The organism is Amnibacterium sp. CER49 (assembly GCF_029846255.1).
GTDB lineage: Bacteria > Actinomycetota > Actinomycetes > Actinomycetales > Microbacteriaceae > Amnibacterium.
The window spans coordinates 957,375-1,014,154 of the sequence record NZ_JARVWQ010000002.1 but is presented as its reverse complement, the minus strand read 5'-3'; the positions used below and the strand labels follow the sequence as shown (position 1 = coordinate 1,014,154).

The following is a 56,780-nucleotide window of genomic DNA, read 5'->3' as shown; positions in this document are numbered from 1 at the left end:
CCGGGTTCAGCGAGCCCGCCGGGCGCGCGCCGGTCAGGAACCCCTGGGACGTGTCGCTCGGCGCCGGCGGCTCGAGCGGCGGCGCCGCCGCGGCCGTCGCTGCTGGGCTCGTGGCCTTCGCGGTCGGCAGCGACGGGGGCGGCTCGGTGCGCATCCCCGCGGCGAGCTGCGGGGTGGTCGGGCTGAAGCCGACCCGCGGCCTGGTGCCGGCGCAGGGCGGGCAGGACTCCTTCGCGGGCCTCGTCTCGGCGGGGCCGATCGCCCGCACCGTCGCCGACGCCGCCATGGTGCTCGACGCGCTCGCCGACCCGACCGGGCGCCGGCGGCGGCCCGTCTTCGCGACCGCGCCGCCGACGGACCGCGACGCCGGGCCGCTGCTCGGCGCCGCGATCCGCGGCGAGGGCCGCTTCTCGGTCGGCGTGCTCCGCAGCAGCGTGTGGGACGACGCCGTCGACATCCGCATCGACCCCGAGTGCGCAGGCGCGCTCGACCGCGCCGTGGCGGCGATCGCCGACCTCGACCACGGCCTCGAGGAGGTCGCGCTGCCGGGGGAGCGGTACCCCGAGCTGTTCCGGGTGCTCTGGCAGGCCTCCGCGGCGGCCATCCCGGCGTCGACGCCGGAGGAGCTCGCCCTGCTCGAGCCCTACACGCGTGCCGTGCTCGAGCGCGGGCGCGCGCTGCCGGTCCCGACGGTGCTGGAGGCGCTCGCCGCGGCCGCGGCCTTCGAGCGGCGGACGATCGCCGCGTTCGACCCGTTCGACGTGGTGCTGACGCCGGCGCTCGCGCTGCCGCCGATGCCGCTCGGATGGTTCACGTTCGACCCGGACCCCGACGTCGTGTTCGACCGGCAGGTGCAGGCTGCCCCGTTCTCGTCGTTCGTGAACGTCGCGGGGCTGCCCGCTGTCACCGTGCCCGTCGGAGCGACCGACACCGGCCGTCCCGCGGGCGTGCAGCTGATCGGCCGGCCGGGCGGCGAGGCCGCGATGCTGTCGCTCGCGCGGCAGCTGGAGCGTCGGTTCGGCTGGCCGCACCGGCACCCGCCGGCGTTCTGGTGACCGGCGTCAGCCCCGCAGCGGCGCACCTCGCCGTCGCAGCGACGTGAGCAGCGCCTGCTGCCGCTCCCGCAGCCCGGCCAGCACCCCGGTGAGTCGCTGGAACGTCGCCGCGGACACCGAGCCGAGCCCGCCGCCCGGCAGCAGCAGCCGGCGCAGCCGCGCCCGCGGCACGTACGCCTCCACCGCGTCCCCCAGCTCGAACAGGTCGGCGGCGACCTCGTCGCGGTCGCGGCCGCGGGCCCGCCACTGCATGCAGTACGCGACCGCCCGCACGATCCGCTGCACGGTGGCGACGTCCGGCTCCCGCGGCGGCAGGAGCGCGGGCGCGTCCCCCGTGCCGATGCCCGGCACCACGAGGTCGACGAGCGCGAGCGGGACCCGGTTGCTGTCCTCGATCCGCGGCAGCGACGCGAGCACCTCCCGCGTGCCGATCGCCGCCACCGGGATGCGCCAGAAGCGGGACGCGGTGACGAGACCCGTCGAGAAGCAGCCGAGCACGAGCTGCGGCCGCTCCCGCTCGTAGAGCACCTCGGCCGGCCCGGTCTCCTCCGACACCGCGAACGCGACGCCGCGCTGCTCGGCTCGCCGGGCGAGGGCCGCGGCGTAGAGGGGCGGGGCGCTCGGATGCGGCTTGTAGACGACGCGCCGCAGCCCCTGCGCCGCGGCGGCGTCGATGCACCGGCCGTAGAGCTCGGCCTCCCGCTCCGTCGTGGTGAGACCGAGCTCGGCGAGGTACTGACCGAGCAGCAGCGCGTAGGGCTCGACGTCCGCCTTCGCCGGCCCGGCGAGCCCGGCGACGACCGCCCGGAACGCGTCGCCCGGCACGAGCTCGGCGGGCACGTCGTGCTCGCTGAGCAGGATCGGGGCGAGCCCCTCGACGAGGTCGAGATGCAGCACTCGCTCGATCCGCGCCCACATGCGGGGGTTGAGCGGGTCGCGCGTGGGCCCGTAGCTCATGAGCCCCTCCGCGTAGACCGTCACGGGAGCGTCCGCGAAGACGTTGAGGATGGTGCGCGCCGGTGGCACGTGCACCGACTCGAGCGCGAGCTCGACCCGCGCGTCCTGCGGGATGCCCAGCTCGCGCCGGAACGCGCGCTCGAACAGCGGGACCTCCTCGGCGCGCGGCCGGAACGCCTTCGGGTGCAGCGGGGCGATGAGGTCGTTGAACGACACCACCCGGTCGAAGCGCGGCAGCAGCGGCGCGAGCAGGGGATCGTCGTCGAGCCGGCGCGCCACCTCGGGCACCGGCGAGTTCGCCGACACGAGCAGCACGCGCTCGTCCGCGGGCGGGAAGGCGCCCGCGTCGATCGCGGCGGCGAGCACGAGCACCTGGTACGCCGCCGACGCCTCGAAGAGCTGCACGATCCGCGTCACGACAGCGCCCGGAGGATCCGTGCCCGGCCGGGCGGCAGCGCGGCGACCGCCTCGGTGACGAGCGGCTGCGGCAGCGATCGGATCGTCGTCCGTGCGCGCCGCCGGAACGCCCGGTGCACGTGCGGGTGCAGCCGCTCCCGCGACGCCTCGTGGTGGGCGATGAGGCCGAGGTACGACCGCACCCACTTCGGCTCGAACGCGGCGAAGTGCTCGCTCGCGCCGAGCTCCTCGCCGATCAGGTCGAAGGCGTCGAAGAAGTGCAGCTGCCGCTCGTCCCCGATCGCGGTGAGCGAGCCGGGGACGCCGCGCCGGTAGAAGTACCCCTGGAGCCCCACCACGGCGTAGCTGCGGGCGTAGAGGTGCAGCCGCCACGCCATGAGCCGGTCCTCGGCCGTCTTCAGGCGAGGGTCCACCGTGAGCAGCCCGTCCCGCGACAGGCGGCGGTCGTAGACCGCCGACCACGCGTACGGGTAGTCGACCATCGTCGTGCGGTCCGGGCGCGTGCCGATGCCGTCGTGCGGATGCAGGCGCTCGCCGCGCCGCGTCTCCGGCGCGATGTGCGGCATCCGCTTCGTCCCCATGGACTGCACGTGGTCGACCCGCACGAAGTCGACGCCGAGGGCCTCGATCGCATCCGCGAGACGCGAGGCGTATCGCGGCGCGTACCAGTCGTCCGCGTCGAGGTAGGTGACGAAGCGGCCGGTGGCCGCGGCGGTGCCCGTGTTCCGGGCGCCCGCGAGCCCGAGCGCGTCGGGGTTCGTGAGCACCACGGCCCGACCGGCCGGCGGGACGAAGCCGGCGAGCAGGGCCGCCGTCTCGTCCCGCGACCCGTCGTCGACGAGGATCCACTCGACGTCGTCCGCCGCGTTCGCGCGCATGCTCGCGAAGGTCGTGGGCAGGTGCTGCGCCGCGTCGTGGCACGGCACCACCACCGACAGCCTCATCGACACCGCCTCAGCCGTCGACGCGGCGGAGCTTCGACAGCGGCGCGAGCTCGCCGGGGAAGACGCGCTTCACGCCGTCGCCCCGTGCGGTGCCGATGATGCGGATGTCGCGCACGAGGCTCATGAGGCCGTGCGGCTCGAGCGACGCGGCATGGTCGCTGCCCCACATCGCGCGGTCGAGCGTGATGTGCCGCTCGACGGCGACGGCGCCCATGGCGACCGCGGCGATCGAGATCTGCAGCCCCGGCTCGTGGCCCGAGTAGCCCACCGGCACGCCGTAGCGCTCCTTCAGCGTGTCGAGCATGAGGAGGTTCGCCTCCTCCGGCGGCAGCGGGTAGGTCGAGGTCGCGTGGAGCATGAGCAGCCGGTCGGCCCCCAGGATCTCGACCGCCCTGTCGATCTGCTCGATCGTCGACATGCCCGTCGAGAGGATCACCGGCTTGCCGGTGGCCGCGACGCGACGCAGCAGCCCGGTGTCGGTCACCGACGCCGAGGCGATCTTGTGCGCGACGACGTCCATCTCCTCGAGGAAGTCGACGGCCGGCTCGTCCCACGGCGAGGCGAACCAGTCGAGGCCCCGGCTGTCGGCGTAGGCACCGATCTCGGCGTACTGCTCGCGCTCGAACTCGACGCGGTAGCGGTACTCGAGGTACGTCATCGTGCCCCACGGCGTCTCCCGCGGGACGTCCTTCATGTGCTCCGGCGTCGAGATGTCCGGGGTGCGCTTCTGGAACTTCACCGCCTGGACGCCGGCGACGGCGGCGACGTCGATGAGCCGCTTCGCGATGTCGACGTCGCCGTTGTGGTTGAGGCCGATCTCGCCGATGACGTAGACGGGCTCGCCCTCGCCGACGACGTGCCGGCCGATCCGGAGGGTGTTCGTCATTCGCTGGTGTTCCTTCCTTCGGTCGCGGCGAGCACGAGCTCGGCCGCCTCGCGGACGGCCCCGTGGCCGCCCCGCCTGGTGAGGACGAGCCGCGCGGCCGCGCGCACCGCAGGGTGCGCGTCGGCGACCGCGATCGGCCAGCCCACGATCTGCAGCGCGGGGAGGTCGTTCACGTCGTTGCCGACGTACGCCACCCGCGACGGGTCCGTCCCCGTCTCCGCGCACCACCGCCGGACCGCGGCGGCCTTGTCCTCGACGCCGTGCAGCACCGGGACGCGCAGCTTCGCCGCCCGGGCCGCGACGACGGCGTTCCGCTCCTTCGACAGGATGAGCACCGGGACGCCGGCGGCGAGCAGGCGCTCCACGCCGAGGCCGTCCGACCGGCTCACCCGCACGCTCTCGGTGCCGTCGGTCGAGACCGTCGCCGTGTCGTCGGTGTGCACGCCGTCGAAGTCGGTGATGAGCGCGTCGACGTCGACCGCGGCGGGACGGGGATCGAGCAGCGGCGCGAGGCCGCGCGCCAGCCCGAGCTGCTCGGACGAGTCGATCTCGAGCGCCCGCGACTCGGCGACGACCTCGAGGGCGGTGCGGCCGAAGAACCGGTGCCGGTGCTCCCGGAAGCCCGCCGTCCGCAGCACGTAGAACGCGCCGGTCTCCTGGAAGTGGGGCTCGCGCTCCTGACGACGGGGGCGGGCGGCCGCGTCGTGGTTCACGGCGACGGCGAGGCCCCGCTCGTCGGCGCGCCAGAGGAAGGCGTAGGTCTCGAACGCGGCGAGCACGCTGTCCGCGTCGCGCGCGAGCACCCGCTCGACCGCGCGGCGCAGGGCGGCGGGCTCGAGGAACGGCGACGTCGCCTGCAGGAAGGCCAGCGCCTCGGGCCGCACGCCCTCCGCCTCGAGCGCGTCGAGCGCGTGGAGCAGCGCCGACTCCGACGACGCGGTGTCGCCGGCGAGGTCGGCCGGCCGCTCGATCACCCCGGCGCCCGCGGCCCGGGCGGCCGCGGCGATGCCCGCGTCGTCGGTGCTGACGCGCACGTCGGCGACACCCGCGGCGAGCGCCGCGGCGACCGCACGGGCGACGAGCGGCACCCCGCCCACCCGGGCGAGGTTCTTGCCGGGGACGCCCTTCGAGCCGCCGCGGGCAGGGATGACGGCGACCACCCGGTCGGACGGGAACGCGCTCAACGGTCGTTCCCCGTCCCGTAACCCGATGTTCGCGTGCTCTGACCACCGGTGGCGTGTCGACCGCCGGCGTGCGCCTCGAGCGCGGCGATCCGGTGCTCGTAGAACGCGACCGCGGCGAGGCGGACGGCCTCCACGTCCGGCGCGATCCGCTCGACGCCGGCGGGCGCCTGCGCGAGCGCGCCGACGTGCGCGGCGAGCAGCGCGTGGTCGCGCTCCAGCTCGGCGACCCGCGTCCGGAGCGACCGCACCTCGGCCACCAGCCGGGCGCCGCCGCGCACCGCGAGCAGGCCCGCCTCCACCCGCTCCGCGAGGCGCGGGCGCCGCACCCGGAGCACGTTCCAGCGGCCCCGCGCCCATCGCGTGGAGGCGCTCACGGGAGCACCTCGATCGCGCCCTCGGCGCGCCAGCGGGTGAGCAGCGCCCCCTCGCGGTCGAGCCGGTGCTCCGGCGTCACGCTCACCGCCGGGCCCCAGTGGTGGCCGAGGGTGCGCACCGCGCCGCGGGGGCCGTCGACGAGGCTCGTACCGGTGAGCAGCAGGCGGGCATGCGGGAACAGTCGACGCAGCAGGTGAACGGCGAGTGTCCCGGTCGTCGGCCACGAGACCGACCTGCGGCGGTACCCGAGGGCTCTCCGTAACGGGTCGGTGAACTCCCGGTTGCCGATCGGCACGAGCTCGAGGTCGAGCGGCCACCAGGCCGGGCGGGCCTCGGGCTCCCAGTGGTCGCGGCCCGGCTCGGCGAGGAGGTACAGGCGCTCGCGGTGCCGCGCGAACGTGTCCGGCCCGGCCGAGACGCCGCGATGCAGCACGACGACATCGGTCCGGCGCCCCACCGCGGGCGCGTCCCGGTCGAGCGCGAACGTCGTCATCCGCACGACGAGGTCGCTGCCGTCGATCGCCTCGGCGCGCGCGGCCGAGGGCGGGAGCGGCGCGTTGCCGACGACCGTGACGAGGGCCGGCTCGCCGCCACCGAGGCGGGCGGTGAGCAGCGCGTGGAGCAGCGCGGCCTGGTCGGGGAGCGCGGGTGGGAGCGGCATGGCCGCGGATCGTAGGGGGAGCAGGTAACCGGCGGGCCCTAGCATCCGCTCGCCCGAACCAGCACCCAGGAGGCCCCGATGCCCCAAGCCCTGCTCGTCGCCGACTTCGACTCCGCGCTGAAGTACGCCGGCCGGCTCGCCGATGCGCTCGCCGCGCAGGGCGCCGCGGTGCGCATCGCCACCCCGACGACGGTCGTCCCGACCCGGCTCGGGGCGGAACAGATCCGCACGGCGACCGACCGCGAGGTCGAGTTCCGCACGTGGCCGCAGCTCCTCGCCGCGGCGCGGGCCGCCGACGTGGTCGTCCCCGTCTCGGACGGGCCCACGGTGCAGCGGTTCGTGCGCGACGTGCACGGGTGGACGGCGAGCCGCCTGCCGGTCTTCGGCGCGGGCTACGTGGGGATGGCGCTCTACGACCTCGTCGGCGGCTACCTCATGCGCTCGCTCGCCGACGTCCTCGCGGTGAGCTCCCGCTCCGACCTCGCGGCGTTCGAGACGGCCGGGGAGGCGCTCGGTCTCCCGACCGCGAACCTGCTGCTCACCGGCCTCGCGCTGCTGCCCGCCGCTCCTGCACCGCCGCGGAGCGGCCCGATCCGCACGGTGGTCTTCGCCGACCAGCCCACCGTGCCGGCGCGGTCGCACGAGCGGATCCACATCTGGGACCGCCTGCTCGAGCACGCGCAGCGGCACCCCGACCGGCGCGTGCTGCTGCGGCCGCGGCACCGCGCCGGCGAGCGGACCTTCCACCGGATGGGGCTCTCGCCGGAGCGCTGGGCGGCGACGCGGCGGCTGCCGGAGAACCTCCGGATCGACCACACGCCGATCGTCGACCTGCTGCCCGGCACCGACCTGCTGCTCACGGTCTCGTCGACCGCGGCGCTCGAGGCGATCGCGGCCGGCTGCCGCGTCGCGTTCGTCGACGACGTGCTCGGCGACGCGGCCCTCAACCCGCCGCTGCTGCCGTCGGGGCTCCTGCGGCGCTTCGACGAGATCGACGCCGACGCGATCGGCACACCGCGGGAGGCGTGGCTCGACGACGTGTTCCCCGCACGGACGGGCCCGGCGCCCGCCGAGCGCTTCGCCGCCCGGCTGCTCGAGGTCGCTGCGGACCCGGCGCTGCGGACGCACGAGACGGCCTGGTCGAGCGCCTTCCACGCCGGACGCCGCGAGACCGACCGCCGCCTCGCCGCGCTCGGCGCGGACCGGCCGCTCCGGCCGCGGCGTGTGGCCGCGGCGGTGCTGCGGCGCGGCCTGCGCGTGCTCGAGGGCTGACGTTCACCAGATCGTCGCCTTCCCGGCACCGGCGGTCCGTCCCGCCGCCCTAGCGTCCCCCACGATGGAACCCACCCGTCTTCTCGCGACCCCGGCGCCGGCCGAGGAGCCCGTCGCGCCCGCCGACCCGCCCCGCTGGCAGCGCGTCCACGACGTCGTCGGACCGCTCGCGGATCGTCGCGTGCCGCCGGCGCTCTACGTCAGCGGCGCCCTGCCCGGCGCGGTCCGCGCGACCCCGACCGGGCGGCGGCACGACGCCGTCGTGCCCGCGGGAGGCGCGGCGTCGTTCGGGAGCTACTTCAACGCCTTCCCGGCGGCCTACTGGGCCGACGCCGTGGGGAGCCGCTCGGTACGGCTCGACCTGACCGTCGACGCCCCGGCCGTGGTGACGGTGCGCCGGAAGGAGCGGGACGCGGACACGGTCGTGACCGAGCGCATGCTCGAGGCGGGGGAGCAGGCCGCGATCGAGGTCGCGATCGACGCGTGCCGCGAGGGCGGCACCGTCTGGTTCGAGCTGCACGCCGGGCCCCGGCAGGTCCGCCTGGTCGACGCCGCCTGGAGCGTCCGCGAGGCGCCGCGACGCGAGCCGGGCCTCGTCGTGGGCATGCCGACGATCGGCCGCGCCGAGGCCATCGCCCTGAACCTCGCCCGCATCGCCTCCGCACCCGCGCTCGTCGCGGTCCTCCGCCGCGCGATCGTCGTCGACCAGGGGGCCGATCCGCTCGACGCGGACGCGGTCCGCACCGCCCTGCCCGCGGTCACGACCGTGCTGCGGCAGGCGAACCTCGGAGGCTCCGGCGGGTACTCGCGGGTCCTGCACGAGGCGAGGTCGACCGACGCCGCGGGCACCGTCACCCTGCTCGACGACGACATCGAGGTGGAGCCCGCCTCGCTGCTGCGCGCCTACGAGTTCGGGCTGCGCACGGCGGCCCCGTCCATCGTCGGCCTGCAGATGCTCGACGCGGCCGTGCCCGGAGTCCTCGAGTGCGGCGCCGAGCGGGTCGCGCGCCGCACCTTCTGGTGGCACGCGGCGGACGACCGGCTGCCTGGCGCCGACCTCGCCCGGGTGCCGGCGGTCGAGCAGCCCGGCCTGCAGCGGCGCACCGACGCCGACTTCGCCGGCTGGTGGGCCTGCCAGCTGCCGCTCGAGGCGGTGCGTCGCCTCGGCTACGCGCTGCCGTTCTTCCTGAAGTGGGACGACGCGGAGTACGGCCTGCGCGCCGCGGCGGCGGGGGTGCCCACGGTGAGCCTCCCCGGTGCCGCGGTGTGGCACGAGACGTGGCGCACGAAGGACGACTCGCGCTCGTGGCCCGCGTTCTTCCACGCCCGCAACCGGCTCATCGCCGCGCTGCTGCACGGCGGTCGGGGGACGTGCACCGGCGTGCTCGGCGCCAGCCTCGCGCTCGACCTGAAGCAGGCCCTCGCCATGCAGCACTACGCGGTGCAGCGCCGTCACGACGGGCTCCGCGCGGTGCTCGAAGGCCCCGAGGCGCTCTTCCCGTCGCTCGCGACGACCCTGCCGCAGCTGCTCGCCCTCGCCGCGGGCGCACCGGAGCAGCGCCGCCACCGGCCCGACGACCTGCCGGCGGCGCCGGACGCGCCGGTCACCCCGCTCGCGCCGCTCGCCGCGCCGCGCGGGACGCGGCTCGCCCTCTGGGCGGCCGTCGCGACGGCGCGGCACCTGCTCGTGCCCGCCGCGCGCGACACCGCCCCGACCGCTCGGCTCTCGCCCGCGCGCGGCACCTGGTGGGTCGTGCCTGCGCACGACAACGTGCTCGTGCCGACGGGCGACGGGGCGGCCTACTACTGGCACCGTCGCGACCGCCGCGGGTTCGCCGCGGCGCTCGCCGAGTCGGTGCTGCTCCACGCGGGGCTCGCCCTGCGGTGGCGCGCGCTGGAACGCCGCTACCGCCTCGCGGCGCCGGGTCTCGCTGCGCCGGAGGCCTGGGCGGGCGTCTTCGCCGCCGCCGCGGAGTAGGGCCCGCGGCGGATCAGCTCGTGAGGGCCACGGCGAGGGCCGCGAGCGCGACCGTGAGCGGCGCCGCGAGGAGGCCGAGGGCCGCGAACCGCCACCACGACACGTGCACCCCGAGGGCCTGCAGCCGTGCATGCCAGAGCAGCGTCGCGAGCGACGCCCACGGCAGCACGAGCGGCCCCGCGTTCACCGCCACGAGCAGCGTCACGAGGCGCGCGGGGGATGCCGCGACGGGCTCGAGGGCGAGGTAGGCGGGCAGGTTGTCGGCGAGGTTCGCGGTCACGGTGCCGACGCCCGCGAGCCGGAGCAGCGCGGGGGCGCCGTCGCCGGTGCCGGCCGCGGCCGAGAGCAGCGCCGTGAGCCCGAGGCGCCCCGCCGCGGTCACGGCGAGGAACAGCCCGCAGACGAACACGACGAGCGGCAGGGGCAGCACCCCGAGCCGGAGCGCCGTCGGGCGCCGCACCGCGAACGCGACGACGAGGACGACCGCGGCGACCGTCGCGGGCACCCAGACCGGGATCCCGAGCACCGGGTCGCCGATCGCGAGCGCCGGCACGAGCAGCGCCACGACGACCGAGGCGACCGTGAAGAGCGGTCGATCGGCGACCGGACGCACGGCCGGCGGCTCGTAGCGGTGCGCGAGCGCGCGCCGATAGGTGATGCCGAGGATCGCGACCGGCACGAGCACCGCGACGAGCGCCGGGAGCGCCGCGTGCGCGACGTAGGCGCCCCCGGAGAGCCCCGGTCCCGCCTCGGCGAGCAGGTTCGTGAGGTTCGAGACGGGGAGCAGCAGCGAGCCCGCGTTCGCGAGCCACACGGTCGTCATCGCGAACGGCAGGGGCGGCAGCCCCACCCGCTTCGCGAGCGGCACGACGACCGGGGTGAGCAGCACCGCGGTCGTGTCGAGCGAGAGGAACACGGTCGAGGCGACCGCGACGAGCACGAGCAGCGCCCAGAGCAGCCCGCCCCGGCCGCGTCCCGCGCGCGCCGTCGCGTCGGCGAGCCGGTCGAAGACGCCCGCCGCGCTCGCGAGCGCCGCGACGACGGTGATCGCGACGACGAAGCCGAGCACCGGCACGACGCGGTCGCCGAGCGCGAGCGCCTGCGCGACCGGCAGCAGCCCGCTCGCGACCGCGACGAGCCCGAGGAGGAGCAGACCGCCCCCGACGCCGGCCAGCACCACGGCGGCGGCCCTAGCGGAGGGCCGGTACGGCGCTCAGCGCAGCCCCGCCCGGACCTCGCTCGCGGACCACAGCGCCCGCTCGAGCCCGGCGTCGCCCGCCTGCGGTGACGTCGGCCCGGGAGCCGTGAGCCGGGAGAAGTAGTTGCCCGACGGTGCCGGCACCTCGGGCGCGCTCGCGAGCCGAACGAGGGGGGCCGCGCCCTGCTCCGGGCTGAGCGCCACGGCCTTGACGAGCATGGTCCAGGGCGCGAAGCCGCCGAAGCGCGTCGCGACGACCCCGGGATGGAACGCGTACGTCGACACCGCGGTGCCCGAGAGGCGCCGCGCGAGCCCGCGCGTGAACAGGATGTTCGCGAGCTTGCTGCGCCCGTACGCCCGGAAGCCCTGCATCCAGGGTCCGCGCCGGGTGTCGAGGTCGTCCATCCGGATCCGCGCGCCGATGTTCGCGGCGCTCGAGGTCTGCACCACGCGCACCGACATCGGCGGCGCCGACGCCGCGGTCTCCGTGAGTCGCGGCAGCAGCAGGTGCGTGAGGAGGAAGCCGGCGAGGTGGTTGCGCTGGAACGTCTCGTCGAAGCCGTCCACCGTCTCCGCGCGGGGGCCGATGCCGCCCGCGTTGTTCGCGAGCACGTGGATCTCGGGCAGGTCGGCGAGCAGCCGGCCGGCGAGCGCCCGCACGTCGGCGAGGCGCGAGAAGTCGGCGAGGTAGGCGCGGCCGCCGATCTGCTCGGCCACCTCGCGCGTGCGCTGCTCGCTGCGGCCGACGACGGCGACCGTGGCACCAAGCGCGGCGAGCTCGACGGCTGCGGCCCGGCCGATGCCGGAGCTGCCGCCCGTGACGACGACGGTGCGGCCCTCCATGCGGCCGGGATCGGGCAGCGAGACGCTCATGCGCGGCCGTCCGTCTCGAGCAGGCGCAGCCAGACCTCGCTGACCGTCGGGTACGACGGCACCGCGTGCCAGAGCCGCTGGATCGGCACCTCGCCGACCACGGCGACCGTGGCGGACTGCAGCAGCTCACCGACCTCCGGCCCCACGAAGGTGGCGCCGACGATGACGTCGCGCTCGTCGTCGATCACGATCTTCGCCCGGCCGGTGTACGACTCGTCGTAGATCTTCGCCCCGGCGACGGACCCGATGTCGTACTCGGCGGTCCGGACCCTGAGCCCCGCCTTCCGGGCGGACGCCTCGGTGTGCCCGACGGACGCCACCTCGGGGTCGGTGAACGTCACCTGCGGCACGGCGCCGTGGTCGGCGGTGGCGACGTGGCGACCCCACGGCTCGGTGTCGAGCGCGTCGCCGTTCGCGCGCGCGGCGATCACCCGGCCCGCCGCCCTGGCCTGGTACTTGCCCTCGTGCGTGAGCAGCGCACGGTGGTTCACGTCGCCGACCGCGTACAGCCACGGGTCGCCGTCGTTCGTCGGCGCGTCGACGAGCATCGTGTCGTCGACGTCGAGCCAGCTCCCGTCCTCGAGGCCGACGGAGGCGAGGCCGAGGTCGTGGGTGCGCGGCGTGCGGCCCGTCGCGACGAGCACGGCGTCGGCCTGCACGGCCCCGTCGCCGGTCGTCACCTCGACGCCCGCGTCGGTGCGGCGGGCGGCGGTCACCTCCACCCCCGTGCGGACGTCGACGCCGGACTCCGCGAGCGCGGCGCTCACGAGCTCGCTCGCGAACGGCTCCATGCCGGTGAGGACGCGGTCGCCGCGGACGAGCATCGTCACCTCGGCGCCGAGGGAGCGGTACGCGGTCGCCATCTCGGATGCGACGACGCCGCCGCCGATCACGACGAGGCGGCCCGGCACCTCGGTGGCGCCGGTGGCCTCGCGGGAGGTCCAGGGCTCCAGCTCGCGGAGCCCCGGGACGGGGGGCAGCACCGGCGCCGAGCCGACGCACACCGCGACCGCCCGACGGGCCTCGAGGTCGACGACGGTGCCGTCGATCGCCGTGACCTGCACCGCGCGCGGGCCGGTGAGCCGGGCGGTGCCGCGGACGAGGTCGATCCCGGTGGACGCGAGCCAGGCGACCTGGCCGCCGTCGTCGTAGTCGTCGACGATCGCATCGCGCTTCGCGAGCACATGGGCCGGGTCGAGCGCGCCGGTGACGGCCTCGCGGGCGCCGGACACGTGGCGCGCGGCGCGGAGCGCCGCCTCGGGCCGCAGCAGCGCCTTGCTCGGCATGCAGGCCCAGTAGGAGCACTCGCCGCCGACCAGCTCGGACTCGACGATCACGGTGGAGAGGCCGCCGCGGTGGGCGTAGTCGGCGACGTTCTCACCGACCGCCCCGGCGCCGATCACGATGAGGTCGTACGTCTCGGTCATGGACGGAGGCTAATGAGGCCGCCCCGCGCCTGCCTGAGCGGCGGTCAGGCGCTGCCCTGCCCGTTCCGAGGCGACGGGGCCGTAAGAGCGGACAGCACGCGGAGGATCGCCGCGAGGTCGGCGCGGGCATCGTCGACCGAGGCGGGCGCGAACTCGGTGATGCCGGCGCCGACGAGCGGCAGCCGCTCGCGCAGGGCCCGGATCGCGGCGACGAGGGCGGGCACCCGCACGCCGAAGGGCTCCGGGAAGTCGACGCCGCCGATGTCCTCGGGGTCGAGCACGTCGAGGTCGACGTGGATGTAGACGGCATCCGCTCCGGTGGCGGCGACCGCGTCGGCGAGCGCGACGGGGTCGTCGACCACGTCGGGGTCGAGGAGCGGGATGCCCGCCTCGTCGAGATGGCGCTGCTCGTCCGGGTCGAGGGCGCGGGTGCCCGCGAGCACGAGGCGCTCCGGCGCGAGCACGCGCTCGGGCACGAGCCCGGGCGCGGCCTCGCCGAGCAGGGCGCGGGCGACCATGCCGTGGAACGCCCCGGACGGCGAGTCCTCGGGCGTGTGGAGGTCGGCGTGCGCGTCGAACCAGACGACCGCGAGGCCGGGCGCGCGACCGAGCGCGTGCTCGACCGCGCCGAGCTCCACCCCGCAGTCGCCGCCGATCACGAGCGGCATCGAGCCCTCCGGCACGTCGTCGAGGGCGCGGAGCAGGCGCTCGCGCACCGTCGCGATGCTCGAGAAGCGGTTCACGCGGGTGCCGACCGCGTCACCGGCACCGAGTGGCACCTCGACCGTGCGGGTCGCCGACGCGGGCAGGTCGCCGCGGATCGCCTCTGCCCCGTCCTGGAGCCGCATCGCGCGGCTCGATCCGGATCCCTGCCACTGCGGCACCACCACGAACGTCGCCGGCATGGACGCGAGCGTAGCGTCCGCGCCGCCCCGTGCCCCGGTCAGCCGACGGCGCGGGTGTCGCAGTCCTCGCAGATCACCCGCGTGGTGTGCGGGTGCACGCCCGCGGCGGTGACGGCGTAGAACGGCACCTCGTAGAGCGCGCCGCCGTCGCAGCGCACGCAGCGCTGCCCGAGGTCGCGGGGCGTCCCGGTCGTGATCGTCGCGGCGGCGGGACGCGTCTCGCAGACGCAGAAGGTGGCGTCGCCGACCCGCCGGGGGCCTTCCACGGTCATCACGTAGAGCACGACGTTGTGGAGACCGACGCGTCGGCACCTGAGGCAGGTGGCGTCGACCGGTGTCGGGGTGCCGGCGGTGACCGCGCGGGAGGGGTGCTGGGCCATGCGCAACCGTGGCGGAAGCGCTATCAGATCCGGGAGAGGCGCGTCCAGGGTTTCGCTGAGGGCGGACAGCGATGCTCCACTGAGAGGGTGCGGGTGGAGATCCTGAAGGCCGGCGACCCGCGCTGCGCGCAGCTGGAGCGCGAAGGGTGGACCGTCGTGGGGGAGTCCTGGGGCGCGCGCCTGCGGCTCCGCGGCGAGGCGGACCTCGCGCCGGCACGGAGCGCGGTCGCCCGGGCGACCGACGCGGGCATCGCGGTGCGCGAGCTCGGGCGGCCCGACCTGCCCGCCCTCGCGGCGCTCGACGCGGCCACCGCGCCCGACTACCCGGTGACGCCCGCCTCCTTCCACGAGGCCCGCTCGGCCGCCGCGCTCGGGGCGCTGCTCGATGCGGGCCGGCGGGCGTTCGGCGCGTTCGAGCAGGGCCAGCTGCTCGCCGCGACCGTGGCCCGCCGGGACGGCGAGCGGGCCGAGACCGACTTCACGTGCGTGCGCCGCGATGCGCGTCGCCGCGGGCTCGCCGCAGCCGTGAAGGGCGCCGCGGTGCTCGCGCTCGCCCGCGAGGGCGCGCGGGTGTTCGGCACCGGCGGAGCCCGGGGGAACGCCGGCAGCATCCGGATGAACGAGGCGCTCGGCTACGTGCTCGAGGAGCGCTGGCTCAGCTACGCGCCACCCTGACCACCGCGTCCACCGCACGCGCGGGGTGGCGGGCCCACAGCCGGCCCGCCACCCCGCTTCCGGCTCGCGGCGGGGACGTCGCACCGATCCCGCCCGAGGTCGATCGGACGCTCACGCGGCGGGGCCGCTCGTCAGCGTCACGGTGGTCGTGCGCGCGGCGCCCGCGGCGTCGGTGTAGGCGATCGTCACGCGGTCGCCGGGGGCGTGCGTGCGGAGCATGCTCGTGAGCGACTCGGCCGACGCGGTCGCCGTGCCGTCGACGGCCGTGATCGTGTCGCCGGCGACGAGGCCGCTGCGCGCGGCGGGGGTGCCGGGCACGACCTGCGCGATCGTCGCGCCGCTCGTGCTCGTCCCGTTCGGCGAGACGCTCACGCCGAGGAACGCCGGGAGGCCGATCACGATGTCGGAGGTCGCCGTGCCGCGCTCGATGGTGGCGGCGATGGCGAGGGCCGAGGCGATCGGGATCGCGTACCCGGTCGTCGCGCTCGTGCCGGAGCTCGCAGCGGTGTCGATCCCCACGACGGCGCCGGAGGCGTTCTCGAGCGGGCCGCCCGAGTCGCCGGAGACGACGTCGGCGTCGGTCTCGATCAGGCCGGTCAGGTCCTCGGACTGCGCGGAGCCCTCGGCCTGCGTCGTGATGCGCTGCTTCAGCGCGGTCACCGCACCCGTCGCCGCGGTGAGGGTGCCCGTGCCGCCCGCGTTGCCGACGGCGGTCACGTCGTCGGCGACCCGCGCGGCGGTCGAGGCGGTCGTCGCGGTGGCGAGGCCGGAGGCGTGCTGCAGCTGCAGCACGGCGATGTCGTGGGTGGCGTCCGTGCCCACGACCTTCGCGGTGTAGGCCTGCCCCGTCGACTCGTCGGTGACACGGATCGAGGTCGCCCCCTCGACCACGTGGTTGTTCGTGAGGATCTCGCCGGATGCGGTCAGCACGATGCCGGTGCCGGCGGACTCCGCCGACTCGTACGCGAGGGTCGACACGATCGTGACGACGCCCTTCGTCTGCGCCGCGGTGGCGGTCGTCCCCGTCGAGCCGGTGCCCGAGCCCTGCTGCGGGCTCGACCAGGTGCCGTTCGGACCGTCCGCTCCGCCGAGCCCCTGCGGCCCCGGGGACGTGCCGGAGCCGGCCGAGCCGCTCGCCGCGCCCTGGCCGAAGGCGCTGGTGGTCCGGTGCGGCGAGCCGAGCCCGGTCGCCGCCACCGCACCGCCGGTCGCGCCGATCCCGAGCAGCAGCACGGCGGCGGCGCCGAACGCGAGGAGGCGGGTCGTGCGGCGCGGGCGCGCGGCAGCTCTCTCAGCAGGAGCGGCGGCGGCCCCGGTGCTTCCGTCGCCCCGGGTGGCGGTGCCCTCGTCGTCCACGCGGAAGACGTCGTCCGATCGCTCGTTCTCGCTCATGGGACCCGAGGGAACGCCTCCCGTCTCTGCTCGTCCCATGGCGTCGCTTGGACGTTCCTCTGAGGCATCGGGACGACGCGCGGCGGGGGTTACTCACAGGGAAAGCGCCCCCTGTTCGCGCGTGTCGTGCTCCTGCGCCTAGTCTGCCGCCGTGCCCAGTACCCACATCGGGGCACGGATCTGGACGTCGTCGTCCGCATTCGTCGCCTTCTGCGGCGTCGCCGTGCTCGCCGGCGCGCTCGTCGCCGCCGCCTTCACGCCCGTCGTCGCCCTCGCCGGCGTCGGTGCGCGCCAGAGCATCGGGCTCTTCGAGGACCTGCCGAGCAGCGTCGCGATCGCTCCGCTCGACCAGAAGACCCAGATCTTCGCGAGGTCGCACGGCAAGGACGTGCTGCTCGCCTCGTTCTTCACGCAGGACCGCGACGTCATCGCCTGGAGCGACGTGCCGCTCACCGTCCGGCACGCGGCGATCGCCGCCGAGGACGTGCGCTTCTACCGCCACGGCGGCATCGACCCGAACGGCATCGCCCGCGCCCTCGTGGCCGACGCGCTCGGGCGGAACCTGCAGGGCGCCTCGACGATCACGCAGCAGTACGTGAAGAACGTCTGCGTGCAGCAGGCGGAGTCGCTACCGACCGCAGCGAAGCGGGACGCCGCCTACCTCGACTGCACGTCGACGTCCGTGGGCCGCAAGCTGCGTGAGATGCGGCTCGCCATCGGGCTCGAGAAGCGCTACTCGAAGAATCAGATCCTGCTCGGCTACCTGAACATCGCGGGCTTCGGCGGCCGCGTCTACGGCATCGAGTCCGCGTCGCGGTACTACTTCGCGAAGCCCGCGAAGGACCTCTCCGCAGCCGAGGCCGCCGCGCTCATCGCGATCGTGAACGACCCGTCGCGGTTCCGCCTCGACCAGAAGGCGAACATCGCCGCCACCACGGAGCGTCGCGACCACATCCTCACCGTCGAGCAGCAGCAGCGCATGCTCACCCCGGACGCGTACCGCGCGGCGGTGAAGACGCGCATCACGCCGACGGTCACGCCGGTGAAGACGGGATGCGACTCGGCCGGCGTGGCCGGCTTCTTCTGCCAGTACGTCGTGAACACGCTGCTCACCGACCCCACCTTCGGCAGGACGGCGGACGAGCGGGCCGTGAACCTCGAGACGAAGGGCTGGCGGGTCCACACCACCCTGAACCTCGACCTGCAGCGCACGGCGCAGGGCGTCGTCGACAGGGCCGTGCCGAGCAGCTCGAACCAGTTCGATGTCGGCGCCGCCGCCGTCTCGGTCGAGGTCGGCACGGGCCGCGTCATCACGATGACGCAGAACAAGCGCTACAACGCGCTCGGCAGCGGCCTCGGCCGCAGCTACACGGCCGTGAACTACAACGTGAGCACCGCCCTCGGCGCGGGCGGCGGCACGCAGCCCGGATCGACCTTCAAGCTCTTCCCGCTGCTCCGCTGGCTGGAGACGGGGCACAGCCTCGGGCAGCGCGTGAACGGGAACCCGCGCACCATCCCGGCGCAGCAGTTCCACAAGTGCGGCGCCGTGGACTACGAGGACAAGCCGTGGTCGGTCGGCAACGACGAGCCCGGCGAGCGCGGCGGCTACTCCGTCGTGGACGGCACCGCGAGGAGCGTGAACGGCGTCTTCGCCTCGATGGGGGAGGAGGACGACCTCTGCAGCGTCCGGGACCTCGCCGAGCGGATGGGCGCGACGAACGCGCGCGGCGGCCGCCTCAGCACCGTGCCCGCCATGCTCATCGGCGGCGCGAGCTCGATCGCCCCGCTGAACATGGCCACCGCGTACGCGACCATCGCCCACGACGGCGTGACCTGCGCGCCGCTCGCCATCGATCGCGTCACCGATGCGCTCGGCCGGCCGGCCCCGACGCCGCACCGCTCCTGCACCCGCACGGTGCCGAAGCCGGTGGCGGTCGCGGCCGCGTCCGCGCTGCACACGGTGATCACCTCGGGCACGATGCGCGGCGACGCGACCGCCGACGGCCGCTACGAGTTCGGCAAGACCGGCACCACCGACTCCGCGAAGGACACCTGGGCGATCGGCAGCACCTCGGCGGTGACGACCGCGGTGTGGATCGGCAACGTGACCGGCTTCAGGAACCTGCGCACCGTGTTCGGGTTCCCGTACTGCTCGATCACCGGCAGCACGAAGGCCGCCGACGAGCGCCACTGCGTGTGGAACGGCATCCAGGCCGCCGTGAACAAGGTCTACGGGGGCGCCTACACCTGGGCGACGCCGGACGCGCAGTACCTCACCGGCGGCGCGGCGATCACCCACGCGGACGCGCGCCCGTACGTGCCGCCGGTGCGCAGGCCGGCCCCCGCTCCCGTCCGCCCTGCTCCGCCCGTGTCGACCCCTGCGCCGCAGCCGACGCAGCCGCCCGCGCCGAGCCCGAAGCCCACGCCGCAGCCGACGCAGCCGCCCGCGCCGAGTCCGAAGCCCACCCCGACGCCGAAGCCCAAGCCGAAGGCGACCGCGCCCGCGACGGCGCGGTGAGGGGTCGACCCGCGGGGTGGGCGATCCCGGGCTCGGCGGCCACCGCGGGCAGGCCGGATCGCCGCCCGGAAGTCCTCTGCGCGAGCGCTGGACGATCTCAGGGGACGTCCAGAGGACTGGGGGAAGCGGCTCGTACGGTCGGCGCCATGGACATCGCCGCCCGCGCGCAGACGCTGCGCGACCTGCACGCCGCCCCCGACCTCCTCTCCGTCGTGAACGTCTGGGATGTGATCTCGGCGACCACGGTCGCGGGCGTCTCCGGCGTCAAGGCCCTCGCGACCGCCGGCCACTCGATCGCCGCGACCTTCGGCTACCCGGACGGGGAGGTCCCGCTCGAGACGACCCTCGACCTCGTCGGCCGCATCGTCGCCGCCGTCGACGTGCCGGTCAGCGCCGACCTCGACAACGGGTACGCCGACCCGGGCGAGACGATCCGGCGTGCGATCGGCGTGGGCGTCGTCGGGGCGAACATGGAGGACCGTCTGGTGCCGCGCGACGAGGCGGTGGCCCGGGTCCGGGCCGCGGTGCGCGGCGCGGAGGCGGAGGGGGTGCCGTTCTCGCTGAACGCGCGGACCGACGCGTTCGTGCGCATGGCCGACGCCGATCAGGCCACGAAGGTCGACGAGGCGCTGGCGCGGGGCCGCGCCTTCCTCGAGGAGGGCGCCACGACCGTCTTCGTGCCCGGCCTGCTCGACGAGTCCGCCGTGACCGCGCTCGTCGAGGGCCTCGGGCCGCAGCGGCTCGCGGTCATCAACGTGCCCGGATCGCTGCCGCCGTCGCGCCTGCAGCAGCTCGGTGTCGCCCGCGTCTCGTACGGCCCGTGGACGCAGCGCGTGGCGCTGCACGCGCTGCAGCGCCTCGCGGACGACCTGACGAACCACGACGGCGCGCTGCCGCCGGGCACCCCGGCGCTCAACTAGCGCCGGAGACGGCCGCCCCTCTCCCGGGTGCCCCTCGGGTCGTGTCCCCCGTACTCGGAGCCGTCTTTCAGGCGATCCCGGGTTGACTCGCCGAGGCCTTCCACCCAGAGGAGAACCTTCCCATGACCGACGCGTCCTACCCGGCGCCGAGCGGCTCGCCCGCCACCGCGGGCGCCCGCCCCTCCGTCCTCAACACCGCGTTCTGGCTGTACCTCGCCTCGATCGTCGTCGGTGTGGTGGCGACGCTGCTCACGGCGCCGGCGGTGCAGCAGGCGGCCGACCAGGTGGGCGGCTCTGCGCGGGCCGCTACGGGTGCCGTCATCGCGGTGGCGATCGTGAGCGGTCTCATCGGCGCGGTGATCTGGGGGCTGTTCCTCTTCTTCCTGCGTCGCGACCACCAGTGGGCACGATGGGTCCTCGGCGCGCTGACGCTGCTCGGCCTGCTTGCCCTGCTCGCCGGAACGGTCGCATCGCCCGCCTCGCTCGGTGTGGGCTTCGGCCTCGGACCCCTCCGTGAGGTGCTCGCCGTCGTCGCTGCGGTGCTCACCTTCCTCCCCGCGTCGTCGGCCTACCTCCGCGACGTCGCGGCCCGTCGCCGCGCGACGAGAGCCTGACCCCGCACCCCCAGCCCCCGCCCCCCGACGCCCCCCGGAAACCCCGGGCACGGCGCCGGCCCGATCCCCAGGGCCGGCGCCGCGCCGTTCCCGCGCCGTTCCCGGGATTGTCACGATCCAACGCGCGCCGGCTGGTCCGGAGGCTGCTTCGGACTTGCGGAAAGCCCTTGCGCGGCGCTGCCGCAGCGCTCACCATGCCCATATGTACCGCGACGACGACGTCGTAGTGCTCCCGCCTCACTGTCCGGACTGCGGAAGTCCCTTCCGAGCCGCCATGGCCGAGACGACGCGCTACTACGTGTGCCCCTGCTGCGGGCTGGTGCGGCTCGTGCCGTTCCGGGCCACCGATCCCGCCGTGCCGCCGATGCGCACCGGGTCGCGGGTCGTCGCGCGCTGAACCGTCAGGAGCCGGCGCTGAAGCGCTGCTGCAGGAAGGTGCCGTTCAGCAGCAGCGCGGCCGCGTCGTCCTCCACCGCCGCGTCGCGCATCCGCACGGCGGCCGCCTCGAGGTCGGCGAGCTGGGCGAGCAGCGCCGCGGCGGGCGTCGCACCGTCCAGGAGGGTGTGGTCGGCCGCCCAGTCGGCGGGCAGCGCCACGAAGGCGCGGAGCGTGTCCGGGAGGTAGACCGTCGCCGTGCGTCGTACGAGCGCCGCGGCCTCGCCGGTCACCCGAGGAGCCGCCTCGAGCAGGAGCGCCGCGATCCGCTCGATGTGCGGGATCGCCTCCGACGGGACCCGCCCCGCAGCGCGCGCGGGCAGGCTGCGGAGCCCGCGCTCGAGGTCGCCCGGGTCGACGAGGAACTCCGGCTGCGCCGGCTGCAGGCCGAGCGCGCCGAGCGCGCGGCCCGCCGCCTCCGCGTCGCCTGCCGCGTCGGCGGCGGCGCGGGCGACCTGCTGCGCGAAGACGTCGAGCCACTCGCCGAGCTGCAGCGGCTCGCGGGCGATCACGACGCCGCCCACGACCCGTGCCGCCTCGCCGGCCCAGCGCGACCCGTCGCGGCGGAGGGTGAGCGTGAAGCCGTCGCCCGTGAGCCGGAGGGCGACCGGGCGTCCGGGGCGACCGGTCAGCCGGTCGCCGATCGAGCGCTCCGCCTCGAGCTCGAGGGAGCCCGCGGCAGGACCGAGCGCCCGACGCGCGGCTGCCCCGAGCCGGGTGAGGAAGCCCTCGGGGTCGTCCTCGGCGCGGGCGAGCGCGTCCGAGCCGTCCGGGAGCGCCGTCACCGCGGCCCGTCCGTGAGCGGCAGCACGAGCCCCGGGGTCGCGATCACGTGGTCGTCGCGCAGCGGCCGCACCGCGGTGCCGATCGCGAAGAACTCGGTGGTGTGGCCGCCCCAGCGGTGCGGCAGCGACAGCAGCTGCACCCCGACGATGCCCTCGGCCGCGAGTCGCTCGGCCTCGGCCTGCATCCGGCCCATCGCGAGCTCGCGCGCGTCGTAGAGCGCCTCGGTGTACTGGGGGATCTCGGTGTTCGTCCCGACGGCGTTCAACGTGGCGAGGACCCCGCGGTGCGCGATGTGGTAGACGCAGCTGCCCATCACGAGCCCCAGCGGCGCGTACCCCGCCTGGATGAGCGTCCAGAAGTCCTGGCCGGAGAGGTCCGACGTGAACGGCAGGCTGCGGTTGTTGCGCCACCGGCCCGACGGCGGCGCCTCCTCGCCGACGACGGCGGTGCCGACGGCCACGAACTCGGCGAGGTCGCTGCCGTACTCCTTGAACTCGATCTCGAGCCGGACCCCGACGATGCCGTCGGCCCCGAGCCGGTCGGCCTCGGCCTCCATCCGCGTCATCGCGAGCTCGCGGGCGTGGTACATCGCCTGGCTCAGGGTGTCGAGCTCCATGTTCCGGCTCCACCGCCCCAGCTGCAGCCCCACGTGGTACACGCTCGAGCCGAGCACGAGACCCACGGGGCGGAAGCCCGCCTGCTTCACGAGCAGGAACTCGTTGACGGAGAGGTCCGAGGTGAAGAGCCGCGTGCGGTTCTCGGCGAGGCGGGCGTCCGCGTCGCGCGGCAGGTGCACGGCGGCGAGGTCGGGTCCGGTCGGGTCGGTCATCGAGGGTCTCTCCGAGGTCAGAAGCGGCGGGAGGAGCGCCGGTCGGTGGCGCTCGAGAGCGGGATCACGGGGAGTACGGCGGCTCCGGAGCGGGTGCGGCTGCGGGCGGCGGGATCCGGGGCGAGCACCGTGCCCACGACGATCGACTCCGCGTGCAGGTCGACCTCCTGCCCGCAGGCCGTCTCGAACTCGCCGAGGCTCATCCCGCTGACGACGAGGGTCCCGCCCTTCGGGGCGAGCGCGGCGGCGCGGCGCTCGAGCTGCCGGCGCGCGTCCTCCCGGGCAGCGGCGACCAGCTCGCTCAGGCCGTCGACCTCGGTGTTGCCCTGGAGGACGGACCGCTGCTGCCGCAGCCGGTAGTCCTCGTGCTTCGTCGCGATGGACAGGCCGAGCGCGAGCCCGCGCGGCAGGAGCCCCGAGCGCAGCGCGGCGGCGCAGTCCTCGGCCGACAGGTCGGTGTGCCAGACCGATTCGGGGGCGGCCCTCTCCGGCGTCGGGTCGACGCGGCGCACCCCGGTGCCGAGGGCGCTGAACTCCCACGCCTGACCGTCGAGACGGGTGCGGCCGATGCGGATGCCGACGACGCCCTCCGCGCCGAGCGCCGCGGCCTCGGCGAGCAGCCGGGCGAGCGCGCCGTGCCAGGCGTGCTCGAAGGCCTGCACGTACGGCTCGAAGGCGGCGTATCCGCCGCGGCGGGAGCCGGTCGTCCAGACGGGGGAGTCGGGCGACCAGGTGGCGGCGGACCAGCCGGGCTGCCACCAGCCGCACGGCGAGCTCGCCCAGCCGAGCTGCATCACGAGGCAGCCGAACACCTCGCCGACGGGCGCGAGCCCCGCGGAGCGCAGCGCCGCGGCCGCCGGCGCCGAGAGCAGCGAGCCCGCGACGGCGCTCGCGCGCTGGCGGGCGACACGGTCGTGCGCGGACGGCGGCAGCCCACCGATCCACGCCGCCACGCCGCCTCCGCTTCCGGCGCGCAGCTCGCGGCACCGCGTCCCGCACGCTAGCGGACCGTGATGGGATCGGGGCCGTGGGGGAGCGGGACGGGGAGCAGGACGCGGATCTGCGCGCGTTCCGCGACGCGTGGCTCCGGGAGCAGGACGGGCCCTCGGGCCGGCGCTACGCGGAGGCCCTCGACGCCGCGGGCCGCCTGGGCGAGGCCGTGGAGGTCTGCGAGCGCATGTGGGAGCTCGGCTACGTCGCCGGCTACACCGACGCCGCCTGGCTCGAGCACGACGCGGGGCGGCTGCCCGAGGCGATCGCGCGCATGCAGGAGGCGATCGCCTACCTCGAGGGCGAGGACCGCCGCAGCGCCGCGGGCATCGTCGGCTCGTGGCTCTGGGAGGCGGGGGACGGGGCCGCCGAGGGATGGCTGCGCGCGGGCCTCGCTGATCATCCCGAGGCCCGGCCGGATCTCGCCGCGCTGCTCGCCGCCACCGATCGGGGCGACGAGGGGGAGCGGCTGCTCGAGGAGGGCGTCGCCGCGGGCGCGGTGCTCTGCATGCTGCCGCTCGCGAACCTGCGCGACGAGCAGGGCCGGGGCGGTGAGGCGGAGGCGCTGTACCGCCGGGCGTTCGCGGCGGGCGATGCGTACTCGGCGTGGAACCTCGCCCTGCTGCTCGAGCGGCAGGGCCGGACCGCCGAGGCGGCGGACTGGCGATGGCGGGCCGCGCAGGGCGGCGACGAGGTCGCGATCCGTGCGCTCACCGACGGGCTGGGCTGAGGGCGGGCCGCCTCAGCCCGAAGCGGAGGCGCCCCGGTCCGTCAGCGCGTGACGCGGTAGCGGCTGATCATGCCCGCCGTGATGTGGTCGTTCACGTGGCAGTGGAACAGCCAGGTGCCGACGTCGTCCGGCACCATGTCGGCGACGACCATGCCCGCGGGAAGGAGGCTGACGACGTCCATCCGCATGCCGTTCACCGTGACGTCGTTGCCGTGCCAGTGCGGGGTGTGCAGGTCGGCCTCGGTACCCATGTCCATGACGTACCAGCGGACGTGCTGCCCCTTCCGCACGGTGGGCATCGGCATGTTGCCGAACAGGTAGCCGTTGATCGAGTGCTTGAGGTTGCTCTCCGCGAACTGCTCGCTGTTCAGGAGATCGGGTGACACGGGCGCCTTCAGGTATCGCTTCACGTTGTCGGCGAGCAGCGGCGAGGCCATCTCGTTGTCGATGAAGAACTCCATGAAGACCTCGCGGTCGACGTCCTTCGGGCTCCCGTCCGCCCGCGCCTGGCCCGCTCGGGTGACGACCATCGGACCCATCAGGCCCGCATAGGTGTCGGCGACCTCGGCGGTGTGCGAGTGGTACATCCACATCACCGAGCTGCCGTCGGCGGGACCCGGGCCCGCGCGCTGCGGCACCTTCCACGTGTAGGTGTGCGTGCCGCCCTTCGGCACGCCGTCGTCGAGCCGGTCCGCGCCGCTCGTGCCGTCGTTGTAGCCCGCGCCCTCGCTGTCCTTCGCGTAGAAGACGCCGTGCGGGTGCATGCTCGTGGGGAACGGGCACTCGTTCTTGAAGACCACCTTGATCGTGTCGCCGACCGCCGCATGGATCACCGGGCCGAGCAGGCCGAGGTACTGCTCGCTCGCGGGCCGCGACCGCAGGTGCGCGAACGCTGCGTCGGTGTAGCCGCGGTAGAGGCACTTCAGGTACTTCGGCCCGATGCGGCCGGGACCCGCCACCGCGTAGGTGGCGGCGACGTCGTCGAAGGGCTTGCCCGTCACCTGGTTCGAGCCGGTGGGGGCGTAGTCCCAGACCACCTCGTCCGCCTCGATGTAGTAGGTCCGGGTGACGCCGTCGCTCGAGAAGGCCGAGCCGCCGACGGCGGCCCAGTACGAGTCGCTCGCCGCGGTGCCCATGCCGCCCGTGCCCGCCGCACCCACGTCGGCCGACGCCGCCACGACGGTCATCGCGAGCCCTGCCCCGAGGATCGCCGCCGCGCCGGCGAGCCCCGCGCGCCGGGCGAGGGGTCGTGCCTCGCGCCGATGCGACCAGCCGGCCACCCCGAAGCCGACCATCGCGGCCTCGGCGGCCACGGAGAGCACGCCGAGCGGATCCGCCCAGTTCCCGATGTCGTCCCGCACGAGCGGCAGCCCGATGCTCCGGCTGACGACGTAGGCGATGATCGCGGCAGCGCCGAGGCCGGCGACGAGCAGGGCGACGAGCCGGTCGGAGCGGAGCTGCAGCAGCAGCGCCAGCGCGACGCAGGCGAGCTCGAGGAGCACGAAGAGCACACCGAGGTAGGCCGCCTCTCGCAGGTGCGAGGGCGTGACGGGGAGATGCGCGATCGCCGCGACGAGGCACGCGGCGATCGCCGGGTACCGCCAGACGCCGGTGTCGCGCAGGTCTTCCGAGGCCATGACGGAAGTCAAGCACCGACGTGCCGTGGGCAACACGTCTTCCGTCCCGCCTTCCGTGGCCCTCCGGCCCGAAGTGGGGGAGGTTCCGCCCCGTCCCTCGTGGCTACGCTCGGTCCCAGGCGGCACCCACCGCCGACGGAGACCCAATCCACCTCCGCCAGGTCGACGGCACGGACGACGCGTTCGGACGTGACGGACCCGTTTCGCTGTTCCCCTGCATGTCGACTCGTGCGCCGGCGGGCGCGGCTTCCTCCCATCGAAGCGCCCGCCGGCGCCCCCTCTGCGCTACCGCCGTTCGGCGAGCTCCACGATGCGCCTCGCCTGGGCGACCACCGGCCCGTCGATCATCCGCCCGTCGAGGCGGAAGACGCCCTCCTCGCGCTCGGCCGCGTCGAGCACGCGGCGGGCGGCGGCCACGGCCGCGGGCGAGGGCAGGTAGGCCCGTCGCACGATCGGCACCTGCCGCGGGTGGATGCAGACGGTGCCCGCGAACCCGCTCGCCGCCCCGTCCTCGGCCTCGGCGGCGAGGCCCGCGTCGTCGTCGAGGTCGAGGTGCACCGCGTCGTACGCGACCTTGCCCGTCGCGCCCGCGGCGAGCAGCACCCGGGCGCGGGCCACCCGCGCGACGTCGCGGTAGCGGCCGTCCGGGAAGCGGCTGGACGAGCCGCCGAGCGCGGCGACGAGGTCCTCGGCGCCCCACATGAGCGCCTCGACCTGCGGCGCCGCCGCGAGCGCGGCGGCGTGCTCGACGCCGGCCGGGGTCTCGCAGAGCGCGATCACCCGCCGTCCGCTCAGCGCCTCGAGCGCACCGACGTCCTCCGCCTTCGCGAGCATCACGTGCTCGTACGGGGTCCGGGCGAGCGCCTCGAGGTCCGCCTCGAAGTCGGGGGTGCGGGCGCCGTTCACCCGCACGATCGTGCGGGCCGGGTCGAGCCGGACCTGCTGCAGCGACTCCCGCGCGGCCGCCTTCCGGTCGGGCGCGACCGCGTCCTCGAGGTCGAGGATCACGGCGTCTGCGGCCGCGGCGGCCTTCGCGTAGCGGTCCGGCCGGTCGGCGGGGCAGAACAGCAGCGCGGGGCCGAGCGGGGTCACGACCCCTCCGGCGCGCACCGCATCAGGGTCGACCGGACGGCGACGACCACGACCTCGCCCCGCTGGTTGCGGGCGGTGTGCTCGAGGCGCACGACGCCCTGGCCGGGACGGCTCCTCGACAGCCGCTTCGACAGCACGCGCGTCTCTGCGGTGAGGGTGTCGCCGGCGCGCACCGGTGCCGGGAAGCGCACCTCCTCGAAGCCGAGGTTCGCGACGATGGTGCCCTGCGTCAGCTGCGCCACCGAGAGCCCGACGACGAGCGCGAGGGTGAACATGCTGTTCACGAGCCGCTCGCCGAACTCGGTCGAGCGCGCCCACTCCGCGTCGAGGTGCAGCGACTGCGTGTTGCCGGTCAGCGTGGTGAAGAGCACGTTGTCGGCCTCGGTCACGGTCCGTGAGGGGCTGTGGAGATAGCGGACGTCCTCCTCGAGCTCCTCGAACCACAGCCCCCGCTGGACGATCTCCCGCTCGCTCATGCCTCGCTCCTGACCGGCTGCCGCACCCGCGCCAGCACCTGATCGCGCGCCACCCGGTCGCCGACGCGCACGAGCACCTCGACGGTCCCGGGCAGCGGCGCCTGGACGGCGTGCTCCATCTTCATCGCCTCGACGACCACGACGGCCGTCCCCGTCTCGACGTCCGCGCCGTCGTCGACCGGCACGGCGACGACGGTGCCGGGCATCGGTGACCGCAGCTCGGGGGCCGCCTCCGCGCCCGCCGCGGCGAGCGCCTCGGGCGGGGGCTCGACGAGCCGGTGCGTCGCCCCGCCGTCCAGCAGGAGCAGCGCCCGGCCGTCCGTCGCCCAGCGCACCGCCCTGCGCACGCCGTCGAGCGCGATCTCGGCGACCTCGTCGTGCAGCGTCACGGCCGCTCGCCGTTCCGGGCCGTCACCGGCCCGCACCACGAGGCCGTCGCGGGCGGGGACCACCGCGACGGGTGCGGACCCCTCGAACCGGTAGACGGATGCCGCGACGCCCTGCAGCCGCCAGCCGGTGCGGCCCCAGGCGCCCGCGGGGCGAGCGGCATGCTCGCGCGCCCATGAGACGAGCGCGCCGAGCGCCGCGGCGTCGGGCGCCTCGGCGGGCGCCGCCAGCTCGGCCTGCCGGCGCTCGATCAGCCCCGTGTCGAGCCGGCCGGCGCGCACGTCCTCGTCGCGGAGCAGCCGCACGAGGAACGGCACGTTCGTGTTCGGGCCGAGCACCTCGGTCCGCTCGAGCGCGGCGGTGAGCCGGGCGAGCGCCTCCGCCCGCGTCGGCGCCGTCGCCACGACCTTGAGCAGCAGGGGGTCGTAGAGGAGCGGCACGGTGAAGCCGGCGGCGACGCCCGAGTCGACGCGGACGCCGTCGCCTCCGGGCTCGCCGAGCGCGGCGATCGGGCCGCCGGTGGGCAGGAAGCCGGTCGCGGGGTCCTCAGCATAGACGCGCGCCTCGATGGCGTGCCCCGTGACGCGCACGTCCTCCTGCGCGAGCGGGAGCGGCAGGCCGGCGGCGACGTGCAGCTGCAGCGCGACGAGGTCGAGGCCCGTGACCTGCTCGGTCACCGGGTGCTCCACCTGGAGCCGCGTGTTCATCTCGAGGAACGCGTACGCTCCGGGGTCGCCGCCCGGCACGATGAACTCGACGGTGCCGGCGCCGACGTAGTCGACGCTCTCGGCCACGGCGCGCGCGTCGCGCGCCATCCGCTCGCGCACCTCGGCGGGCAGGTCGATCGACGGCGCCTCCTCGATCACCTTCTGGTGGCGCCGCTGCAGGGTGCACTCGCGGTCGGCGACCGTGAGGACCGTGCCGTGGGCGTCGGCGAGCACCTGCACCTCGATGTGGCGCGGCGCGTCGAGGTACCGCTCGACGAAGAGCGTGTCGTCGCCGAACGCGGCCGCCGCCTCGCGGCGCGCGCTCGCGAGCGCCTGCCGCACCTCGCCGGGGGAGCGCACGACGTGCATGCCCTTGCCGCCGCCGCCCGCCGCCGGCTTGACGAGCGCGGGCAGGCCGACCCGCTCGATCGCGGCCACGAGGTCGTCGTCGGTGAGCCCCGCACGGGAGACGCCGGCGACGACGGGCACGCCGAAGGCCTCGACCCGCTCGCGGGCGCGGATCTTGTCGCCCATCACCGCGAGCGCCGTGGGCGACGGGCCGACGAACACGACCCCCGCCTCGGCGCAGGCCGCGGCGAGGCGGGCGTTCTCCGAGAGGAAGCCGTAGCCGGGATGGATCGCGTCGGCGCCGGTGCGCACGGCTGCGGCCACGATGCGGTCGGGGTCGAGGTAGCCGTCCGACCCGAGGGCGACCGCCTCGTCGGCGAGCGACGTGTGCGGGGCGCCCGCGTCCGCGTCGGTGTAGACGGCGACCGAGCGGATCCCGAGCCGCTGCAGGGTGCGGATCACGCGGCAGGCGATCTCGCCGCGGTTCGCGACGAGGACACGTTCGAACACGGCGGTCACATCCGGAAGACGGGAGCGGACGCGGGCGGCAGGGGCGCGCCGGCGCAGACGTCGAGGGCGAGCCCGAGCACCGTGCGGGTGTCGGCGGGGTCGATGACGCCGTCGTCCCAGAGCCGGGCGGTGGCGTAGTAGGGGCTGCCCTGGTCCTCGTAGCGGCGGCGGATCGGCACGCGGAACGCCTCCTCGTCGTCGGCGCTCCAGTCCTGCCCCTGCGCCTCGAGCTGGTCGCGCCGCAGCGTCGCCAGCACCGATGCGGCCTGCGGGCCACCCATCACCGAGATGCGGCTGCCGGGCCAGGAGAAGAGGAACCGGGGGGAGCAGGCGCGGCCGCTCATCGAGTAGTTGCCGGCGCCGAACGAGCCGCCGACGAGCACGGTGAGCTTCGGGACCCGGGCGGTCGCGACGGCGGCGACCATCTTCGCGCCGTGCTTCGCGATGCCGCCGGCCTCGTACTCGCGCCCGACCATGAAGCCCGTGATGTTCTGCAGGAACAGCAGGGGGATGCCGCGCTGGTCGCAGAGCTCGACGAAGTGCGCGCCCTTCAGCGCGGACTCCGCGAACAGCACGCCGTTGTTCGCGACGATGCCGACCGGGTGCCCGTGGAGGTGGGCGAAGCCGGTGACGAGCGTCGGGCCGTACTCGGCCTTGAACTCGGTGAGCTCGCTGCCGTCGACCAGCCGGGCGATCACCTCGCGCACGTCGTAGGGCACCGTGAGGTCGACCGGGACGACGCCGTAGAGCCCGTCCTCGGGTACGACCGGGTCGACGGGCTCGCGCACCGCCCAGGGCGCCGGCGGGGGCGGCGGCAACGTGGCGACGATCTCGCGGAGCACCGCGAGCGCGCTGCGGTCGTCGTGCACGAGGTGGTCGGTGACGCCGGAGACGCGGGAGTGCACGTCGCCGCCGCCGAGGTCCTCGGCCGAGACGACCTCGCCGGTCGCGGCCTTCACGAGCGGCGGACCGCCGAGGAAGATCGTGCCCTGGTTCGCGACGATGACGTTCTCGTCGCTCATCGCGGGCACGTAGGCGCCGCCCGCGGTGCTCGAGCCGAGCACGACCGACAGCTGCGGGACGCCCGCGGCCGACATGCGCGCCTGGTTGTAGAAGATGCGGCCGAAGTGCTCGCGGTCGGGGAACACCTCGTCCTGCATCGGCAGGTAGGCGCCGCCGGAGTCGACGAGGTAGCAGCACGGGAGGCGGTTCTCGGCCGCGATCTCCTGCGCCCGGAGGTGCTTCTTCACGGTCATCGGGTAGTAGGACCCGCCCTTGACGGTCGCGTCGTTCGCGACGACCATCACGGGCCGGCCGTGCACGAGCCCGATGCCGGTGACGACGCCGGCGGACGGGCACTCGTCGTCGTACATCCCCCAGGCCGCGAGCGCGCCGATCTCGAGGAACGGGCTGCCGCGGTCGAGCAGCTCGTCGATGCGCTCGCGCGCGAGCAGCTTGCCCCGCGCGGTGTGCCGCTCGCGCGCCTTCGGCGGACCGCCCTGCGCGACGCGCTCGAGCCGTTCCCGAAGCTCGGCGACGAGCGCGGCCTGCGCCTCGGCGTTCGCCTGGAACGGCGCGCCCTGCGTGGCCGCGGTCGGGAGGACCGTCATGCCTGCTGCTCCCTCCACGTCGCTCTTCGGTGAACGGACGCTAACCGAGCGTAGCATCGCGGACGTGGTACAGACCTGGCGGGCCACCGCGAAGGCGGAGCGTCGCGAGCGGTACCTCGCCGCGGCGGCGCAGCTGTTCGCCGCGCGCGGTTTCCACGGGGTGTCCGTCGAGGAGCTCGGCGCCGCCGCCGGCGTGTCGGGGCCGGCGCTCTACAAGCACTTCGCGAGCAAGGAGGCGGTGCTCGCGGCGCTGCTCGTCGAGGCGAGCGAGCGGCTGCTCGCCGGCGCCACCGCCGTCGTCGAGCAGGAGTCCGAGCCGCGGCGCGCGCTCGACGAGCTGATCGCCTTCCACGTCGACTTCGCCCTGTCCGAGCCCGACGTGATCCGGGTGCAGGACCGCGACCTCGCGAGCCTGCCGGAGGAGGACAACCGCCGGGTGCGCGCGCTGCAGCGGCGCTACATCGAGCTCTGGACGCAGGTCGCGCGGCGCATCGACGGGCACGTGCCGCCGCCGGTCTGGGCGGTGCGCCTGCCGGCGGTGTTCGGGCTGCTGAACGCGACGCCGCACCTGCCGAAGGGCCGTCCCGACGACGTGCGGGCCGTGCTCGCGGGGATGGCGCGGGACGCGCTGCTCGGGGCGGCGGCGCGGCCAGCCTCGCGCTGAGGCGGGTGCCCCGCGACGTCCGGTCGCGGCTCGCGTCGGTGCGACGACCTCGGAGCGACTCGGAGCGCGACTTCGAGAGCGCCGACCGACTCGGGTCGCCGAGGTGCGCGGACCTACTCCGCGAGGGACTGCTGCAGCAGCGGGCTGATCCGGTAGGGGATCACCTCGCTGATGCCCATCGCCGTCTCGGCGCGCTCCACGCCCGGCACGGCGAGCATCCGCGCGTTCACGCGGAACAGGTCCTCGGCCGAGCGGCAGACGATCCGCACCAGCAGGTCGGCCGCGCCCGACAGTCCGTGCGCCTGCACGATCTCGGGGATCGTCGCGAGCTCCTCGACGATCGAGGCGAGCATCTGCTGGCGCACGTGGAGGGTCGTGAAGGCGACGAGGGGGTAGCCGATCACGCCGGAGTCGATGCAGCGGTCGTACGGCAGGAACGCGCCCGCCGCAGCCAGCTGGGCCATGCGCGCCTGCACGGTGTTCCGCGAGAGGCGCAGCGCGTCGGCGAGCGCCACGGTGGTCGCCCGCGGGTTCTCCGCGAGGGCGAGCAGCAGCTTGAGGTCGGTGGCGTCGAGATCGCGCACAGTGCGCGACGGTAGTGCATGCAGCGGCCACTCGGCTAGCCCTTGGTTGCGCACTCTGCTCCATCCTTGCGCGGCCCGTTGCACCTTCCGATCACAGCGGCGTACCGTGCGCAAGCATTCGGCGACGTTGCCGGATGCCGAGGCCGCCCACGAGGCGGCCGGGCCGATGCACCGAAGGCGGTCGCGGATGTCCTCACTCCTCGCGCACGACACGGGCACGGGCAGCCCCCCGGATCGGGGCGACCCCCGCACCGTGCGGCTCCTCACGCCCGACGGGGTCCGGCAAACCTCCGGCGAGTACGCGGCGCGCGTCGCCGACCTCGACGACGCCGCGCTGCTCGGGCTCTACACCGACATGGTCGTGATCCGGCGGATCGACCAGGAGGCCACCGCCCTGCAGCGGCAGGGCGAGCTCGCACTCTGGCCGCCGCTGCTCGGGCAGGAGGCCGCGCAGATCGGCTCCGCCCGCGCGCTCGAGCACGACGACTTCGTCTTCTCGAGCTACCGCGAGCACGGGGTCGCCTGGGTCCGCGGCGCGACGACCGCCGAGCTCTGCCGCGTCTGGCGTGGCATCGCGGTGGCCGGCTGGGACCCGTACCGCATCGGCATGGCGACGCCGCAGGTGATCATCGGCGCGCAGACCCTGCACGCCACCGGCTACGCGATCGGCGCGAAGTACGACGGCGCCGCGTCCGCGGTCGTCAGCTACTTCGGCGACGGGGCGACGAGCGAGGGCGACACGAGCGAGGCGATGGTGTTCGCCGTCACGTACGGCGCTCCGGTGGTCTTCTTCTGCCAGAACAACCAGTGGGCGATCTCCGAGCCCGTCGGCCTACAGGCGCCCACCGGCATCGCCGCCCGCGCCGCGGGGTTCGGGCTGCCGAGCGTGACCGTCGACGGCAACGACGTGCTCGCCGTGCTCGCCGTCACCCGCGAGGCGCTCGAGCGGGCCCGCGCCGGCGAGGGCCCGTCGTTCATCGAGGCCGTCACCTACCGGATGGGGCCGCACACCACAGCCGACGACCCCACCCGCTACCGCACGGCCGACGAGGTCGAGGCGTGGAAGGCGAAGGACCCGGTCGCGCGGCTCGCCGCCTACCTGCGCGGCACCGGCGCGCTCACCGACGACGTCGACGCCGAGGTCGCGGCCACCGCGCAGCGCGCGGCCGCCGCGCTCCGGGCCGACTGCACGGCGCTCGGCGAGCCAGACGGCGAGTCGATCTTCGACGACGTCTACGCCGAGCCGCACCCCGTGCTCGAGGCGCAGCGGACCCGGTTCCTCGCCTACCGCGAGGGCTTCGAGGAGGAGCGATGAGCGCGACGATGACCCTCGGCGGCGCGATCGGTGCCGGCCTCCGGCAGGCGATGACCGCCGACCCGAAGGTCCTGCTGCTCGGCGAGGACATCGGCAAGCTGGGCGGCGTCTACCGCGTCACCGACGGGCTGCAGCGCGACTTCGGCCCGCAGCGCGTGATGGACACGCCGCTCGCCGAGTCGGGGATCCTCGGCACCGCCGTCGGTCTCGCGTACCGCGGCTACCGCCCGGTGTGCGAGATCCAGTTCGACGGCTTCGTCTACCCGGCGTTCGACCAGATCGTGAGCCAGGTCTCGCGCATGCACGCCCGCACGAAGGGCGCCGTGACGATGCCGATCACGATCCGCATCCCGGTCGGCGGCGGCATCGGCTCCGCGGAGCACCACTCGGACTCGCCCGAGGCCTACTTCGCGCACACCCCGGGCCTGCGCGTGATGAGCGTGGCCGACCCGCAGAGCGCCTACTCGCTCATCCAGGAGGCCGTCGCCTGCGACGACCCGGTGCTGTTCTTCGAGCCGAAGCGCCGCTACCACCTGAAGGGCGAGGTCGCGACGGACGGCGCCCCTGCGGCGGGCGGCATGTCCCGCGCCCGCGTCCTGCGCCACGGCACCGACGTCACCGTGCTCACCTTCGGCGGCCTCGTGCAGGTCGCGCTCGACGCCGCCGAGGCGGCTTCCGAGGAGGGCCTCTCGCTCGAGGTGATCGACCTCGTCTCGCTCTCGCCGATCGACTGGCCCGCCGTCACGGAGTCGGTGCGGCGCACGGGCCGTGCCGTCGTCGTGCACGAGGCGGCGCAGACGGGCGGCATCGGCGCCGAGCTCGCCGCGGGCATCACGGAGCGCTGCTTCTTCCACCTCGAGCACGCGGTCGTCCGCGTCACCGGCTGGGACATCCCCTACCCGCCCGCGAAGCTCGAGCGGCACCACCTGCCCGACCTCGACCGGGTGCTCGACGGCGTCGACGCCGCGCTCGGCAGGCCCTCGAGCTACGGCGAGCAGGCGTTTGCATGATCCGCGAGTTCCGCCTCCCCGACCTCGGGGAGGGCCTCACCGAGTCCGAGCTCGTCGCCTGGCGCGTCGCCGAGGGCGACACCGTCGAGCTCGGCCAGATCATCGCCGAGGTCGAGACCGCGAAGGCGATGGTCGAGCTGCCGTCGCCGCACACCGGCGTGGTCGAGCGGCTCCACGCCGAGCCCGGCACCACCGTGCAGGTGGGGGAGACGCTGCTCGCCTTCCGGGTCGACGACCCGGAGGGCGACGACGCGCCGCCGCCGAACCTCGTCGGGTACGGCGCGGTCGCCGAGTCCGGGCGGCGCAGGCGGCGGCAGGGCGCTCCGGCGGTCGACGGCGGCACCACGGTGCTGGAGCAGACCTCCGAGCCCGAGCCCGAGCCCGCCCCTGAACCGGTCGCCGTGGTGGAGCACCGGACCCTGGCCGCCCCGCCGGTCCGCATGCTCGCCGCGCGCCTCGGGGTCCGCCTCGACGAGCTGCACGGGTCCGGTCCCCACGGCCTCGTGACGCGCGAGGACGTCGAACGGGCGGCGGCCGGCGCGCAGCCGACCGCCGAGGCCGCGCCGAGCGCGTCCCCCGCGATCGAGGCCGACGAGGAGCGCGTCCCCGTGCGCGGCGTGCGCAAGGCGACCGCCGACGCGATGATCCGCAGCGCGCAGGTGCCGCAGGTCACGATGTTCCTTCCGGTCGACGTGACCCCGACGCTCGAGCTGCTCGACCGGCTGAAGGAGGACCGTGCGTTCCGCGAGGTGCGCGTCACCTTCCTCGCCGCCGTCGCCCGCGCGCTCTGCCTCGCGCTGCGCCGGCACCGAGCGGTGAACGCGCGCTGGGACGGCGACTCGATCGTCCGCCGCCGCGCCGTGCACCTCGGCATCGCCGTCGCAACGCCGCGCGGGCTGCTCGTGCCCGTGCTCCGGGACGCGGGGGAGCTCGACCTCGCCGGTCTGGCCGACGGCCTCGCCGCGCTCACCTCCACCGCCCGCGACGGCCGCACCGCACCGGCCGACCTCGCCGGCAGCACCATCACGATCACGAACGTCGGCGTCTTCGGCGTCGAGGGGGGCACCCCGCTGCTGAACGCCGGCGAGGGGGCGATCCTCGCCGTCGGCGCCGTCGCGCGCCGCCCGTGGGAGCACGACGGCGGCATCGCGCTGCGCGACGTCGTGACCCTCAGCCTGACCATCGACCACCGCGTGCTCGACGGGGAGCAGGGCGCCCTGTTCCTCGCCGAGATCGGACGACTCCTCGCCGACCCGGCGAGGGCGTTCACCGCCTGATCCGGGCGCGACCCGCCTGCGACAAGGAGAAGCCATGACGCTCATGACCCCGCCCGAACGGACCGACGCGGTGCCGCCCGGGTTCGAGCTGCCCGAGTTCCACGCCCGGCTGCAGGACGAGGTGCGCGCCTTCGCCGACGAGGTCGTCGCGCCCGCCGCCTACGAGTACGACACGAAGCGCGAGCTGCCCTACGACATCATCGCCGCGATGGGCGAGATGGGCCTCTTCGGCCTGCCCGTGCCGGAGGAGTACGGCGGCCGGGGCCGCGACTACCTCGCCCTCTGCCTCGCCGTCGAGCAGCTCGCCCGCGCCGATCAGAGCATCGCCGTCACCCTCGAGGCCGGGGTCGGCCTCGGCATGATGCCGATCCTCCGGGTCGGCACGGAGGAGCAGAAGCGGGAGTGGCTGCCCCTGCTCGCGAGCGGCCGGGCGCTCGCCGGGTTCGGCCTCACCGAGGCTCAGGCGGGCTCGGACGCCGGCGGCACGCAGACCACCGCGCGGCTCGAGGACGGCGAGTGGGTGATCAACGGCCGCAAGCAGTTCATCACCAACTCGGGGACGAGGATCACGCGGCTCGTGACCGTCACCGCCGTGACGGGGGAGTCGGTGCGCCCCGACGGGTCGGTCAAGAAGGAGCTCACCGCGATCCTCGTGCCGCTGCCCGCGAAGGGCTTCGTGCAGGAGGCGCCGTACGACAAGGTCGGCTGGCACACCTCGGACACCCACCCGCTCACGCTCACCGACGTCCGCGTGCCGGCGTCGAACATCCTCGGCGCCCGCGGCCGGGGCTTCGCGAACTTCATCGCCACGCTCGACGAGGGCCGGGTCGCCTTCGCCGCCCTCTGCACCGGTGCCGCGCAGGGCTGCCTCGAGGAGGCGGTGCGGTACGCGAAGGAGCGCACCGTCTTCGGCCGCCCGATCGGCGACAACCAGTGGATCGCGTTCAAGCTCGCCCGCATGCAGGCCCGCGTGCACACGGCGCGCCTCGCCTACTACGACGCGGTCCACAAGCTCATGAACGGCAAGCCGTTCAAGTCGGAGGCGTCGATGGCGAAGCTCGTCGGCAGCGAGGCGGCCATGGACAACGCCCGCGACGCCGCGCAGATCTTCGGCGGCTACGGCTACCTGAACGAGAACGCCGTCGCGCGGCACTACCGCGACTCGAAGATCCTCGAGGTCGGCGAGGGCACCTCCGAGGTGCAGCTCGGGATCATCGCCCGCGGACTGGGGTTCGACGCCCTGTAGCCGCGCGGGAAGGCCGCCGCCCGGCCGTGGGACGCAGCACGAAGCGAGCCGGGCGGCCGCAGAGGTCGGCGCGTGAGGCGGCTGCTCCGCCCGACCTGCCGCGGGTGGAGGCCCGGCGGCCGGCTGACACCCGGCGGCCGGGCCTCGCTCGGGGCGGATCGATTCTCGCCCCGCGGGATGGGTCTAGAGCCCCCAGCGGCTCACCAGCCGGTCGAAGGACCAGGTGTAGCCGTCGGTCGCCACGGTCCAGTTGTGGGTGAGCCCCGGGAAGAGCTTCGCGGTCGCGTGCATGCCGGCGGCTGCCGCCGCGCGGCTCAGCATCGGTGCGATGCGGCCGTAGTGGTGGTCGGCGCCTCCGGCCGTGAAGAGCGCCTCGGTGTCCGGATAGGGGGCGTGCGCCTTCAGCAGCGCGAGGGGGGTCGCCCGCTCGTACGCGGCGGTGCTCCCGCCGAAGCCGACGGCGATGGTGTGGGCGAGCGAGCCGTTCGTCGGCGCCTCCTGGCCGGAGACGTCGACGAGCGACCCGAAGAGCTGCGGGTAGCCGGCGCCGAACTGGATGGCGCAGGTGCCTCCCTCGGAGAACCCCGCGATGGTCCAGTAGCGCCGGTCGTGCCGGACGGGGAGATGCGCCAGTATCCAGTCGCGCACGTCGACGGTGATGTAGGTGGCGACGTTCCCGAGTGCGGAGTCGACGCACATCGGGTTGTGGCTGCTCTGCCCGAGCTGGTCGGGCACCACCACGATCGGCGCCCGGCCGCCGTGCGAGGCGGCGATGCGGTCCATGATCGTGGGGATCCGACCCGGCTCCACGACGTCCTGCGGCCCGGCGGTGCGGCTCTGCCCGGAGAGGGCGATCACCACGGGGAACGCGCCGGCCCCGGGCCGGAGCGCGGCGGGCGGCAGGTAGACGTACCCGGGGCGCGCCGCGAAGTGCGACCGCGGCGCCGGGATCACCACCTGCCGGACGACGCCGTGGACCGAGGGCGCTCCTGACGCGCTGGACGCCGGCGACGGCGCCGCGGCCGTGGCGGAGGACGCGCTCGCAACCGGACGGCCCGTGCCGGCCGCCGTGCGTGCGTGGTCGAGCGCGAGACCCGCGACGATCAGGCCGACGAGCGCGACGAGGCCGGCGGCCGTGAGCGTGCCCCGCCGCAGCTCGGCACGGCGAGCGCGCGGCGTCGTTCTCGTTCGGTTCGACTGCACGGGGAGGGATGCTCCTCACCCGCGCCGAAGGAAGCGCTGAGACGCTCCGCCCGGTCAGCCGGCGAGCTGCGCCGGCAGCGCCGGGGTGGCGGGCTCCGTCGCGACGGCGCACATGCCCCGCACGCTCGCGAGCAGTCGGTCGCCGAGGTCGGCCCCGCCGTCGCCGTCGCCCTCCATCGCTTCGGAGAGCGCCGCGAGCACGAGGGTCGCCGCATGCCGCGCGCGCTCCGCGTCGGTGCGCTCGGCGGCGATGTCGAAGAAGCCGCGGCGGATGACGGCGAGCCGTGAGAACAGCTCGGGCTTCAGCTCGGGTCGCTGCTGCACGAGCTCGCGCATGGCCGCCTTGTCGGCGAGCCGTTCGCCCGTCGCGACCGAGAAGACCGCGCCGACGAGCACGCAGAGGTCGGCGACGATGTTCCCGCCGCTGCCGAGGAAGGCGGCCCGCTGCTCGTCGGTGATGACGAGGTCGGGCAGGCCGAGGGCGGATGCCGCCTTCGACGGGAAGTAGTTGAAGAAGGTGCGGGGGGAGACGCCGGCCTCGGCGCAGATCTCCTCGACGGTCACGGCGAGGCCGTCGGCGAGCACCAGCCGCCGGGCTGCCTCGTGCAGGGCCTGCCGGGTGCGGAGCTTCTTCTGCTCCCGCCAGGTCAGCTCGCCGGTCTCGGCGAACGGCGCGGTGCTGCTCATCGTGGTCCTTCGAGGGTCGGGATGGAGGAGGGCGCTGCCCCCGCCGAGGACCGGCGGGGGCAGCGGGACGGGTTCAGACCCGGGCGTGGTCGTCGACGGACTCGACCGAGCCGGCCATCGGCCCGACGTGGGCGCCCGCGGTCGCGGCGGCGCTGCCCGCCTCGACCTCGATCGTGTCCTTCGCGGCGGCGTTGTCCGCCTGCTCCTGCAGCGCGGAGCGCTGACGCAGCGGCGGCACCTTGAAGAACAGGGAGAGGACGAAGGCGATCAGGATCACGATCAGGCCGACCCAGTAGATGCCGGTCGCCGAGCTGTTGAAGCCGGTGAGGAACGGCTTCGACAGGCGCGGGTCGGCGCCGTTCAGGAAGGACGTGTCGCTCGTCGTGCTCGTCGACGCGCTGGAGGCCTTGCTCGTGCCCTTCTTGATCTGCTTCTCGATGGTCGGGACGATCCTGCCCACGTAGTACGAGCGCTCGGACGCGTTCGACCAGTCGACGACGAGCCTCCCGTTCACGACGCTCGCGTGGGCCTTCTTCGCCACGGTCGCGAGCGCCTTGTCGGTGGCGGCGGGCAGCGCCTTCGCGGCGGCCGCCTGCCCCTGCTGCTGGGCGGCCGGCAGGGCGGCGGCGACCTGCTGCTGGATGACCGACTGCGCGGCGGTCGCGGGGATCGCGCCGGCCTTCACCTCGGCCTGCACGGCGGCGGTGACCTTCTGCGTGACGGCCTGCTTCACCTGCGCGTCGACCTGCGTGCCGACCGCCGTCTTCACGGCGGACTTCACCTTCGCGGTCGCGGTGTCGAGGTTCGTCTGGACCTTGCTCCTGATCGGGTCGGTGATCTTCGTCCAGAGCTGGTCCATGATCGCCCTGTTCTTCGGCGCCTCCGCGACGGACGGGGTGAGCGCCGCGTCGAGGGCGCTCGTGAGCGTCGCCCTGTTCTGCATCGCCGCGGTGATGTTCGCCGGCATGGTCGAGAACAGCACCGAGAGCAGGATCGCCGTGCCGAGCGTGCCGCCGATCTGGCGGAAGAACGTCGATGCGCTGGTCGCCACGCCGATGTCCCGGGTGCCGACCGCGTTCTGGCTCGCGAGCGTCAGCGTCTGCATCAGCTGGCCGAGGCCCAGGCCGACGAAGAACATGCCGATCATCACGTACCAGAGCGGCTTGTCGATGGTCATCGTCGTGAGCCACAGGAAGCCGATGGCCATGGCCGCGGTGCCCGTGGTCGGGAAGATGCGGTACCTGCCCGTGCGGGAGATGATCTGGCCGGAGCCGATCGAGGCGATCATGAGCCCGAGGATCATCGGCAGCGTGGCGAACCCGGACGCCGTGGGCGACAGGCCGACGACGATCTGCATGTAGAGCGGGAGGGTGAGCATCGCGCCGAACATGCCGAAGCCGACCAGCACGCCGAGCACCGTCGACATCGAGAACACCCGGGAGCGGAACAGCTTCAGCGGGATGATCGCGTCGTCCTTCATGATCGTCTCGACGACGATGAACGCGATGAGCCCGACCGCACCGATCACGTAGCAGGCGATCGACCCGGCCGAGCTCCAGCCCCAGGTGCGGCCCTGCTCCGCCACGAGGAGCAGCGGGACGAGCGTCGCGACGACGGCCGCGGCGCCGAACCAGTCGATGCGCACGCTGCGGGTGCCGAAGCGCGGCAGGTGCAGGAACGCGAGCACCATGAGCAGCGCGCCCGCGCCGATCGGCACGTTGATGAGGAACACCCAGCGCCAGCCGGTGAGGAAGAGGATCTGCGGGGCCCCGGCGAACAGACCGCCGACGAGCGGACCGATGACCGAGGAGACCCCGAAGACGGCGAGGAAGTAGCCCTGGTACTTCGCGCGCTCGCGGGGCGCGAGCATGTCGCCCATGATCGCGAGCGGCAGCGACATGAGGCCGCCGGCGCCGAGGCCCTGCACCGCGCGGAAGCCGGCGAGCATCATCATCGACGTCGAGAACGACGCCAGCAGCGAGCCGAACACGAAGACCGTGATCGCGAAGATGAAGAGCGGGCGGCGCCCGAAGATGTCGGAGAGCTTGCCGTAGATCGGCGTGGCGATCGTCGAGACGATCAGGTAGGCCGTCGTCACCCACGCCTGCTCGTCGAGCCCGTGCAGGTCGTCGCCGATCGTGCGGATCGCGGTGCCGACGACCGTCTGGTCGAGGGCCGAGAGGAACATGCCGGCCATCAGGCCGTAGATGACGAGCAGGATCTGCCGGTGCGTCATCACGGCTGAGCCGGACGGCGCCTCGGCGGGCGGTGCGGAAACGGTGGTCACGGACGTCCTTCGATTCGGATCGGAGACGGTGCTGGCTCGAGGAGGGGCGAACCCCTGGCGCCGGGAAGCGGCGACGGTTGCAGTGATTGCAAGATTACACGCTCTGCAAAAATTCCGCGACGGCTCCCCGAGTGTCGCACCGGCTCGCTCGGAGGCGATCGACGGTTCCGCGAGAGGTCGCCGGACGCGCGGCGCGTCAGGCCCCGGATGCCACCCCGAGCTCCCGCTCGACCGCGCTGAGGACGACGGCGGCCCGGCGCGGATCGTGCCGGTCGTGGATCACCGACTGCGCGTTCAGCCCGTCGACGAGCCCGAGCAGCAGCCAGGCGATCCGCGCGGGCTCGACGTCGGCGAACTCGCCGGCGGCGACCCCGGTCGTCACGAGCTCCTCGGCGTGCCGCTGCCAGGCGTCGGCCTGCTCGCGCACCGCCGCGGCGAGCGCGGCGTTCCGGCGGCCGAGGCTCCAGGCGTCGACCCAGACCGCGGTCACCGCGTCGCGCGAGGGGTCGAGCGCCGTGGCGACGAGCGCGCGGAGCCGCTCGCGCGCCGTGCCCTGCTGCGTGGCGCCCCGCACCTCGTCGAGCTCCGCGGCGACGATCGCGCGGAACGTGTCGACGACGAGTCCCTCCATGCTCGACCGGTAGTGCGTGACGAGCGCCGGAGCGACCCCGATCCGGGCGGCCACCGCGCGCTGCGTCACGGCGACGAGCCCCTGCTCGAGGGCGATCGACCGGGCGGCGCCCCGGATCTCGCCGTCGCGCTCGTCCGGGGTCTTGCGGGCGGCGCGGCGGGTGTCCACGGGCGCTCATCGTAGGAGGCGGAGCCGGTTGACGTCCCGCGCCCCGCGCCCGTATCGTCACCTTTGTTGATCGCATGGTCAACAGGACTCGACGGGGAGCGTGCCATGGCGGACTGGCGGATGCCGGCGGAGACGGAGCGCCACGAGCGCACCTGGATGGCGTTCCCGCGCCCGAACGACACGCTCGGCGCGACGCAGGCGGAGGCCGACGAGGCGTACGCGGCGTGGACCGCCGTCGCGCACGCGGTGCTCGAGTTCGAGCCGGTGACCATGCTCGTCGACCCGGTCGAGCGGGGTCGGGCCCGGCGGATGCTCTCGTCCGAGGTCGAGCTGCTCGAGGCGCCGCTGAACGACTTCTGGCTCCGCGACTCGGGGCCGACCTTCGTGACGGGAAAGGACGGCCGGCTCGGCGCGGTCGACTGGGTGTTCAACGGCTGGGGCGCGCAGGACTGGGCCCGGTGGGATCGCGACGCGCTCCTCGGCCGGCTCGTCGGCGAGGCCGCGGGCGCCGAGGTCGTGCCGTCGTCGCTCGTGCAGGAGGGCGGCGCGATCCACGTCGACGGCCGCGGCACCGTCCTCGTCACGGAGACCGTGCAGCTCGACCCGCACCGGAACCCCGGAGCGACGAAGGAGCAGGTCGAGGCGGAGCTCGCCCGCACGCTCGGCACGACGACCACCGTGTGGCTGCCGCGCGGCCTCACCCGCGACTACGAGCGCTTCGGCACCCGCGGGCACATCGACATGATCCTCACGGTCCCCGCGCCCGGCATGCTGCTCGTGCACCGGCAGGACGACCGCGAGCACCCGGACTTCGAGGTGACCCGCGGGCTGCGCCAGGTGCTGGAGGCCGCGGTGGACGCCGAGGGGGAGCCCTTCACGATCGTCGACGTGCCGGGACCCGCCCGGATCCGCGACGAGGACGGCTTCGTCGACTGGAACTACGTGAACCATCTCGCCGTGAACGGCGGCGTGGTCGCCTGCTCCTACGGCGAGGACGTCGCCGACGGCCGCGCCCGCGAGGTGCTCGAGTCGGTCTATCCCGGCCGTCGGGTCGTCGCCGTCGAGGCGCGGCCGATCCTCGCCCGCGGCGGGGGCATCCACTGCATCACCCAGCAGCAGCCGGCGGCGGGGGTCTCGCGATGAGCGACGGCGCCCCCTTCGAGCTCGTCGAGGCGTCGATCGCCGACCTGCGCGCCGCCCTCGACGCCGGGGTCCTCACCTGCGTCGAGCTCGTCGGCCGCTACCTCGACCGCATCGCCGCGTACGACCGATCCGGCCCGAGGCTGAACGCCGTCGTCGAGCTGAACCCCGAGGTCTTCGCCGAGGCCCGCGCCGCCGACGCGCGCCGCGCGGCGGGACGCCTCCTGGGGCCGCTCGACGGCATCCCGTTCACGGCGAAGGACAGCTACTCCGCGAAGGGCATGGTCGTCGCAGCGGGGTCGCCCGCCTTCCGCGACCTCGTCGCCGGCGCCGACGCCTACGCCATCGAGCGGCTCCGGGCGGGCGGCGCCGTGCTCGTCGGCCTCACGAACATGCCGCCGCTCGCGAACGGCGGCATGCAGCGCGGTCTCTACGGCCGCGCGGAGAGCCCGTACAACGCCGAGTACCTCTCCTCGGCGTTCGCGTCCGGCTCGTCGAACGGCTCCGGCGTCGCCACCGCGGCGAGCATGGCCGCGTTCGGGCTCGCCGAGGAGACCTGGTCGAGCGGGCGGGCGCCCGCGTCGTGCAACGCGCTCGTCGCCTACACCCCGTCGCGCGGGGTGATCTCGATCCGGGGCAACTGGCCGCTCGTGCCCACGATGGACGTCGTCGTGCCGCACACCCGCACCATGGCGGACCTGCTCGCGCTGCTCGACGAGCTCGTCGCCGACGACGACCGCACGCGCGGCGACTTCTGGCGCGTGCAGCCGTGGATCCCGATCCCGCCGGCGTCGGCGCTGCGCCCCGCCTCGTACGCGGCGCTCGCCGATCCGGGGGCGCTGCGCGGGAAGCGGCTCGGCGTGCCCCGCATGTACATCGGCCGCGACGACGAGGCCACCGAGCCCATCCGGACCCGGCCGAGCGTGCTCGCGCTCTGGGAGCGGATGCGCGAGGACCTCGAGGCGGCGGGTGCTGAGGTGATCGAGACCGACTTCCCTGCGGTGTCGAACTACGAGCGCGACCGCCCCGGCGCGCGGACGATGGTGGAGCGCGGCCTCGTGCCCGAGCAGTACCTCGAGAGCGAGCTCTGGGACCTGTCGATCTGGGCACTCGACGACTTCCTCCAGGCGAACGGCGACCCGGCGCTCTCCCGCCTCGCCGACGCCGACCCCGCGCTGCTCTCGCCGCTCGCGACGGGCGCGCTGCCCGACCGCTACGGCGAGTACGACTTCGACATCGGCCAGTACGTCGGCCGGGCGCGGCAGGGCGTGCCGGCGCTCGCCGACATCCCGGCGCTCGCCGAGGGGCTCCGCGGCCTCGACGAGGCCCGGCGCGTCGACGTGGACGAGTGGATGGCGCGTCTCGGCCTCGACGCCGTCGTCTTCCCCGCCCTCGCGGACGTCGGCCGCGCCGACGCCGACGTCGACGAGGGATCGGCCGAGGACGCGTGGCGCAACGGCGTCTGGGTGGCGAACGGCAACCTCGTGCCCCGGCACCTCGGCCTGCCGACCGTCACCGTGCCGATGGGGCTGATGGACGACATCGGGATGCCGGTCGGCCTCACGATCCTCGGCCGCGCCTTCGACGACACCGCCCTCCTGCTGCTCGGCGCCGCCGCGGAGGCGCTCCGCGAACGGCGCACCGCCCCGCCGCGCACCCCCTCCCTGCCGGGTGATCGGATCGCCGCACCGCCGCGGTCGCCCTCCCGTCGCTCGGCCGAGCCGCCCCGCCTCGCCGTCGACGCCACGGCCGAGGCCGGCCCGGACGGCATCCGCGTCGCGGTGGCCGGCACCGTCACGGCGGGCTCGGCCGCCGAGGTGCGGGTGACGGTCGCCGGCGCCGAGGTGCCGGTCGGCCGCGACGGGGACGGCTTCGCCGCCGAGGCGGTGCTGCCGCCGGACGCGCACGCCGTGCCGCACACCGAGTGGCGCGGTCCGTACGGCTCGCTCGTGGTCGTCACCGCCGTCGACGCGACGGGCGCCGCAGCCGGTGAGCTGCGCACCGTCGGCGGGGTCTAGCCGCCTGGCCCGGATGGAGCGCATCCATCCGGGAGGTGTACTGCGCGGACTGATGCCGAGCCCCCGGCTGGCCCTACCCTGACCTCGTCGCGGTGCGAGCCGCCGCGGCAGGACCGGTCCGAAGGAGCACCGTGACGAGCGACCAGGCGCGCCCCGCCTCGCCCGGGATCGCCCTCGAGGGCATCCGCAAGACCTTCGGCGACGTCGTCGCGGTCGACGGCGTCGACCTCGAGATCCCCGACGGCGAGCTGTTCGCGATGCTCGGGCCGTCGGGGTCCGGCAAGACGACCGTGCTGCGCATGATCGCGGGCTTCGAGCAGCCGACCGCGGGCACCGTCCGGCTCGGCGGCGTCGACGCCACGGCGCTGCCGCCGTTCAAGCGCGACGTGAACACCGTGTTCCAGGACTACGCGCTGTTCCCGCACATGACGGTCCAGCAGAACGTGGAGTACGGGCTCCGCGTCCGTGGCGTCGGGCGCGCGGAGCGAACGAAGCGCGCGGGCGAGGCGCTCGAGATGGTGCGCCTCTCCGGTTTCGGCGCCCGGCGCCCGGTGCAGCTCTCCGGCGGCCAGCGGCAGCGCGTCGCGCTCGCCCGCGCGCTCGTCGTGCGGCCCCGCGTGCTGCTGCTCGACGAGCCCCTCGGCGCGCTCGACCTGAAGCTCCGCGAGCAGATGCAGGTCGAGCTGAAGGCGATCCAGCGCGAGGTCGGCATCACGTTCGTCTTCGTCACCCACGACCAGGACGAGGCGCTCACCCTCTGCGACCGGCTCGCGGTGTTCAACCAGGGCCGCATCGAGCAGGTCGGCGACGCCGCCGACGTCTACGAGCGGCCCGCGTCGCGGTTCGTCGCCGAGTTCGTCGGCACCTCGAACATCCTCGAGGGCCGGGTCGCTCAGGCGCTGCTCGACCGCGAGGGCGTGCACGCGGTGCGGCCCGAGAAGATCACGGTGCTCGGTCCCGACGCCGCCGTGCCGCCTCAGGCGCGGCGCGTCTCCGGCACGATCGCCGAGGTCGTCTACGCCGGCGCCACCACCCGCGTCCTCGTCGACGCAGCCGGCACCACCCTCGCCGCCGTGCTGCTGAACGCCGAGGCCGACGCGCTGCCGGACCTGACGCGCGGCGCCCCAGTCGTCCTCGCGTGGCACGAGTCCGCCGTGCACGCGCTCGCCTCCTGAACCGTCCGCTCGAAGAGGAGTCCGACATGACCCGAACCCTGCTGCGCCGCACGGCGCTCGCCGCCTCGATGGTGCTCGCCGTCGCGCTGACCGGCTGCTCCACCGCCACGACCACCTCGGGGGGCTCCGCGGGCGGCACCGGCGGCGCCCAGCCGCCGAAGGTCGCCGAGCTGAAGAAGCTCGGCGCGGGCGAGGGCGCGCTCAACATCATCGCCTGGGCCGGCTACGCCGAGGACGGCTCGAACGACAAGACCGTCGACTGGGTGCATCCCTTCGAGCAGCAGACCGGCTGCCACGTCAACGTGAAGATCGGCAACACCTCCGACGAGATGGTGCAGCTCATGCGCACCGGGCAGTACGACGGCGTCTCCGCCTCCGGCGACGCGACGCTGCGCCTCATCTACGCGGGCGACGTCGCCCCGGTGAACACCTCGCTCGTGCCGAACTACGCCTCGATCTCGTCGTTCCTCAAGAACAAGGCGTGGAACTCGGTGAAGGGCACCATGTACGGCATCCCGCACGGCTGGGGCGCCAACGTGCTGCTCTACAACCCGAAGGTCGTGACGCCGAAGCCCGACTCGTGGAGCGTGGTGTTCGACAAGGCGGGCCCCTACAAGGGCAAGGTCACGGCCTACGACTCGCCGATCTACATCGCCGACGCCGCCCTCTACCTCATGCGGACGAACCCGTCGCTCGGCATCAAGGACCCGTACTCGCTCACCGAGAAGCAGCTCGACGCCGCGGTGACGCTCCTCAAGCAGCAGAACGCGAACGTCGGCGAGTACTGGGCCGACTACACGAAGGCGGTCCAGGCGTTCGAGTCCGGCAGCACCGAGGTCGGGACCACCTGGCAGGTGATCGCGAACCTCATCGCCTCGGACAAGAAGGTGCCCGTCGCCACCGTGCTGCCGAAGGAGGGCGCGACCGGCTGGTCCGACACCTGGATGGTGTCGAGCAAGGCGAAGCACCCGAACTGCATGTACCGGTGGATGAACTGGATCACGTCGCCGAAGGTGAACGCGCAGGTCGCCGAGTGGTTCGGCGAGGCGCCCGCGCAGACGAAGGCGTGCACCGAGACGAGCGACAAGTCCTTCTGCGCCACCTACCACGCCACCGACGCCGCGTACGCGTCGAGGATCCACTACTGGACCACGCCGCAGAAGCAGTGCGTCGACGGCTCCGGCAACGGCTGCACCGACTACTCCGAGTGGGTCACGAAGTGGCAGCAGATCAAGGGGTGACCCTGCCGGCGGGCCGGCGGAGGAGCGGATCGCCGCTCGACTCCGCCGGCTCGCGGGCGCGCCTCGCAGGACTGCTCCTGCCACCGATGGCCTGGCTCGTCATCGCCTACCTCGGGTCGATGGCGGTGCTGCTGCTCTCGGCGTTCTGGAGCACGAACACGTTCACGGGCGCCGTCGTGCCCGTCTACACGAGCGGCAACCTGCTCGAGGTCGTGGGGAGCGGCCTCTACTGGCAGGTGACGCTGCGCACCGTGCTCGTCGCGCTCGGGGTCACCCTGATCGACGCCGTCGTCGCCGTCCCGATGGCGCTCTTCATGGCGAAGGTCGCGCGCCCTGCGGCGCGGCTCGCCCTCGTCGTCGCGGTGACCACGCCGCTCTGGGCGAGCTACCTCGTCAAGGCGTACGCGTGGCGCGTGCTGCTGTCGCCGTCGGGACCGCTCTCGTTCGTCCTCGGCGGGGCGACGCCGGGCTACGGCATCACCGCGACGGTGCTGACGCTCGCCTACCTGTGGCTGCCCTACATGGTGATCCCGGTGTTCGCGGGCTTCGACCGGGTCTCGGACTCGCTGTTCGAGGCGAGCGCGGACCTCGGCGCCTCCGGATTCACGACCCTGCGGCGGGTGGTGCTGCCGCTCGTGTTCCCCGCGGTCGCCGCCGGGTCGATCTTCACCTTCTCGCTGTCGCTCGGCGACTACATCGCCGTCACGATCGTCGGCGGCAAGACGCAGATGCTCGGCAACATCATCTACGGCGAGCTCGTCACCGCCAACGATCAGCCGCTCGCCGCCGCGCTGTCGCTGATCCCGCTCGTCGCGATCGTGCTCTACCTCGTCGCGATGCGCCGCACCGGCGCCCTGGAGAACGTCTGATGCGCCTGTCGTCCGGCCTCCGCCGCACGCTCACGGTCTGGGCGGTGCTCACCCTCGCCGCGCTCTACGTGCCGCTCGCGCTCGTCGTGCTGAACTCGTTCAACGCGTCGCGCACCTTCGGGTTCCCGCCGAGCGGTCTCACGCTGCGCTGGTGGGCGGCCGCCGCGAGCAGCCAGGGCGCGCTCGCCGCGCTCGGCACCTCGGTGGTCGCCGGCCTCGCCGCCACGGCCATCGCGCTCGTGCTCGGCACGATGGCCGCCTTCGCCGTGCAGCGGCACCGGTTCTTCGGGCGCCGCTCGATCAGCTTCCTGCTCGTGCTGCCGATCACGCTCCCGGGCATCGTCACGGGCATCGCGCTGAACGCGACGTTCACCTCGTTCCTCGGTCCCTACGGGGTGACGCTCGGCCTCGGCACGGTCATCGTCGGGCACGCGACGTTCTGCATCGTCATCGTGTTCAACAACGTGCAGGCGCGCCTCAGGCGGATGGGCACCTCGCTCGAGGAGGCGTCGGCGGACCTCGGCGCCGGCACCTGGCAGACCTTCCGGCACGTCACATTCCCGCTGCTGCGCGGCGGTCTCGTCGCGGGTGCCCTGCTCGCCTTCGCGCTCAGCTTCGACGAGATCGTGGTGACGACGTTCACCGCGGGCCCGACGGTGCAGACCCTGCCGATCTGGATCTTCGGCAACCTGTTCCGGCCGAACCAGGCGCCCGTCGTGAACGTGGTGGCCGCGGTGCTCACCGTGGTCGCGGTGGTGCCCGTCTGGCTCGCGCAGCGCTTCGGCGGCGATGCGGCGGGCGGCCGCATCTAGGCCGGGCCCGGCGCTAGCGGGCCGCTGCGGCCCGGACGGGCGCGTCGAGCGCGAGGAGCGCCGCCCAGACGTCCGCCCGGGCGGCGAACTCGTCGAGGTCGCGGCCGAGCAGGCGCGCGCACTGCTGGATGCGCGCGCGGAGCGTGTGCCGGTGCACGCCGAGCACCGCGGCGGCCCGCTCGGCGTGGCCGTCGTGCTCGAGCCACACGCGGAGGGTCGGCACGAGCGCCGCCCCGTGCTCGTCGTCATACGCGGTGAGCGGCTCGAGCATCGCCTCCGCGACGCGCGTGACGTCCATCCGGGTCAGCAGCGCGAGCACCCCGTCGCGCGTCAGCTCGTCGAACGTGACGACCCGCGGCGCGAGGGGCCGGGTGCGCTCGAGGGCCTCCTGCGCCTGCTCGAGCCCGCGACGCAGCGCGTCGAGGGGGACCGGGGCGGAGACCCCGACGGTCACCTCGAAGGCCTCGACGAGCAGCTCCGGCAGGTCGCCTGCGGCGGGGGAGCAGGCGAGCGCGATGCCGGACGGCAACGCCGCGAAGAACAGGGAGCCCGGGCGGTCGGCGGCCCGGGCCTCGAGCAGCTCCTCGATCGCCTCGACCGCGACGCCCTCGGGCTTCAGCAGCGCGACCACCACGGGATCCGCCGGGAGCGGCGACCACACCTCCTCGGCGACCTGCCGGACGAGCTCGACCTCGCCCGCGAGCAGCGCGTGCCACAGGCCGGTCCGGAGCAGCGACCGGGCGCGGTCGAGCTCGTGGCTCGCCTCGAGCGCGAGGGCCGCCATCGCGACTACGCCGTCGAGCACCTGCTGGCCCGCGTCGTCGAGCCGCGCGGCGCCACCGACCGCGAGCACGCCCCGGAGCGTCTGCCCGGAGCCGAGCGTCTGCAGCAGCACGTGCTCGCCGCCGGTCTCGACGCTCGCGCTGCTGCGCCGGCGCCGCTTCAGCAGCAGGGCCGCCTCCTCGCGCACGACGGCGAGCACCTCCTCGCCCGGGTCCGCGGGGTGCGCCCGGTCCATGACGCCGCCGGTGCCGAGCAGCATGACCCAGCGGTCGAGCTGCCGCGACGCCTCGGCGAGCGTCGCCGCGAGCCCGTTCGGCTTCAGCGCGGCGAGCGAGATCGCCCGCTGCGCCTTCAGCGCCCAGTTGCGCCGCTCGTTGGCCTCCTCGGCCACCAGCTCGGCGGCGTGCTGCGCGATCGCGATGAACGGGATCCGATACGGCACCGCGAAGAGCGGGAGGCCGGCCGCGCAGCAGGCCGTGACGAGCGCCGGCGGCGGCCCGTCGAGCGCGAGGCCGGACCCGAAGCCGAGCGCGACGACTCCACGGTCGGCGAGCCGCCCGACGTAGGTGCGGACCGCCTCCTCGGGTCGGCCCACGAACTGGCTGCCGCCCGTGAGCAGCACGTGCCCGGGCTCGAGGAACGGAGTGGGGTCCGGCAGGTCCGAGCTGTGCACCCACACGACGGCGGCGTCGAGGGCGGAGGTCGGGAGGCGCGACTCGTCGGTCAGCAGCTCGAGGGCGAGGGCGGGGTTCGACAGGAGGTCGCGCACTGCGGTGGGCACCGCATCAGTGTGCTGTACAAAGCGGCGAAAGTACACGTCGGGATCGCCCGACGGGCCATGGGTGACGTTCAGGCGACCGGCCTACCCTGGACGGGTCTCACCGCCGAGATCCGGCGGGAGCGACGTACCGACTGCAAGGGGATGCTCGCCATGACGCTGCTCGACCAGCCCACCTCGACCGGCCGCGGCGGCCCCGAGCTGCCGCAGGAGCGCCGCCTCGTCACCGAGATCCCCGGCCCGCGCTCGCGCGAGTGGCTCACCCGCCGCGCCGCGGCCGTGTCGGCCGCGGTCGGCGAGACCGTGCCCGTCTTCGTCCAGGCTGCGGGCGGCGGCGTCGTCGTCGACGTCGACGGCAACTCGCTCATCGACCTCGGCTCCGGCATCGCGGTCGTCGGCGTCGGCAACGCGGCGCCCCGCGTGGTGGCCGCCGTGCAGGAGCAGGTCGAGCGCTTCACGCACACCTGCTTCACCGTCGCTCCGTACGACTCGTACGTCGAGGTCTGCGAGGCGCTCAACCGCCTCACCCCCGGCGACTTCGAGAAGCGCAGCGCCCTCTTCAACTCGGGCGCCGAGGCCGTCGAGAACGCGGTGAAGATCGCCCGCGCGGCCACGCACAAGCAGGCCGTCGTCGTCTTCGACCACGCCTACCACGGGCGCACGAACCTCACGATGGCGCTCACGGCGAAGAACCAGCCGTACAAGAACGGGTTCGGCCCGTTCGCGCCCGAGGTCTACCGGGTGCCGCTGTCCTACCCGTTCCGCGACGGCCTGTCGGGAGCCGAGGCGGCCGAGCGCGCCATCCACCTCATCGAGAAGCAGGTGGGCGTGCAGAACCTCGCCGCGGTGCTCATCGAGCCCATCCAGGGCGAGGGCGGCTTCGTCGTGCCCGCCGACGGCTTCCTGCCGGGCATCGCGGACTGGGCGCAGAGCAACGGCGTCGTGTTCATCGCCGACGAGGTGCAGACCGGCTTCGCGCGCACCGGCACCATGTTCGCGAGCGAGCAGTTCGGCATCGTCCCCGACCTCGTCGTCACCGCGAAGGGCATCGCCGGCGGCCTGCCGCTCTCGGCCGTCACCGGCCGCGCCGAGCTCATGGACGCCGCGCAGAAGGGCGGCCTCGGCGGCACCTACGGCGGCAACCCGCTCGCCTGCGTCGCCGCGCTCGCGGCGATCGAGACGTTCGAGCAGGACCGCCTCGCCGACCGCGCCCAGCGCCTCGGCGAGATGATCCAGCAGCGCCTCCGCGCCCTGCGGGCCGACGACCCTCGCGTCGGCGACGTGCGCGGCCGCGGCGCCATGCAGGCCATCGAGCTCGTCGTGCCCGGCACCACCGAGCCCGACGCGGCGCTCACCTCCCGCGTCGCGCAGCGGATGCACCAGCAGGGCGTCATCGTGCTCACCTGCGGCACCGACAGCAACGTGATCCGCCTGCTGCCGCCGCTCACGATCCCCGAGGAGCTGCTCGCCGAGGCCCTCGACCTGCTCGTGGAGACGGTGCGCGCCGCATGAGCACCCCGACGCTCGAGGCGCCCGCGCCGAGCGCCCTCGACGACGCCCGCGCGCAGCTCGCGACGGCGACGGAGCTGCTCGGGTACGACGAGGGCCTCCATGCGATGCTCGCGACCCCGCGACGCGAGCTCACGGTCGCCGTCCCGCTCCGCGCCGACGACGGCGAGGTGCACCTCTTCGCCGGCTACCGCGTGCAGCACAACGTCTCGCGGGGACCGGCGAAGGGCGGTCTCCGCTACAGCCCGCACGTGACGCTCGACGAGGTGCGGGCGCTCGCCATGTGGATGACGTGGAAGTGCGCCCTGCTCGACGTGCCGTACGGCGGCGCGAAGGGCGGCGTGAACATCGACCCGCGCTGCCACTCCGCCGGCGAGCTCGAGCGCGTCACGCGGCGCTACACGAGCGAGATCCTGCCGATCATCGGTCCGGAGCGCGACATCCCGGCGCCCGACGTCGGCACCGACGAGCGCACGATGGCCTGGATGATGGACACCTACTCGGTGAACTCCGGCTACACGGTGCCCGGCATCGTGACGGGCAAGCCCATCAGCCTCGGCGGCTCGCAGGGCCGCGCGAGCGCCACGTCACGCGGCGTCGTCCACATCGCCCTCGCGGCCCTCCGCTCGCGCGGCATCCGCATCGACGGCGCCACGGCGGCCGTGCAGGGCTTCGGGAAGGTCGGCCGCGACACCGCGCGCTTCCTCGCCGAGGCGGGCGTGCAGGTCGTCGGGGTCAGCGACCAGTACGGCGCCGTCACCGCGACCTCGGGCCTCGACGTCGAGGCGCTCTCGGACCACGTCGACCGCACCGGCTCCGTCGTCGGCTTCCCGGGCGCCGACGCGCTCGACCGCGACCTGCTGCTCGAGCTGCCGGTGCAGCTGCTCGTGCCCGCCGCACTCGAGGGCGTGCTGCACGAGGGGAACGCCGCCCGGGTGACCGCCCCGGTCATCGTCGAGGGCGCGAACGGCCCGACGACGGGCGCCGCCGACCGGGTCTTCGCCGAGCAGGGCCAGCTCGTCGTGCCCGACATCCTCGCGAACGCCGGCGGCGTGCTCGTGTCGTACTTCGAGTGGGTGCAGGCGAACCAGGCCTACTGGTGGGACGCGCAGGAGGTCGAGGCGAAGCTCGAGTCGCGCATGCTCGCCGCGTGGGACGCCGTCGCCGGCACCGCGCAGGCACGCGACCTCAGCCTGCGCACCGCGGCGACCGTGCTCGCGGTCGAGCGGGTCGCCGAGGCGCACCGGCTGCGGGGGCTGTACCCGTGACCCTCACCGCACCCGCCCGCACCGAGGCGGCGGACGCCGTGCTCGCCGCCGTGCCCGACGGGCTGCTGATCGGCGGCTCGTGGACCCCCGGTGGCGGCTCGGGCCGCATCGAGGTCACCGACCCGGCGACCGGCGACGTGCTCGCCGCGATCGCCGACGCGACCCCCGCCGACGCCCTCGCCGCGCTCGAGGCGGCCGACTCCGCAGCCGCGTCCTGGGCGGCGACCGCGCCGCGCGCGCGCAGCGAGATCCTCCGGCGCGCCTTCGAGCTCGTCACGGAGCACCGCGACGAGCTCGCCCTGCTCATCACGCTCGAGATGGGCAAGCCGCTCGCGGAGTCCCGCGGCGAGGTCGCCTACGGTGCCGAGTTCCTGCGCTGGTTCGCCGAGGAGGCCGTGCGCATCCGCGGCACCGCCGGATCGAACCCCGAGGGCACCGGTCAGGTGCTCGTCAGCCACGACCCGGTCGGGCCCTGCTACCTGATCACCCCGTGGAACTTCCCGCTCGCGATGGCGACGAGGAAGATCGCGCCCGCGCTCGCGGCCGGCTGCACCGTGGTGATCAAGCCGTCCGAGCTCACCCCGCTGACGACGCTCCGGTTCGCCGCGCTCCTTCAGGAGGCGGGCGTCCCCGCCGGCGTGGTGAACGTGGTGACGACGACGGACGCCGCAGGCATCACGGCGGCGCTGCTCGCGGACCCGCGCCTGAAGAAGCTGTCGTTCACGGGCTCCACCGCCGTCGGCCGGCGGCTGATCGCGCAGGCGGCGCAGCACGTGCTGCGGGTGTCGATGGAGCTCGGCGGTAACGCGCCGTTCCTCGTCCTCGACGACGCCGACCTCGATGCGGCCGTCGCCGGCGCGATGCTCGCGAAGTTCCGCAACATTGGGCAGGCCTGCACCGCCGCGAACCGGTTCCTCGTGCACGAGTCGCTCGTCGAGGGGTTCACGGGCCGGCTCACCGAGCGCATCCGGGCGCTCCGACTCGGTCCGGGCACCGAGGAGGGGGTGGGCATCGGCCCCCTCATCAACGACGCCGCGGTGACGAAGGCGCTCGCCCTCGTCGACGACGCGGTCGCGCGCGGCGCGACGCTCGTCACGGGCGGCAGGCGCGGCGAGGGCCTCTTCCTCGAGCCGACCGTGCTCACCGGCGTGCGACCGGGCAGCGCGATCCTCCGCGAGGAGATCTTCGGCCCCGTCGTCGCGATCGTGCCCGTGCACGACGAGGACGAGGCCGTGCGCCTCGCGAACGACACCGAGTACGGCCTCGTCGCCTACGCGTACACCCGCGACCTCGCCCGCGCGCACCGCCTCATCCGGCGGCTGCAGACCGGCATGGTCGGCATCAACACCGGCGTCGTCTCGAACGCCGCCGCCCCGTTCGGCGGCGTCAAGGAGTCGGGGTTCGGCCGCGAGGGCGGCGCCGAGGGCATCCTCGAGTACCTGACGACGAAGTACAGCCTCATCCCCGACAGCACCGCGCCGGCTCTGCCGGCGTCGAAGTAAGGAACACACGTGAACCGCATCGACCGCGACGTGGTCGTCGTCGGCGCCGGCGCATCCGGCCTCACGGCAGCGACCGACCTCGTCGCCGCCGGCTACTCCGTCACCGTCCTCGAGGCGCGCGAGCGCGTCGGCGGGCGCCTCAAGACCGACGACATCGACGGCGCGATCCTCGAGATCGGCGGCCAGTGGGTGTCGCCCGACCAGGACGCGCTGAAGGCCACCCTGAACGACCTCGGTCTCGAGACGTACAAGCGCTACCGCGACGGCGACAGCGTCTACATCGCGAAGGACGGCCACCTCACCCGCTTCACCGGCGAGATCTTCCCCGTGAAGCCCGAGACCGAGCGCGAGATGGTCCGCCTCATCGAGCAGCTCGACGCCCTCGTGGCCGAGGTCGACCCCGAGCAGCCGTGGGCGCATCCGCGCGCCGTCGAGCTCGACCGGGTGTCGTTCGCGCGCTGGCTCGAGGAGCAGACCGACGACCAGGAGGCGCGCGACAACATCGGCCTCTTCATCGCGGGCGCCATGCTCACGAAGCCCGCGCACGCGTTCTCGGCGCTGCAGGCGCTGCTCATGGCCGCGTCCGCGGGCAGCTTCAGCAACCTCGTCGACGCCGACTTCATCCTCGACGAGCGCGTCGTCGGCGGCCTGCAGCAGGTGCCGATCCTGCTCGCCGAGCGGCTCGGCGACGAGGTGCACCTGAACCAGCCGGTGCGCACCGTGCGCTGGGACGAGCAGGGCGTCGTCGTGATCACCGAGGACCTCGAGGTGCACGCGAAGCGCGCGATCCTCGCCGTGCCGCCGACTCTCATCACCCGCATCGGCTTCGAGCCGCCGCTGCCGCGCCGGCAGCAGCAGCTGCACCAGCACCTCTCCATGGGCTTCGTGATCAAGGTGCACGCCGTCTACGAGACGCCGTTCTGGCGCGAGGACGGCCTGTCCGGCACGGCGTTCAGCCCGTACGAGCTCGTGCACGAGGCGTACGACAACACGAACCACGGCGACACCCGCGGCACGCTCGTCGGCTTCGTCTCCGACGAGGCCGCCGACCGCGTCTTCGCCCTGTCGGCCGAGGAGCGCCGGCAGCAGATCCTCACCTCGCTGTCGCACTACTACGGCGAGCGGGCCCTGAACCCCGTCGTCTACTACGAGAGCGACTGGGGCGTCGAGGACTGGACCCGCGGCGCCTACGCCGCGAGCTTCGACCTCGGCGGCCTCGCCCGCTACGGCGCCGACCTGCGCGCGCCCGTCGGCCCGATCCGGTTCTCGAGCAGCGACCTCGCCGGCCACGGCTACCAGCACGTCGACGGGGCGATCCGTGTCGGCCACGCCACCGCTGCGGCAGTATCGAACGAGCTCGGCGGCCGTCCCGCCGGGCAGACCGTCCCCACCCTGGAGCACGCATGAGCATCTACGCCGTCGTCGACCCCGCCACCGGCGAGCAG

General features: G+C 74.5%; 50 protein-coding genes and 1 pseudogene (2 of these 51 cut by a window edge). 25 read left to right on the top strand and 26 right to left on the bottom strand.

Going from position 1 to position 56,780, the window contains the following annotated elements; genetic code table 11:
* Positions 1 to 1,055 carry the 3' portion of an amidase gene (locus tag QDR37_RS14850; protein WP_279714557.1) on the top strand. Its footprint begins 385 nt before the window's first position, so only the last 1,055 of its 1,440 coding nucleotides appear in the window; the start codon falls outside the window, past its left edge; the stop codon is at positions 1,053 to 1,055.
* 6 nt (positions 1,056 to 1,061) lie between these two features.
* On the opposite strand, the gene QDR37_RS14845 is transcribed toward QDR37_RS14850, so the two are convergent.
* From QDR37_RS14845 to QDR37_RS14820, 6 genes are read right to left on the bottom strand one after another with little or no spacing between them, the layout of a single operon-like run.
* Positions 1,062 to 2,429 carry a polysialyltransferase family glycosyltransferase gene (locus QDR37_RS14845; protein WP_279714556.1) on the bottom strand — a complete coding sequence of 456 codons (1,368 nt, stop codon included), beginning with the start codon at positions 2,427 to 2,429 and terminating at the stop codon, positions 1,062 to 1,064.
* Positions 2,426 to 3,373 (bottom strand): glycosyltransferase family 2 protein, encoded by a 948-nt coding sequence (locus QDR37_RS14840; protein ID WP_279714555.1) that lies wholly within the window; start codon positions 3,371 to 3,373, stop codon positions 2,426 to 2,428. The genes QDR37_RS14845 and QDR37_RS14840 overlap by 4 nt, the downstream gene beginning before the upstream one ends.
* Before the next feature lie 10 nt (positions 3,374 to 3,383).
* On the bottom strand, positions 3,384 to 4,259 hold the full coding sequence (locus tag QDR37_RS14835; RefSeq protein WP_279714554.1) for an N-acetylneuraminate synthase family protein: 876 nt from the start codon (positions 4,257 to 4,259) through the stop codon (positions 3,384 to 3,386).
* The gene (locus tag QDR37_RS14830; protein WP_279714553.1) at positions 4,256 to 5,443 is read right to left on the bottom strand and encodes an acylneuraminate cytidylyltransferase; all 1,188 of its coding nucleotides are present in this window, start codon (positions 5,441 to 5,443) and stop codon (positions 4,256 to 4,258) included. Before QDR37_RS14830 ends, QDR37_RS14835 begins: the two co-directional genes overlap by 4 nt.
* The gene (locus QDR37_RS14825; RefSeq protein WP_279714552.1) at positions 5,440 to 5,817 is read right to left on the bottom strand and encodes a hypothetical protein; all 378 of its coding nucleotides are present in this window, start codon (positions 5,815 to 5,817) and stop codon (positions 5,440 to 5,442) included. Before QDR37_RS14825 ends, QDR37_RS14830 begins: the two co-directional genes overlap by 4 nt.
* Positions 5,814 to 6,479, bottom strand: coding sequence for a hypothetical protein (locus QDR37_RS14820; protein ID WP_279714551.1), 666 nt, complete (start codon positions 6,477 to 6,479; stop codon positions 5,814 to 5,816). The genes QDR37_RS14825 and QDR37_RS14820 overlap by 4 nt, the downstream gene beginning before the upstream one ends.
* 78 nt (positions 6,480 to 6,557) lie before the next feature.
* On the opposite strand from QDR37_RS14820, the gene QDR37_RS14815 reads away from it, so the two are divergent.
* Together QDR37_RS14815 and QDR37_RS14810 are read left to right on the top strand one after the other, a co-directional pair.
* Entirely contained in the window at positions 6,558 to 7,751 is a 1,194-nt protein-coding gene (locus tag QDR37_RS14815) for a DUF6716 putative glycosyltransferase (RefSeq protein WP_279714550.1), read from the top strand.
* A 64-nt stretch (positions 7,752 to 7,815) separates the two neighbouring features.
* Positions 7,816 to 9,729, top strand: coding sequence for a glycosyltransferase (locus QDR37_RS14810; protein ID WP_279714549.1), 1,914 nt, complete (start codon positions 7,816 to 7,818; stop codon positions 9,727 to 9,729).
* A 13-nt stretch (positions 9,730 to 9,742) separates the two neighbouring features.
* Here the strand turns inward: QDR37_RS14810 and QDR37_RS14805 are convergent, their stop codons facing one another.
* Genes QDR37_RS14805 through QDR37_RS14785 form a run of 5 tightly spaced genes read right to left on the bottom strand, consistent with a single transcriptional unit; the run spans position 9,743 to position 14,512 of the window.
* Entirely contained in the window at positions 9,743 to 10,909 is a 1,167-nt protein-coding gene (locus tag QDR37_RS14805; RefSeq protein WP_279714548.1) for an SLC13 family permease, read from the bottom strand.
* A gap of 33 nt (positions 10,910 to 10,942) precedes the next feature.
* Complete coding sequence (locus QDR37_RS14800) at positions 10,943 to 11,800, bottom strand: SDR family NAD(P)-dependent oxidoreductase (protein ID WP_279714547.1); 858 nt, start codon at positions 11,798 to 11,800, stop codon at positions 10,943 to 10,945.
* The gene (locus QDR37_RS14795) at positions 11,797 to 13,227 is read right to left on the bottom strand and encodes an NAD(P)/FAD-dependent oxidoreductase (RefSeq protein ID WP_279714546.1); all 1,431 of its coding nucleotides are present in this window, start codon (positions 13,225 to 13,227) and stop codon (positions 11,797 to 11,799) included. Before QDR37_RS14795 ends, QDR37_RS14800 begins: the two co-directional genes overlap by 4 nt.
* A gap of 44 nt (positions 13,228 to 13,271) precedes the next feature.
* Positions 13,272 to 14,132, bottom strand: a complete 861-nt coding sequence (locus QDR37_RS14790; protein ID WP_279714545.1) for an arginase family protein — start codon at positions 14,130 to 14,132, stop codon at positions 13,272 to 13,274.
* Between the two features lie 38 nt (positions 14,133 to 14,170).
* Entirely contained in the window at positions 14,171 to 14,512 is a 342-nt protein-coding gene (locus QDR37_RS14785; protein ID WP_279714544.1) for a hypothetical protein, read from the bottom strand.
* Between the two features lie 93 nt (positions 14,513 to 14,605).
* Here QDR37_RS14785 and QDR37_RS14780 point away from each other — a divergent pair, with 93 nt between their 5' ends.
* Positions 14,606 to 15,187: a GNAT family N-acetyltransferase gene (locus tag QDR37_RS14780; RefSeq protein ID WP_279714543.1), complete on the top strand. Its 582-nt coding sequence runs from the start codon at positions 14,606 to 14,608 to the stop codon at positions 15,185 to 15,187.
* Between the two features lie 111 nt (positions 15,188 to 15,298).
* Here the strand turns inward: QDR37_RS14780 and QDR37_RS14775 are convergent, their stop codons facing one another.
* On the bottom strand, positions 15,299 to 16,579 hold the full coding sequence (locus QDR37_RS14775; protein ID WP_279714542.1) for a trypsin-like peptidase domain-containing protein: 1,281 nt from the start codon (positions 16,577 to 16,579) through the stop codon (positions 15,299 to 15,301).
* 151 nt (positions 16,580 to 16,730) lie between these two features.
* Here QDR37_RS14775 and QDR37_RS14770 point away from each other — a divergent pair, with 151 nt between their 5' ends.
* From QDR37_RS14770 to QDR37_RS14755, 4 genes are all read left to right on the top strand, one after another.
* Complete coding sequence (locus tag QDR37_RS14770) at positions 16,731 to 19,097, top strand: transglycosylase domain-containing protein (RefSeq protein ID WP_279714541.1); 2,367 nt, start codon at positions 16,731 to 16,733, stop codon at positions 19,095 to 19,097.
* Positions 19,098 to 19,243: 146 nt separating this feature from the next.
* Entirely contained in the window at positions 19,244 to 20,017 is a 774-nt protein-coding gene (locus QDR37_RS14765) for an isocitrate lyase/phosphoenolpyruvate mutase family protein (RefSeq protein WP_279714540.1), read from the top strand.
* 122 nt (positions 20,018 to 20,139) lie between these two features.
* Positions 20,140 to 20,631: a hypothetical protein gene (locus QDR37_RS14760; protein ID WP_279714539.1), complete on the top strand. Its 492-nt coding sequence runs from the start codon at positions 20,140 to 20,142 to the stop codon at positions 20,629 to 20,631.
* Positions 20,632 to 20,905: 274 nt separating this feature from the next.
* Positions 20,906 to 21,028, top strand: a complete 123-nt coding sequence (locus tag QDR37_RS14755) for a hypothetical protein (protein ID WP_279714538.1) — start codon at positions 20,906 to 20,908, stop codon at positions 21,026 to 21,028.
* A 4-nt stretch (positions 21,029 to 21,032) separates the two neighbouring features.
* Here the strand turns inward: QDR37_RS14755 and QDR37_RS14750 are convergent, their stop codons facing one another.
* The 3 genes from QDR37_RS14750 to QDR37_RS14740 are packed head-to-tail and all read right to left on the bottom strand — an operon-like array spanning position 21,033 to position 23,634.
* Positions 21,033 to 21,851, bottom strand: a complete 819-nt coding sequence (locus QDR37_RS14750) for a hypothetical protein (RefSeq protein WP_279714537.1) — start codon at positions 21,849 to 21,851, stop codon at positions 21,033 to 21,035.
* Positions 21,848 to 22,681, bottom strand: a complete 834-nt coding sequence (locus QDR37_RS14745) for a heavy metal-binding domain-containing protein (protein ID WP_279714536.1) — start codon at positions 22,679 to 22,681, stop codon at positions 21,848 to 21,850. Before QDR37_RS14745 ends, QDR37_RS14750 begins: the two co-directional genes overlap by 4 nt.
* A 17-nt stretch (positions 22,682 to 22,698) precedes the next feature.
* Positions 22,699 to 23,634 (bottom strand): heavy metal-binding domain-containing protein, encoded by a 936-nt coding sequence (locus QDR37_RS14740; protein WP_279714535.1) that lies wholly within the window; start codon positions 23,632 to 23,634, stop codon positions 22,699 to 22,701.
* Positions 23,635 to 23,708: 74 nt separating this feature from the next.
* Between QDR37_RS14740 and QDR37_RS14735 the strand changes: the two genes are divergently transcribed.
* On the top strand, positions 23,709 to 24,401 hold the full coding sequence (locus QDR37_RS14735) for a hypothetical protein (RefSeq protein ID WP_279714534.1): 693 nt from the start codon (positions 23,709 to 23,711) through the stop codon (positions 24,399 to 24,401).
* Between the two features lie 41 nt (positions 24,402 to 24,442).
* Here QDR37_RS14735 and QDR37_RS14730 read toward each other — a convergent pair whose 3' ends face one another.
* The 5 genes from QDR37_RS14730 to QDR37_RS14710 all read right to left on the bottom strand — a co-directional run bounded on the left by QDR37_RS14730 (position 24,443) and on the right by QDR37_RS14710 (position 31,168).
* Positions 24,443 to 26,038 carry a multicopper oxidase domain-containing protein gene (locus QDR37_RS14730; protein WP_279714533.1) on the bottom strand — a complete coding sequence of 532 codons (1,596 nt, stop codon included), beginning with the start codon at positions 26,036 to 26,038 and terminating at the stop codon, positions 24,443 to 24,445.
* Positions 26,039 to 26,323: 285 nt separating this feature from the next.
* Positions 26,324 to 27,148: a CoA ester lyase gene (locus QDR37_RS14725; RefSeq protein WP_279714532.1), complete on the bottom strand. Its 825-nt coding sequence runs from the start codon at positions 27,146 to 27,148 to the stop codon at positions 26,324 to 26,326.
* Positions 27,127 to 27,606, bottom strand: a complete 480-nt coding sequence (locus tag QDR37_RS14720; RefSeq protein ID WP_279714531.1) for a MaoC family dehydratase — start codon at positions 27,604 to 27,606, stop codon at positions 27,127 to 27,129. The genes QDR37_RS14725 and QDR37_RS14720 overlap by 22 nt, the downstream gene beginning before the upstream one ends.
* Positions 27,603 to 29,558: a biotin carboxylase N-terminal domain-containing protein gene (locus QDR37_RS14715; RefSeq protein WP_279714530.1), complete on the bottom strand. Its 1,956-nt coding sequence runs from the start codon at positions 29,556 to 29,558 to the stop codon at positions 27,603 to 27,605. Before QDR37_RS14715 ends, QDR37_RS14720 begins: the two co-directional genes overlap by 4 nt.
* 5 nt (positions 29,559 to 29,563) lie before the next feature.
* Positions 29,564 to 31,168 carry a carboxyl transferase domain-containing protein gene (locus QDR37_RS14710; RefSeq protein WP_279714529.1) on the bottom strand — a complete coding sequence of 535 codons (1,605 nt, stop codon included), beginning with the start codon at positions 31,166 to 31,168 and terminating at the stop codon, positions 29,564 to 29,566.
* A gap of 64 nt (positions 31,169 to 31,232) precedes the next feature.
* Between QDR37_RS14710 and QDR37_RS14705 the strand changes: the two genes are divergently transcribed.
* A complete protein-coding gene (locus tag QDR37_RS14705) occupies positions 31,233 to 31,832 on the top strand; it encodes a TetR/AcrR family transcriptional regulator (RefSeq protein ID WP_279714528.1) in 600 nt (199 codons plus the stop codon).
* A gap of 113 nt (positions 31,833 to 31,945) precedes the next feature.
* Here QDR37_RS14705 and QDR37_RS14700 read toward each other — a convergent pair whose 3' ends face one another.
* Complete coding sequence (locus tag QDR37_RS14700) at positions 31,946 to 32,416, bottom strand: Lrp/AsnC family transcriptional regulator (RefSeq protein ID WP_279714527.1); 471 nt, start codon at positions 32,414 to 32,416, stop codon at positions 31,946 to 31,948.
* Between the two features lie 187 nt (positions 32,417 to 32,603).
* On the opposite strand from QDR37_RS14700, the gene pdhA reads away from it, so the two are divergent.
* From pdhA to QDR37_RS14680, 4 genes are read left to right on the top strand one after another with little or no spacing between them, the layout of a single operon-like run.
* Entirely contained in the window at positions 32,604 to 33,731 is a 1,128-nt protein-coding gene (gene pdhA / locus QDR37_RS14695; RefSeq protein ID WP_279714526.1) for a pyruvate dehydrogenase (acetyl-transferring) E1 component subunit alpha, read from the top strand.
* A complete protein-coding gene (locus QDR37_RS14690) occupies positions 33,728 to 34,741 on the top strand; it encodes an alpha-ketoacid dehydrogenase subunit beta (protein WP_279714525.1) in 1,014 nt (337 codons plus the stop codon). Before pdhA ends, QDR37_RS14690 begins: the two co-directional genes overlap by 4 nt.
* A complete protein-coding gene (locus QDR37_RS14685) occupies positions 34,738 to 36,018 on the top strand; it encodes a dihydrolipoamide acetyltransferase family protein (RefSeq protein WP_279714524.1) in 1,281 nt (426 codons plus the stop codon). The genes QDR37_RS14690 and QDR37_RS14685 overlap by 4 nt, the downstream gene beginning before the upstream one ends.
* A 34-nt stretch (positions 36,019 to 36,052) precedes the next feature.
* Positions 36,053 to 37,264 (top strand): acyl-CoA dehydrogenase family protein, encoded by a 1,212-nt coding sequence (locus tag QDR37_RS14680; protein WP_279714523.1) that lies wholly within the window; start codon positions 36,053 to 36,055, stop codon positions 37,262 to 37,264.
* A gap of 183 nt (positions 37,265 to 37,447) precedes the next feature.
* On the opposite strand, the gene QDR37_RS14675 is transcribed toward QDR37_RS14680, so the two are convergent.
* The 4 genes from QDR37_RS14675 to QDR37_RS14660 form a co-directional block, all read right to left on the bottom strand.
* A complete protein-coding gene (locus QDR37_RS14675; RefSeq protein ID WP_279714522.1) occupies positions 37,448 to 38,467 on the bottom strand; it encodes an alpha/beta hydrolase-fold protein in 1,020 nt (339 codons plus the stop codon).
* A 54-nt stretch (positions 38,468 to 38,521) separates the two neighbouring features.
* Positions 38,522 to 39,154, bottom strand: coding sequence for a helix-turn-helix domain containing protein (locus QDR37_RS14670; protein ID WP_279714521.1), 633 nt, complete (start codon positions 39,152 to 39,154; stop codon positions 38,522 to 38,524).
* A gap of 73 nt (positions 39,155 to 39,227) precedes the next feature.
* Entirely contained in the window at positions 39,228 to 41,390 is a 2,163-nt protein-coding gene (locus tag QDR37_RS14665; RefSeq protein ID WP_279714887.1) for a DHA2 family efflux MFS transporter permease subunit, read from the bottom strand.
* Positions 41,391 to 41,637: 247 nt separating this feature from the next.
* Positions 41,638 to 42,240: a TetR family transcriptional regulator C-terminal domain-containing protein gene (locus QDR37_RS14660; protein ID WP_279714520.1), complete on the bottom strand. Its 603-nt coding sequence runs from the start codon at positions 42,238 to 42,240 to the stop codon at positions 41,638 to 41,640.
* A 105-nt stretch (positions 42,241 to 42,345) separates the two neighbouring features.
* Between QDR37_RS14660 and QDR37_RS14655 the strand changes: the two genes are divergently transcribed.
* The 6 genes and pseudogenes from QDR37_RS14655 (at position 42,346) to QDR37_RS14630 (ending at position 49,495) form a co-directional block, all read left to right on the top strand.
* Positions 42,346 to 43,383, top strand: a complete 1,038-nt coding sequence (locus tag QDR37_RS14655; protein ID WP_279714519.1) for an agmatine deiminase family protein — start codon at positions 42,346 to 42,348, stop codon at positions 43,381 to 43,383.
* Positions 43,380 to 45,047, top strand: a pseudogene (locus QDR37_RS14650) (amidase); the annotation flags it as partial. The gene QDR37_RS14655 and the pseudogene QDR37_RS14650, both read left to right, overlap by 4 nt.
* Before the next feature lie 482 nt (positions 45,048 to 45,529).
* Positions 45,530 to 46,573, top strand: coding sequence for an ABC transporter ATP-binding protein (locus QDR37_RS14645; RefSeq protein ID WP_279714518.1), 1,044 nt, complete (start codon positions 45,530 to 45,532; stop codon positions 46,571 to 46,573).
* A gap of 26 nt (positions 46,574 to 46,599) precedes the next feature.
* Entirely contained in the window at positions 46,600 to 47,814 is a 1,215-nt protein-coding gene (locus tag QDR37_RS14640) for an ABC transporter substrate-binding protein (protein ID WP_279714517.1), read from the top strand.
* An 86-nt stretch (positions 47,815 to 47,900) separates the two neighbouring features.
* Positions 47,901 to 48,683, top strand: a complete 783-nt coding sequence (locus QDR37_RS14635) for an ABC transporter permease (RefSeq protein WP_279714516.1) — start codon at positions 47,901 to 47,903, stop codon at positions 48,681 to 48,683.
* Positions 48,683 to 49,495, top strand: a complete 813-nt coding sequence (locus tag QDR37_RS14630) for an ABC transporter permease (RefSeq protein ID WP_279714515.1) — start codon at positions 48,683 to 48,685, stop codon at positions 49,493 to 49,495. Before QDR37_RS14635 ends, QDR37_RS14630 begins: the two co-directional genes overlap by 1 nt.
* Before the next feature lie 13 nt (positions 49,496 to 49,508).
* Here the strand turns inward: QDR37_RS14630 and QDR37_RS14625 are convergent, their stop codons facing one another.
* The gene (locus tag QDR37_RS14625; protein WP_279714514.1) at positions 49,509 to 51,059 is read right to left on the bottom strand and encodes a PucR family transcriptional regulator; all 1,551 of its coding nucleotides are present in this window, start codon (positions 51,057 to 51,059) and stop codon (positions 49,509 to 49,511) included.
* Between the two features lie 150 nt (positions 51,060 to 51,209).
* Between QDR37_RS14625 and gabT the strand changes: the two genes are divergently transcribed.
* The 5 genes in view from gabT to QDR37_RS14600 are tightly spaced (at most 9 nt apart) and all read left to right on the top strand, a layout consistent with a single transcriptional unit that may run on beyond the window.
* The gene (gene gabT, locus QDR37_RS14620; RefSeq protein ID WP_279714513.1) at positions 51,210 to 52,568 is read left to right on the top strand and encodes a 4-aminobutyrate--2-oxoglutarate transaminase; all 1,359 of its coding nucleotides are present in this window, start codon (positions 51,210 to 51,212) and stop codon (positions 52,566 to 52,568) included.
* On the top strand, positions 52,565 to 53,833 hold the full coding sequence (locus tag QDR37_RS14615; protein WP_279714512.1) for a Glu/Leu/Phe/Val dehydrogenase: 1,269 nt from the start codon (positions 52,565 to 52,567) through the stop codon (positions 53,831 to 53,833). The genes gabT and QDR37_RS14615 overlap by 4 nt, the downstream gene beginning before the upstream one ends.
* Positions 53,830 to 55,335: an NAD-dependent succinate-semialdehyde dehydrogenase gene (locus tag QDR37_RS14610; RefSeq protein WP_279714511.1), complete on the top strand. Its 1,506-nt coding sequence runs from the start codon at positions 53,830 to 53,832 to the stop codon at positions 55,333 to 55,335. Before QDR37_RS14615 ends, QDR37_RS14610 begins: the two co-directional genes overlap by 4 nt.
* A gap of 9 nt (positions 55,336 to 55,344) precedes the next feature.
* Complete coding sequence (locus tag QDR37_RS14605) at positions 55,345 to 56,742, top strand: NAD(P)/FAD-dependent oxidoreductase (protein ID WP_279714510.1); 1,398 nt, start codon at positions 55,345 to 55,347, stop codon at positions 56,740 to 56,742.
* Positions 56,739 to 56,780: the start of an NAD-dependent succinate-semialdehyde dehydrogenase gene (locus QDR37_RS14600; protein ID WP_279714509.1), read on the top strand. Its footprint extends 1,359 nt past the window's final position; the window shows 42 of its 1,401 coding nt (coding positions 1-42); it begins with the start codon at positions 56,739 to 56,741; its stop codon lies off the right edge, out of view. The genes QDR37_RS14605 and QDR37_RS14600 overlap by 4 nt, the downstream gene beginning before the upstream one ends.

Coding starts and splice junctions, on each gene's coding strand:
- QDR37_RS14840 (WP_279714555.1), bottom strand. CDS start 3,373: ATGAGGCTGTCGGTGGTGGTGCCGTGCCACGACGCGGCGCAGCACCTG.
- QDR37_RS14835 (WP_279714554.1), bottom strand. CDS start 4,259: ATGACGAACACCCTCCGGATCGGCCGGCACGTCGTCGGCGAGGGCGAG.
- QDR37_RS14820 (WP_279714551.1), bottom strand. CDS start 6,479: ATGCCGCTCCCACCCGCGCTCCCCGACCAGGCCGCGCTGCTCCACGCG.
- QDR37_RS14815 (WP_279714550.1), top strand. CDS start 6,558: ATGCCCCAAGCCCTGCTCGTCGCCGACTTCGACTCCGCGCTGAAGTAC.
- QDR37_RS14810 (WP_279714549.1), top strand. CDS start 7,816: ATGGAACCCACCCGTCTTCTCGCGACCCCGGCGCCGGCCGAGGAGCCC.
- QDR37_RS14800 (WP_279714547.1), bottom strand. CDS start 11,800: ATGAGCGTCTCGCTGCCCGATCCCGGCCGCATGGAGGGCCGCACCGTC.
- QDR37_RS14795 (WP_279714546.1), bottom strand. CDS start 13,227: ATGACCGAGACGTACGACCTCATCGTGATCGGCGCCGGGGCGGTCGGT.
- QDR37_RS14790 (WP_279714545.1), bottom strand. CDS start 14,132: ATGCCGGCGACGTTCGTGGTGGTGCCGCAGTGGCAGGGATCCGGATCG.
- QDR37_RS14785 (WP_279714544.1), bottom strand. CDS start 14,512: ATGGCCCAGCACCCCTCCCGCGCGGTCACCGCCGGCACCCCGACACCG.
- QDR37_RS14775 (WP_279714542.1), bottom strand. CDS start 16,579: ATGAGCGAGAACGAGCGATCGGACGACGTCTTCCGCGTGGACGACGAG.
- QDR37_RS14765 (WP_279714540.1), top strand. CDS start 19,244: ATGGACATCGCCGCCCGCGCGCAGACGCTGCGCGACCTGCACGCCGCC.
- QDR37_RS14760 (WP_279714539.1), top strand. CDS start 20,140: ATGACCGACGCGTCCTACCCGGCGCCGAGCGGCTCGCCCGCCACCGCG.
- QDR37_RS14755 (WP_279714538.1), top strand. CDS start 20,906: ATGGCCGAGACGACGCGCTACTACGTGTGCCCCTGCTGCGGGCTGGTG.
- QDR37_RS14745 (WP_279714536.1), bottom strand. CDS start 22,681: ATGACCGACCCGACCGGACCCGACCTCGCCGCCGTGCACCTGCCGCGC.
- QDR37_RS14730 (WP_279714533.1), bottom strand. CDS start 26,038: ATGGCCTCGGAAGACCTGCGCGACACCGGCGTCTGGCGGTACCCGGCG.
- QDR37_RS14720 (WP_279714531.1), bottom strand. CDS start 27,606: ATGAGCGAGCGGGAGATCGTCCAGCGGGGGCTGTGGTTCGAGGAGCTC.
- QDR37_RS14710 (WP_279714529.1), bottom strand. CDS start 31,168: ATGACGGTCCTCCCGACCGCGGCCACGCAGGGCGCGCCGTTCCAGGCG.
- pdhA (WP_279714526.1), top strand. CDS start 32,604: ATGTCCTCACTCCTCGCGCACGACACGGGCACGGGCAGCCCCCCGGAT.
- QDR37_RS14690 (WP_279714525.1), top strand. CDS start 33,728: ATGAGCGCGACGATGACCCTCGGCGGCGCGATCGGTGCCGGCCTCCGG.
- QDR37_RS14685 (WP_279714524.1), top strand. CDS start 34,738: ATGATCCGCGAGTTCCGCCTCCCCGACCTCGGGGAGGGCCTCACCGAG.
- QDR37_RS14680 (WP_279714523.1), top strand. CDS start 36,053: ATGACGCTCATGACCCCGCCCGAACGGACCGACGCGGTGCCGCCCGGG.
- QDR37_RS14670 (WP_279714521.1), bottom strand. CDS start 39,154: ATGAGCAGCACCGCGCCGTTCGCCGAGACCGGCGAGCTGACCTGGCGG.
- QDR37_RS14665 (WP_279714887.1), bottom strand. CDS start 41,390: ATGACGCACCGGCAGATCCTGCTCGTCATCTACGGCCTGATGGCCGGC.
- QDR37_RS14655 (WP_279714519.1), top strand. CDS start 42,346: ATGGCGGACTGGCGGATGCCGGCGGAGACGGAGCGCCACGAGCGCACC.
- QDR37_RS14640 (WP_279714517.1), top strand. CDS start 46,600: ATGACCCGAACCCTGCTGCGCCGCACGGCGCTCGCCGCCTCGATGGTG.
- QDR37_RS14635 (WP_279714516.1), top strand. CDS start 47,901: ATGGCCTGGCTCGTCATCGCCTACCTCGGGTCGATGGCGGTGCTGCTG.
- QDR37_RS14630 (WP_279714515.1), top strand. CDS start 48,683: ATGCGCCTGTCGTCCGGCCTCCGCCGCACGCTCACGGTCTGGGCGGTG.
- gabT (WP_279714513.1), top strand. CDS start 51,210: ATGACGCTGCTCGACCAGCCCACCTCGACCGGCCGCGGCGGCCCCGAG.
- QDR37_RS14615 (WP_279714512.1), top strand. CDS start 52,565: ATGAGCACCCCGACGCTCGAGGCGCCCGCGCCGAGCGCCCTCGACGAC.